The sequence below is a fragment of the Streptomyces sp. NBC_00647 genome (assembly GCF_045207245.1).
Classification (GTDB): domain Bacteria; phylum Actinomycetota; class Actinomycetes; order Streptomycetales; family Streptomycetaceae; genus Streptomyces.
This window is the reverse complement of the sequence record NZ_CP109040.1, coordinates 9233307-9289379: the sequence shown is the minus strand read 5'-3', so window position 1 is coordinate 9289379 and position 56073 is coordinate 9233307. Positions and strand designations below refer to the sequence as shown.

Genomic DNA, 56073 nt, shown 5'->3' with positions numbered 1-56073 from the left:
AACACCTGGGCGAAGCTGGTGGACTGGTCCAGCCGTAACGCGTACTGCGTGCCGCCCCACCCCGCCGGTCACCCGATCGACGGCCTGGACACGGCCAAGTACCAGCACCCCGGCGGGGCGCCGATCGACTGGAAGGCCGTACGGGCCTCGGGTGCCGGGTTCGCGACGGTCAAGGCCACGCGGGGCATGAACGTCACCGACGAATACCTCGCCACCGACCTCGAGGGGGCCAGGGCGGCGGGGCTGGCCGTGGCGCCGTACCACTTCTACACGGGCACGGCGGCCGACACGGGTGCCGCGCAGGCCGACCGGTTCATCGCCGCCGTACGGGCGACCGGCTACACGGGGAAGCGGGCGGGTGACCTGCCGCCGATCTTCGACCTGGAGCGCATGGACGACGGCAGCGGACGCTGTCCCACCTACGGGACGGTGGCCGATGCCAAGGCCTGGCTCGACCGGGTGGAGAACGCCTTCGGCCGCGTTCCGATGATCTACACCCAGAAGTCCTTCCTGGACGACTGCCTGGGTTCGACCACCGCCTTCGCCCGCTATCCGCTGCAACTCGCGGACTACCGCCAGTCGATCACCCAGCCGCCGCTGCCGAACGGCTCGACGACCTGGGCGATGTGGCAGTACACCGACGCCGCGATCTTCCCGGGCGTCCGGGCGCCGGCGACGGGAGACGTGTTCAACGGCACCCAGGCCGATCTGGACCGGCTGGCCAACCGGTGACCCCGTACGTATCGAGGAGGACCCCCATGACCGGCCGATTCGCCCGCGCGTCCCTCGTCGCGCTGCTCGTCGCCCTGGGCTTCACCGTCCCGGCGCCCGCCTCGGCCGTCACGGCCCGCGCCGCCGCCACGAGCTGTTACGGCGGAGCGGTCACGGTGCACTACGGGGAGGTGCGCGACTTCGGCCCGTACGTGACCACGAGCCGCTGCACGGACATCAACATGCGGATGACCGGCGGGGACGCCGAGTTCGGCTGGGCCTGCGTGCAGTTCGCGAGGGCCGGCGCCTGCAACTACTGGACCAAGATCGGCCGGAGCTGGACGACCATCGCCACCGACGTCCTGAACGGAACCAGGTTCACCGTGCCCAACGGCGTAGACCTGGAAGGCAGTTCCGCCACCTTCCAGATCGCCTTCTGACCCCCTCACCCACCTCACCGAACGGAGACCACCATGATCAAGACCAGGGCGCTCGCCTCGGCTCTCGTCACCGTGGCCGCACTGCTGGGAGCGGGTGCCGCGCCCGCCGCCGCACAGTCCTCGGCCGCGGCGACGAGCTGCTACGGCGGCGCGAAGAACCTGAACTACCGCTACCAGGTGGGCCCCAGGGACTACGGCCCCTTCACCACGTCCTCGCGGTGCGGTGACATCAACATGCGGCTCACCACGGACGACGGAGGGTTCCTGTACGCCTGTGTGGTGTTCGTCGACCACACCGACAAGTGCAACCACGACAACACGTACTCCCTCCACGGCACCCCGTGGGCGACCGTCGCCACCGACGTCAAGGACGGCACCCGCTTCGTCCTGCGCGTCGGCCCCTATGACACCGACGCGCAGAACGTGGACTTCCAGCTCGCCTACTGACTTCTTTCCGCTCCTTCTCGCACCACCGTTCCGAAAGGACGACGATGACCTTCCCCTTCCGTTCCGCCGGCGGCCGCTCCGTCGGCAGCCGCCCGCTCGACCGCCGCAGCATGCTGCGCGGCACGCTGGCCGTCGGCGCCGGCCTGGCGTTCGGCCCGCTGCTGCTCTCCGGTACCGCGCAGGCCTACTCGTGGTCGCGCACCATGAAGCAGGGTGACAGCGGCGCCGACGTGCTGGAGCTGCAGATCCGGGTCTCGGGCTGGGCGGCCAACAGCGCGAGCCAGACCCGGGTCGGCCTCGACGGCGACTTCGGCCCCGGCACGGCGGCGGCCGTGAAGCGGTTCCAAGCGGCGTACGGTCTCGACGACGACGGGATCGCCGGTCCCAACACCCACGCCAAGCTCAACGCGCTGGAGCAGTCGGACGGGTCCACGGCCCACTTCAACTGGAGCGAGTTCTACGACCAGGCGAGCGGCAACTTCAACGGCGGCAAGGTGAGCGCGGCGCAGGTGAAGGAGAACGCCCGACGCTGCATGTACAAGCTGGAGGCGCTGCGCAAGAAGCTGGGCGACAAGCCGATCACGGTCAACTCCGGCTTCCGCAGCATCGAGCACAACGCCGACATCGGCGGGGCGAGCGACAGCATGCACCTGTACGGCACCGCGGCCGATCTCGATGTGCCCGGCGTGGCCACCAAGACCGTTTACCAGAAGGCGGAGACCTGCGGGTTCTCCGGGCTGGAGCGGTACACCGTCGACCACCAGCACGTCGACAGCAGGGCCGACCTCGGCCGTGACTGGTGGTGGGAGAGCGGCACGATCTGACGCAGCCCCGGATGATCCGGAGCCGGAAGTCCCGGGTACCGCGGCGGCGGTACCCGGGGCTTCCGGGCTTCAGCCCTTCGGTGCGTTCTTCAGCGCCGCCTCGCAGGAGGGCCAGTCGTGGAAGTCGTGCCGGACGCTCCACAGCCGGTGGGCCGCCTGGATGTTCCACTCCGGGTCGAACGCCCGCAGCGGTGTGCCGTCGAGTTCCCGCAGGCGGGCGTCGGAGATCTGGAACACGCCCCAGTTGCGGCTGCCGTTGGTGTTGGGCAGCGTCCACAGCGGGTCGAGGAAGGAGGCGCAGTGGGCGATGGCCACAGCGGTGCGGGGATCCTCGACGAACACCTCCCGGATCCGCTTCGCCACCCTGTCCTGCGACCAGGTCGCCATGCTCACCTTCTGCGCGTAGAGCGCCTTCTTGGTGGGCTCGTCGACCACGTTGTTGGCCGGCATACCCGCCAGCACCTGGAACGCGGTCAGTCTGCGCAGGGTCTCCGGCCCGAAGTCCCCGTCGACGGCGAGCCTGCCCTCGGCCCGCACGAGCAGTCTCTGGACCTCACGCACGCACTCGTCGTGCTGTCCCATGCTCACCGACTTGCACGCGGCGGAGTACAGCAGCCCGTCGTCGGCCGACGGCGAGGCATCGGCGGGCATCCACACGAAACCGGCCACCAGCACCACCACGACCACGGCGGCCAGCATCGCGAAACGGGAGGACAGCTTCCCGGGCACCCGGGACCGCCGCGGCCTCTCGGCCTCGTCGGGAGCGGTCTCCGGCGGGACGGCGTCGTCCGGTCCGGGGCTCGCCTGCGCGGGCACGGCGGGAGGGTCCGGTTTAGGTGCCGGTGCCGGTGCCGGATCTTGTTCCGGTTCTCGTTCTCGTTCTTGTTCCGGTGCCGGTGCCGGTGCCGGGACATCCTCCGAGGTCACGACCGGTACGTCACGGTCGGTGTCCGCCAGCGCCCACAGTCGGTGGAGTTCCCGGAGCTCCTCCGTACTGGCGCCGCACACCTTGGCGAAGGAGTGCACCACCCGGTAGTCCGTCGGGACGCTGAGGCCGGAGCAGTACCGATGCAGACTGGAGCCACTGACGCCCGCCTCCTTGCCGAGGCGGTCATAGCCCCGGCCACTGCGGTCCTTCAGCCTCCGAAGGCAGACGGCGAACTTTTCGGTTTGCGGAGAGGCAGCCACACACCCACCCTTGCTCAAGCCCCTACTGACGGGTAGAAGCTACACCGCAGGAAGGAGTATGTGCGCCCTTTCGCCGTCTAGTGCGACAGTCAACGCCCTTTCTAAGAACGATATTTGAAAGAGTGTCAACTGACGGCGCCGCCACCGCGACGTCTCCCCGACGCCTCCGTCGCCCGGGCCTCCCCGGTGGCGGCCGTCGTTCACCGGCCCACTGTCCTCGGCACCGCCCGCGGTTCCCGCACGACCGCGATGTCCCCGGGTGCGACCGTGACCGAGCCCGACAGCGTCTTGCCGGTCAGGAGTTCGGTGGCCCCGGCCGGGACGGGGATCTCGGCTCCCTTGCCCGCGTGGTCGACCAGGAACACGTAGTCGGCGTCGTGGCCGCGTCGCCGGACGGCCTCGACACCCGGTGGCACGTGCCCGGCAGCGGCGACTCCGGCCTCGGCTCGGATACGGTCCAGCAGCTCGGCGAGGGTGTCCGGGTCGGGGAGCGTCGCCAAGTACCAGGCGGTGCCGGCCCCGTGGCCGTTCCTCGTCACCGCCGGGACACCGGCCAGCGGCCCGTCCGTGTACGAGGCGACCGCCACGGCGCCGTTCAGGCGGACCCGCTCCGACCACAGGGTGGCCGTGGCGCCTGAGGGCACCTGGCCGGTCAGCCCGGCCGACTCACCGGGCAGGAGCGGGAAGAGCTCGTCGCTGCGGACACCGAGGGTCTCCCGGAACGCCCCCGGGTAACCGCCCGTCCTGATGTGGCAGTTCTCGTCGACCGCGCCGCTGTGGAAGCCGACCGCGAGGGTGCCGCCGCGCTCGACGTGACCGCCGAGGTTCGCCGCGCCCGTCTCGTCGACCAGATAGAGACTCGGGGCCAGCACCAGACGGTAGGGGGAGAGATCCGCGTCGGGGCGTACGAAGTCGACGGCCACGCCCGACCGCCAGAGTGGCTCGTACCAGGCGCGGACCAGTTCCTGGTACCGGAGTTCACCGCTCGGCTGGGAGGGCAGTTCCAGGGCCCAGCGGGCGTTCCAGTCCCAGACGACGGCGACCTCCGCCGTGCCCGTGCTGCCGCGCACCTCGGCCAGCGCCCTCAGATCGGCGCCGAGGCGGACCACGTCCCGCCAGATATGGCTGTCCGTGCCCGCGTGCGGGAGCATCGCCGAGTGCCACTGTTCGGCGCCCGCCTTCGCGGCCCGCCACTGGAAGTAGGCGATGCCGTCGGCGCCGTGGGCCACATGGGCCAGGGCGTTGCGGCGCATCTCGCCGGGGCCCTTGGCCCGGTTGACGGACTGCCAGTTCACGGCGCCGGTGGAGTGCTCCATGAGCAGCCAGGGTCCGCCGGCCAACGACCGCGTCAGGTCGCCGCAGAGCGCGATGTCGATCTCCGAGGCCGGGTCGGCGGACATCAGGTAGTGGTCGTTGGAGACGACGTCCAGCTCCGGGGCCCACCGCCAGTAGTCCAGTGCGTCGAAGGTGTCCATCACCATGAAGTTGGTGGTGGCCGGTGTCGACGGGGAGGCGGCCCGCAGCACGTCCCGTTCCGCCGTGTACAGCGAGAGCAGTTCGTCGGAGCAGAAGCGGCGCCAGTCGAGCTGGTGCGTGGGGTTGGGGACGGCGCCGGTGGCGCGGGGCGGCAGGATCTCGTCCCAGTCGTAGTACCACTGGCTCCAGAAGGTGGTGCCCCAGGCGTGGTTGAGGGCCGCGAGGTCGTCGTAGCGCTCGCGGAGCCAGCGCCGGAACGACCGGGCGCTGGTGTCGCAGTAGCAGGCCGCGTTGTGGCAGCCGTACTCGTTGTGGACGTGCCACATCACCACGGCGGGGTGAGCGGCGTACCGCTCGGCGAGGGCGCCCGCGACGCGCAGGGCGGCCTCACGGTAGGCGGGGCTGCTCGGGCAGAACGTCTGCCGGCTTCCGTACGTCAGCCGACGCCCGTCCCGGTCCACGGGGAGCGCTTCCGGGTGCGCCCGGAAGAACCACGCGGGCGGCGCGGCCGTCGGGGTGGCGAGGTCGGCGGCGATGCCGTTCTCGTGCAGGAGGTCCAGCAGGCGGTCCGTGCGCGAGAAGTCGTACGTGCCCTCGGACGGTTCCAGGAGCGCCCAGGAGAAGATGCCGACGCTGACCATGGTCACGCCGGCCTCGCGCATCAGGCGCATGTCCTCGGCCCAGACCTCCTCGGGCCACTGCTCGGGGTTGTAGTCGCCGCCGTAGGCGATGCCGGGGACGGAGAGCGTGCGGTCGGCGGTCATGCGGCCCCTCCGGAGGACAGCAGGCGGCGGGTGGTGGCCAGGCCCCAGGCGTCGAGGGAGAGCAGGCGGTCGCTGGAGGCCATCAGTCCGCCGGTCGCCTCCACGTGGGCCGCCCAGCGCTCGCGGGTCTCCACGGCGGGGCGGGCCACCAGGCAGTCGGGGTCGTTGATCCATAGGCGCCGGTGCTGCCATTGGCGGCCCGCACCGGTGAACTCGGCGGCGTCCTGGCCGGGTTGGCTGTAGTCGTCGGCCTCGGGACGCCGGTGCGGCGCCGTGTCGGGGCTGACCCGCATCGCGTCGAACAGGCCGATGGAGGGGAGGATCGGCGCGCCGCAGCCGAGCAGGTAGGCGTCGGCGCCGATGGCCTCGCGGATCAGGGCGACGGCGGCGCGGTAGGCGGTCAGCGCGTCGGCTCCCGAGTGCCGTACGCCGTCCAGGGCGCCCGCGTAGAGGAAGTCTGTCTTGAAGTAGTCGTATCCTTCGGCGCGCAGGGTGGCGAAGACGTCGGTCAGGTAGGCCGCGGCCTCGGGGTGGGTGGCGTCGAGCGTGTACAGGTCGTGGTCCCAGTTGTGGCCGGCGTGCAGGGGCGCGCCGTCGGAGTCGCGGACCAGCCAGTCGGGGTGCCGTGCCGCGAGTTCGCTGTGCGGGGCCACCAGGAACGGTGCCGTCCAGATTCCCGCCCGCCGGCCGCGCGCGCGGATCGCGTCGGCGATTCCGGCGCGGGAGCGGAAGCGGCCGGAGAGGGTGAGCCAGTCGCCGAGCGCGCTCTGGTAGCCGTCGTCGATCTGGACGACGTCGACGGGCAGTTCGAGGGTGTCCATCGCGCGCAGGTTCTCGTGGATGTCGTCCTCGGTGACGGCGGTGAAGTACTCGTACCAGGAGCACCAGACCGTCGGCGCGGGCGGCGGGGCGGGCAGGCCGAGTCCGTCGGCCCAGGCGGCGAGGGCGCCCTGGATGCCGTCCGGTCCGGTGTGGGCCGATTCCGTGACGGGGCCGTCGGCGCTGATCTCGGCGCGGCCGTCCCGGACGGTGAGCCGGATCGACGGGACCGAGCGCCGCGAGTCCGGGGCGGCCCACAGCCGGACCGGGGAGCCGTCGCCCGGGTCCAGCGCGAGCAGTCCCTCGCCCTGGAAGGTGGCGGGGGGCACGGTACGCCCGGGCCGGTAGCAGACGGTCGCCCAGTTGGTGTCGGCCGGGCGATGGGGGATGTCGTCGAGGGCGTAGGAGCCGCTGGGGCTCCAGGACTGCCAGCCCTCCTCGTGGACCCGTGCGGTGCGCGGGTCGACGGGCACGCCGGCCACGGTGGTGAAGGATTGAGGCACGTCGTTCTCTTTCACGTGGAGCCGCCTGACTCTTTCAAGGGGAGCCGTCTCAGCCCTTGTTGGCGCCGAGGGTCAGACCGCTGACGAACTGGCGCTGGAGCACGAAGTACACGATCAGTGTCGGGATCGCGGTGAGCAGTGCGCCGGCGGCCACCAGGTTGGGGTCGGTGAAGTACTGCCCGGAAAGGTTCTTCAGGGCGGAGGTGACGGGCATGTTCTCGCCGGTCGAGATCAGCACCAGGGCCCAGAAGAAGTCGTTGTAGATCCAGATGGACAGCAGGGTCGCGAGCGCGGCCATCGCGGGCCGGCACAGCGGCAGCGTTATCTGCCAGTACAGGCGCCACGCGGAGGCGCCGTCGACGAGCGCGGCCTCGGTGAGTTCGTGGGGCAGCGAGCGCATGTAGTTGCTCAGGACGAAGGCGCAGAAGCCGGACTGGAACGCCACATGGATGAGGACCAGGCCCAGCGCGGAGTCGTACAGCTTGCCGCTGACGGTGATGCCGGGCAGGTCGACCAGGAGGTACAGGCGGTACAGCGGCGTGATGATGACCTGCTGGGGCAGCAGGTTGCCCGCCGTGAAGACCAGCAGCAGCGCCAGGTTGACGCGGAAGTCGAAGCGGCTGACGTAGAAGGCGACGCAGGAGGAAAGGAAAAGGGTCAGCAGGACGGCCGGGATCGCGACCAGCAGGGTGTTGCCGAAGTAGTGCGTCATGTCCGACTGCTGGAACGCGCTCGTGAAGTTGTCCAGGCTCAGCTTGTCGGGCCAGGACACATATCCCTTGGTGCTGGTCTCGCCGTACGGGCGCAGCGCGGCGTAGACCGCCCAGAGCAGCGGCGCGAGCCAGGCCAGGGACGCCCCGGCGAGGAAGAGGTGGAGCAGGAGCCGGGCCGGGCGCAGTGGCGCGCGCTTCTTGAGCGCGAGGGTGGAGGCGCTCACGATCGCCGCTCCTTCCGGAAGGTGGTCACCAGGTAGGGAACGATCACGACGAGCGAGATGACCAGCAGGACGACCGCGATCGCCGATCCGTAACCGATGCGGCTCGACTCCCCGATGATGTTGTTGGTCACCAGGATGGACAGCAACTCGGTTCCCTCGGCACCGCCGTTGAAGACGTACACCAGGTCGAAGGCGCGCAACGCCTCGATGATCGTGACGACCAGGACGATCGTGTTGGTCGGTCGCAGGACAGGGAAGATCACGTTCTTGAACGTCTGCCACTCGTTGGCGCCGTCCAGCGACGACGCCTCGCGCAGCGAGGGGTCGACGCCTTTCAGGCCGGCCAGGTAGAGGATCATCATGTAGCCGGTGTGGCGCCAGGAGGCGGCGATCAGGATCGCCCAGAGGTTGAGGTCCGGGTCGCCGATCCAGTCGATGTAGTGGCCAGGTGTGTTGGCCCCGATGACGCTGTTGATGAGGCCGGTGTCGGGGTTGTAGACCAGCTGCCAGACGAATCCGATGACCGCCATGGACAGGACGACGGGCAGGAAGAACGCGGTCTGGTAGACCCGGCTGAAGCGGATCTTCTTGTCCAACTGCACGGCCAGGAACAGGCCGAGCGGTGTCGGGACGAGGATCAGCACGACGAACCAGACGATGTTGTGCTGGACGGCGGGCCAGAACTGCGGGTTCTGGGTGAAGAGTTCACGGAAGTTCTGGAGCCCGACCCATTGGATGGCGTCGAAGCCGATGCCGTCCCAGGTGGTGAAGGCCAGCGCGATCGAGGCGAGCGCGGTGACCCAGACGAGCGCGATGTGCAGGATGGTGGGCAGACCCGCCATCAGACCGAGCGTGATCCTGTCACGCCGGGTCAACAGGCGCTTGTGCCCGTGCGGCACGCGGCTGTCGACCGATGCGGTGCCCGGAGGCGGCACGGCGGCCGCCTCCGGATTCTTGGTGGTCGTCTCGGTGCTCATGAGGAGGCGAAGATCGTCTTCTTCTGGCGCTCGATGGACGACAGGAGACCGTCGATGCCCTTGGGGTCGCGGATGAACTTCTGCAGCGCGGGCTGCATCACCGTCGAGGTGAAGTCGGGCCGGCTGTCGCGGTCCATGAACTGGGTGAGGTGCTTGGCGCCGCTGATCATCTCGTACGCCTTCTTCTGCAGGGCGCTGTACGAGGAGGTGTCGGCCTTGGTGGAGGCGGCGACGACGTTCGGGTCGGACTTGAGGTAGATCTGCTCGGCGGCCGGACTGCCGAGGTACTCCAGAAGCTTGACGGCTCCGGAGTGGTTCTTCGGGGCCTTGGAGAGCATGAAGCCGTCGGTGGGGGCCTCGACGGTGTCCTGGCCGTACGAGGGGTCGATCTCCGGGAAGGCGAAGAAGTCGAGGTCCTCGCGGTCGGCCTCGTCGGTGAACTGCTGGCCCACGAAGGTGCCCAGCAGATACATGCCGGCCTTCTTCGACGCCAGGGTCTGCGCCGCGTCCTGCCAGGTGCGGCCGACGGCGCCTTCCTGGTGGTAGGGAAGGATCTCGGCCCAGTTGTCGAAGGCGGCGCGCACCTTGGCGTCGGTCCAGGACGCCTTGCCGGCCATCAGCTCGACGTGGAAGTCGTAGCCGTTGGTGCGGAAGTTGATCTGGTCGAAGGTGCCGAGGGCGGGCCAGGCGTCCTTGTCGCCGAAGGCGATCGGGACCAGCTTGTCCTTCTTCATCTGCTTGCACAGGGCGATGAACTGGGACCAGGTGGTGGGGACTTCGTAGCCGTGCTGCTGGAAGACGCTCTTCCGGTAGAAGATCGCCCAGGGGTACGTGTAGAGCGGCACGAAGTAGTACTTGCCGTCCTCGCCCTTGCTGAGCGCCTTCATCGCGTCGGGGAAGTTGCCGCCGATCGTCTTCCACACGTCGTCGATCGGGGTGGCGAGCTTCTTGGCTGCGAAGAACTGCATGCGGTAGCCGGCGAACCAGTTGAACACGTCGTCGGGCGTGCCCTGGAGGTAGGAGTTGATCTGCTCCTGGAAGGTGTTGTGGTCCTTGGTGTTCACGTCGACCGTGATGCCGGACTGCTTCTTGAACGCCGCGTAGATGTCGGCGAAGGCCTTCTTCGGCACGGCGTCGGAGGCGTTGGAGCCGACGGTGACCGTCTTGGGGTCCGCGGCGCTGCCACTGCCGCCGCAGGCGCTCAGCAGGGGTATGCCCGCGCCGAGCGCGGCCGCGCCGCCGATTCCGCGAAGCAGGGTGCGGCGACTGGGCGTCGGGGCGGACAGACCCGAGAGGGGAAGGTGCATGACGGCTCCTGAGGGCAGGGTTCGGTCAGCGATGGACGGCGGGGAGGCCGGAAATCGATCAGAAACCAACTTGACCGAACAACGTGGGCGTAATGACAGCCGGATGTCGCCGTGGCGTCAAGACCTCACGTCCCACGTACCCGAAACGTGACCGACACGGCACGGGACGACCGTGGCCACACCAAGGGGCCGGCCGGACGCAGGGACCACCACCGAGGACGCCGACGGAATCGAGGGCACAGCTCATCGGCCATATCGGGTGCGACAGAGCGGTTTTGGGCAGCCGAAAGCAAGGGGCCGGTGCCGGGATCCACGAACCCGGCGAGCGGCGGGCGGGGATCGGGCAGCCTCCCGCGAGCCGTCGACGCCAGCCCTTCGGACGGGTCAACGACCGGCCCACGGAGGCCGGGCCGACGCCATGAAAGATGTCGAATTCCGCAACGACAATGACCAAAAGCCAACAGTCGTTGATGGATTATGTTTACAGGCAACCCAAACCGACATCGAGACTCTTTCATGTCAAATGCCGCAGAGGTCATGACGGTTCATGTGGCCGCCCACCTCCGCCAGGCGTTCGCCCGCCGCCCAGTCTCGCGCAACGTAATCGATTACGCTACGGTCCCTCGACATCGATCCGGCAAAGAGGGGGACGGAAACAGGGGTCCGGAACGGCGGCCCACGACGGGCGGCGGCGCCGGAGCGACGTCAGTCCGGCATCAGACGGACGCCCGCGCCACGAAGTCCGCGGCGACCCGCACGGTCCGCCGTCGCGTTCGGCCGTCGATCTGTTCCAGGAGGAGCCCGGCCGCGACGCGGCCGACCTCGCGCGCCGGGTACCGGATGGTCGTCAGGCGCGGCCGGACCAGCGAGGCGAACTCGATGTCGTCGTGCCCCACCAGGGACACGTCGCCGGGGATGTCGAGCCCCAGACGCTCGGCCGTGTCCATCGCGCCGACAGCCGTGATGTCGTTGCCGCACAGCACCGCTTCGGGCCGGAGCCCGGAGCGCATCAGGCGCTCGAAGCCCTCCGCCCCCGCCTCGCGCGTGTGCTCGCCGTGGACGATGTGCTCCCGTGCGACGCGCAGCCCCGCCTCGGACGCGTACTTCCGGACCCGTTCCAGACGTGGATCGCCGCCCGCGGCGTCCTCGGGCCCTGCGATCACGCCGATGCGCCGGCGGCCGGTGGCCGCCACATGCGCCAGCGCCTCGCGGACCGCGGCGTCGGCGTCGGGAGTCACCAGATCGACGTCGCCGAACGAGACGTCCGCGCTGACCACCGCCGGGATCGCGGCACTCCGCAGCGCGTCGAAGGCGTCGGTGGCCAGCCGGAACGGCGTCATCACCACACCGGCGAACCGCTGTTGCACCGCCTCGCGCAGCAGCGCCTCCTCCTCGTCCCGCCGCGCCCCCGTACTGCTCACCAGCACGTGGTAGCCCCGGCCCCGCAGCTCGTCCTGGATCGACCGGGCGAGGAGCGCGTAGAAGGGGTTGGCGATGTCGGGCACGACGAGGGCGACCATCGTGGACTTGCCCGTACGCAGGCTGCGGGCGACGGGGTTGAGACTGAAGCCGAGACGCTCGATGGCCGACTCGACCGACTTGCGCGTTTCCTCGGTGACGGGCCGCTTGCCGCTCAGAACGTACGAGACGGTCGCGGACGAGACACCCGCGGCCCGCGCCACATCGCTCATGGTCACCCGCTGCCGCATCCGCGTCCGCCCCTTCTCCGACCGCAACCCTACCGGCGCCCGCGCCGTAACGGAGGTCCCGGCCGGCACGATCCACTCCCCGTCCTCGCAGGTCCGCGCCTTCACCCGCCCGGTGGTGCGCCGCCGTCCCCGGCCGCGACACGCGCGTACGGAAACCGGGCCGTCCGGACCGTGCCGGCCATCGGCGCACCGGCCGAATTCCTCGCGATGGCCCCGATCCACCCGATCGTCAACGAACTGCCCATAGTCACTCGATGGCGGAGGTCCGTGATCCCGGGGGGCCTCGCCTCCCGGCTCGTGTCCCAAGGCGACCATACTGGGAGAGCACACCGCACCCCACCAGCAAAGTGACTCATGCCGAAGTCCTCCACAGACCGTCCCACCGCCCCGGAAACAGTCTGGCTGGCCGCCGGGCGCCATACCGGCCCCGCCCCGCAGCAGGCGCTCCGGGAGCACCTGCGGGAACTGAAGAACAGCGAAACGATCCAGGACTTCCTGGAGCCCGAGAACGCCTCGACGCCCGACGGTCATGTCTTCGAGGCGCGCTGGCTCGTCGACGACGACGTCACGGTGCGGGCGCGGCTCGTCACCGACGGACGTGACCACGTGGACGCCGAGCGGCGCTGGACGCTGGCGGCCGAGGCGGAACGGCCCTGGGATCTCTCGTGGCCCTCCCCCGCCACCATGTTCTGGCCGGAGAAGAGCGACATCTCCTGGGACCGTGACAGCGTGGCCGGGCTGCGGCTCCAGGACATCAATCCGCTCCCCAAGGACGACGCCGCGCTGCGCCGGATGCTCAAGGACATCGCCCGGCACAGCTGGAGCATCAACGTCGTCGTGCACGAGGCCATGACCCCCGACCCCGAGGGCCGCCTCCCGCTGACCCGCCTGCTGCCGCCCGCACTGCGGCACCGCGTCGTGGAACACCGGGCCACGCCCGAGCAGTTCCACGCGGTCAACTGGGCGCTCGGCGACCTCGGGACGTCCGTGCCGCGCGGCGGAGCCGTCATTCTGTCCGGAACACCGGCCCGCGTCGGGTTCGACGAGCAGGCCTTCAGGGTCCGGAGCGTCTTCCTCGACGGCTCCGAACCGACGGAACTCCTGGACAAGGTCGTCCAGTTCGCGGCACTGCCCTGGCCGCTGCCCGACGACGCGGCGGCGGCCCTCACCGCGCTCCGGCAGGACTGGCGTCTGCTGACCCTCGAAGAGGAACTCGCCCACGCGCGCGCCCTGGCGGCCTCGTACTCCGAAGCCCTCGAAGCCATGACCACGTCGCGCGACCTGTACCGCGAGGCGACCGAACTCGCCCACGCGGCGCTCGCCGAGATGGCCGAGTACCGCGACGCGGTGTCCGCCGTACGGGCCTCCGCGTCGGGACAGGACAGGCACCCGCTGACGAAGACCCTTCAGCGCGTCACCGACTCGCTGCTGCCCCGGCGCGCGCCCCGCGCCGACACCCTCCAGGCGGCACGCGAGAGCGAGGAGCGGGCCCGCGAGTCGTCCGGGTGATCACCGGGTGCGGTCGGGGCCCGTCCCTCGCGCGGGTTCCCTCAGGCACCCCGCCAGATGTTGGCGAACGCCGCGTTCTCGATGGCCCGGCGCTGGCGGACGGCTTCGAGCTCCATCACCGCGTCGTGCACGGCGACCAGGACAGTCGTCACCGCCTCGTCGCCGACGGCCGGGGTGTCCTCGGTCTGCTCGGCGGGAATCCCGACGACAGCTGCGAGGGCCGCGAGGACGGGCTCGTCCGCCGCCCAGCGGTGCATCGCGCGGCTGCGGGCCGGCGAGTCCACCAACTCCATACGGTCGCCGCCGAAGGGCAGCCGGCTGCGCCGCCGCCGGGCGAGCTGGCCCGCCTGTTCGAGGTCGGCCTGATAGGCCGCCGCCAGGTCGCGGCCCCTGCGCCACAGCCAGTCCTCGACCCGCTCGAACGGAATCTGCCGCACCACCGCGGACGCCGCTTCGCCCAGAAGACGGTCGTCCGTCGTCGGCTGTCGCGTCGGCACCATCCGGTCGCCGTCCAGCGTGAGGACCTCGTCGGCGAGGAGATCGATCACCTCGGCTCCGGCGAGGGCGAGCGACAGATCGCCCTGCCCCACAGAACGGTCCGGCTCCTTGTCCATCGTGACGATGAACAAGTCCCTTGCCGTGGTCACGAACGGCTCCCTTCGGAGTACTTCGCCCGGCGCGACCGTCACGCATCGGATCCATCACATCCACCGCACCGCCGCCCGCGGGTGATCCGGTCGCCCGCGGAGAAGGGCACGTCACGATCGTGATCGTAACGCTTCGGCGCACCGGCACGTCGGCGAGCCGCGGGCTGCGCCGGCAGGTCGAAGAGGTGCCGCGGTGTCACGATCTCCGTGATCGCGTCTCCGAAGCGTGTGCCGGGCTCCGAGCCCTTGTGGTCGATGTCGGTGTTCAGCGGCACGACGAGGGTCACCCGGGCCGGCGGGAAGCAGACGGCCAGCGGCGCGTAGCCCGGCAGGGAACCGTTGTGTCCGATCCACCCCCGGACGTCGAGGACGCCGAGGCCGTGGCCCGTGCCCGGGACGGAGGCCGGGGGCGTGGTGGGCCGCCGCTTCTGGGTGGTGGGACCGATCATCGTGTCACCGTCGGACCGTTGGGTCCCGTGTGCGGGCACCTCCCCGTACCGCGGGACCCCGTCCGCCCCGGAGCCGGACCCTCACACACACTACGGTCCGGCCCACGCGCGACGCGTCGGCCGGACCGGACGGCTTCCCCCCGATGCCCCTGATCCGGGGATCTCCCTGATCCGGGGATCTCCCTGATCCGCCGTCAGCCCTGGCGGGCCTTGAGGCGCGGGTTCTTCTTGTTCACGACGAACACCACTCCGCGCCTACGGACCACCTGGGCCCCGGGCTTGGACTTCAGCGAACGCAGCGACTTGCGTACCTTCATGGCTCTGTTCCCTCCTGCCGGACTCGACGTGCTCCGGCGTTCAGTGCCGGTTCGGCGCGGCGCGGCCGTAGCGGCGCTCGAAGCGCTCGACCCGGCCGGCGGTGTCCAGGACCCGTGAGGTCCCGGTGTAGAACGGGTGGCTCGCCGACGAGATATCGACGTCGATCACCGGGTGGACCGCGCCGTCCTCCCACTCGATCGTCTTGGCCGACCGCGCGGTCGATCGCGTCAGAAAGGCGACGCCCGCGGCACGGTCCCGGAAGACGACGGGACGGGATTCGGGATGGATGTCGGGCCTCATGGGGTTCCCTCCTCGGTTACGGCAGGTGCGTCTGCGGAAACGCCGGGTACGTCTGCCTGCTGCGCCCGGCGTGGGGTCAGCGCTCCTCCCGGAACGCGACGTGCTTTCCCGCCAGCGGGTCGTACTTGCGCAGGACGAGCCGGTCGGGGTCGTTCCCGCGGTTCTTGCGCGTCACGTACGTGGCGCCGGTCCCGGCCGTCGACTTCAGCGTGACGACGGGGCGCGCGGTGCTGCGTGCCATGAGGTCCTCCTTCGCCCACCATGCGCGGGCCTTGACTCGCGCATGCCAATCAGTTACGAGAGCTGTAACAGCGCACCCCGCGTCCGCATTCCCGGGCCCGTCACGACGCCCACGCGGCCCGCCCCACCAGGGCGGCTACACCTCGCGTACGGCACCGGCGACGACCGAGCCCACCGTCCGGCGGACGCCCGCCAGATCGGGTGACGCGCCTTCCCGGCCGGCGAAGAGCAGATGACCGGTCCCGATCAGCGTGAGCGCGAGCGTGTCGACGTCGGCGTCCGGCACGACGCGGCCCAGGTCGCGCTCCGCGCGGAGGTAGGAAGCGATCATGGCCGCGGCCTCGGCCAGAACGGGAAGGCCGGTCGGCGTGGTGGCCCGCAGCCGGGCGCGCAGGGCGTCCCGGGCGATGACGAGTCCGAGGATTCCCAGAGCCAGGGGCCCGAAGACGTCGGCCAGCGCGGCGGTGAGGTTGCCGTCGACGGTGCCCGTTCCGGCGGACTCGCGCAGGGCGGCGGCCTGGACGTCGAGCCGGGCGATCCGGTCCCGCACCAGCTCGGCGAGGAACTCGTCGAAGTCGGCGAAGTGCCGGTGCAGGACCCCCTTGGCACAGCCCGCCTCCGCGGTGACCGCCCGGCTGGTCAGCGCGTTCGGCCCGTCCCGCAGCAGGACGCGTTCGGCGGCGGCGAAGAGCTGTTCGCGCGCGTCACGCAGGGCCACCCCGGTCGGCATACGTGCATCCGCCTTTCCGTGCAGGACGCGCCCAGGACGACGACCTCGTCCAGGGCGAGTGAGCGCGCATCCCTCCATCGGGAGACGCGTTGAAGCAGGGGCGTACGCGCCGTTCACCGAACACGTCCGCCCGTTGACTAGTGGGCATGCGCCCACTCACAGTGGGCGCATGCCCACTGTACCCACGGAGGGATCGCGTCCCTCCGCGAAGAAGCCTCATGAGTACCGGCAGACGGCGGAGTCGTTCGGCTCCGACGCCGAACGCTACGACCGGGCACGGCCGCGCTCCCCCGAGGCCCTCGTGGAGCGGATCGTCTCCGGCATCCCCGGCCCCGACGTCCTGGACGTCGGCTGTGGCACCGGCATCGCCGCCCGGCAGTTCCGGGCCGCGGGGTGCACCGTCCTCGGGGTCGATCCCGACGCGCGGATGGCCGACGTGGCACGGCGGCTCGGCACCGAGGTCGAGGTGGCGGCGTTCGAGACCTGGGACCCGGCCGGACGGGGGTTCGACGCGGTCGTCGCCGCCCAGTCCTGGCACTGGGTCGACCCGGTCGCGGGAGCGGCCATGGCCAAGCGGGTGCTGCGGCCCTTCGGCCGGTTCGCCGCGTTCTGGCACGTGTTCCCCATGCCGTCCCGGGTGGCGGAGGCCTTCGCCACCGCCTGCCGAAGGACGATGCCCGACTCCCCGTTCGACTTCGGGGCGTTGACGAAACCGTCCGTGGACGCCTATCAGCCGATGCTCACCAAGGCGGCCGAGGAGATGCGCGGGGTGGGCGGATTCGAGGAACCGGAGGAGTGGAGCTTCTCCTGGGAGTGGTCCCACACCCGGGAGAGTTGGCTGGACGTGATGCCGACCCTGGGCCCGCTCACCCGGCTTCCCGCGGACGCGTCGGCCTCCGTGCTGGAGGAGGTGGGCGCCGCCGTCGACGCGCTGGGAGGCCGCTTCACGATGCCCTGCACGACGGTGGCGGTCACCGCCGTTCGGTCCGCCTCGACCACCTGAGCGCTCCGGCCGGTTGCGCGGGGGCCGAGCCGGACCGGACCGGTGCTTCGGGCACTCGCCCGCGGGGTCACGACGGGGGTCGCCGCCTGCCCGCCGGCCCCAGCGGTGCCGAACCTGATCCCGGAGCCGTTCCCGTGGTTCCGGTCCCGCTCACCGGTGCGCCGTGGCCCTCGCCGGGCGGCGGCGACGGCGCACCGGTGACGGTCAGGAGGGCTTCGTCACGGTGATGGTGTCGCGGTGACCGTCAGGAGGGCTTCGTCGCGGTGACGGCGGTGACCGTCGCCTTGTCGTCGCACTCGGCCAGCGCGCCGTCGTCGAGGGCGAGCTGGTGCGCTCCGCCGGCCGGGAGACCGACCACCAGGGTCGGGTAGGTGACCGGCTCGGCCCCGGACACGCAGTAGCCGTCGCCCTCGCCCTGGACCTGGACGAACGTCACCTTGACCCAGGCCTTCGCGCCGGCTGCGAGCACCACCTTGGACGCCGGGCCCGTCGGGGTCACCGCGAGCGGGCGGCCCTTCTCGGGGGATCCGTTGGGCGCCCCCGCCACGGTCGGATGCCCCTGGACGACGCACGACGTGCCGGACATGTTGGTGAACTCGACGATGACCGCGCCGATCCCGGTGCCCTCGGGCCGGACGTCGGCCTGGTACATGAACGACTTCAAGGACTCCCCGGCACATGTCTTCGTCGTCGGGGTCGAGGTGGCGGACGCCGATCCCGGAGCCTTGGGAGTGGACGTCACGGCGGGCGCGGTGGACGATCCCGTCCCTCCGGGCGACGTGGCGGGCTTCGGGGAACCGGAGGACGAGGCCGTCGGCGCGCCGGACGGAGAGGCGGCGGACCCCGCGTCGTCGTCGCCCGGCTGGCACGCGGTCATGAGAAGCGCGGCCGCCGACACGGTCGCCATGGCCAGAGCGGCTCTGCGGGCACGTGACCCGCGGTGCATCCCGTACTGCATGAAGTCCCCCGATGTGAGATGTCCAGGCGCCGGTCTCCCCGGCACTCGCCGCTAGAGATCGCACGGCGGCTTCCCTCGGTTCACCTGGGCACGGGGCTGTGACACGACGGTGACGGCGTGGGTACCGATCACTCGCGGACCAGGGTCAGCGACAGGCGCTGGGCGGTGCTCGACGTGGAGGTGAACTCCCGGCAGTCGACCACGGCCCGCATGTCCCGGGTCGCGGCGCGGACGAGGTCCAGTCGCGCCGTCCGGCCCGCGCCGCCGACGAGCCGGGCCTCCATCCACGTGGTGGTCGCGCTGACGTCGGTGCGTTCCGTGCGCTGCCCGGTCAGCAGGCGTGTCGTGGCGCCGGCGGACGTGGTGCGCAGGAGGGGGACTCCGGCCCGGTCGGCGGTCAGCGTGCCGTCGTCGTGCAGGGTCCAACGGGCACCGCGCAGACGGTCGCCCACGTCCTGCGCCTGGTCACGGGTGCCAGAAAGGGCATCGGCCGCGGTGACGTCGAGGGTGCGGAAGGTCCGTGCTCCCCGCTGCCGGTCCGGCGCACTGTCGCGGGACGGCGGGGGCGTTTCGGGGGTGAAGACCGGGAGTCCCGGCGGACGTGTCGGATCGCGCGGTGCCCCACGGCTCGGGCACGCCGTCGGCGCGACACCGGCCGGGGCACCGCCACCCGGCGCCCGTGTGGCCGGGGTGGCCGGCCCCGCCCGTTCGTCGGGGAAGACGCCGCCGGACGGGCGGGAGACGAGGGGGAGCAGTCCGACGAGCAGGAGGACCGCCGGGAGCAGGACGGCTGCCGTGTGGACCCTCGCGGACGTGGTCACTGCTGCGGTGTGGACCTTCGCGGACGTGGTCACTGCTGCCGTGTGGACCGTGGCGGACTCGGTCACGGCCGCCGCGTCCCGCCGTACGGGTCGCACGCCTGTGACCAGCGGCCAGACCAGCGTGACGGCGAGTGTCGCCCACCAGGCGGGCTCCGTCGCGAGCGACTCGTGGGCCAGGGCGAGGACCTGCCGGGTGGCCCGGTCGCTCTCCGCGCCGAGCAGCGCGTACGCCGGAAGCGCCCCCAGCATCGCCAGCGGCAGCTGGGCGAGCAGCGCGAGGGGCCACAGCAGGGTCAGCAGGAGCCGGACCCTCGTGGTCCCGCCCCGCGACACGCACCGGATCCGCATCCTGGCGGGTGGGTGATGCAGCCGTGCGAGGCCTCCGTGATCGCCCTGCTCGAGGCGGCGCAGAGCACGTACGAGATGGTCGGCGCCCGCGGCCCGAGCAGCGAAGCGGTCCGCGCCGAGTTCCGCCGACCAGAGCGCGCCGACCACGAGGAGCAGTACTTTCGGCACGCTGAAGAGAACCAGCACGACTTCGGCGAGCGTCAGGCGGGCGGTCGCGTCGCCCGTGACGAACAACAGGGTGACGGGCAGGACGACGAAGGCCACGAGGACATGGGGCCAGGCGCGGACGAGGGCGGTGAGCGGGCCGCCGAGCCCGGTGACGTGCTGCTCGCCCTGCCGCAGATGGCCGAGCTCGTGCAGGAGTACGGCGCGGGCCGCCTCGGTGTCCGTCCGCCACAGATGGACGAGCGGAGCGAAGACGCCGATCCGGGTGGTGCGCCAACTGCCCGGATAGACGCGGGCGGAGAGTCCATCCTGGGTGCTCAGGCGCAGTTGGACGCCCGGTGCGTGCTCGTTGACGAAGGCCGTCATCCGGGTGGCGAAATCGGGTGCGGAGGGCCGACCGGGGTACCCCGGTGGCTCTGCCGGGGGCGCCATCAGCGGATCGTCGGGCGCCAGCAGTCCGTAGCGGCGCTCGACGACCCGGCAACGTGCCCGCGGGGCGAAGAGCGCGAGGACCGCGGCGAGCAGGAAGAAGAGGGGCAGGAGCTGGACCAGGCTGAGCGTGGCCGTGACGAAGGAGCCGCGTCCGGTGTCGCCGAATCGCACAAGTCCGGCACCCACGCCGAGGGCGTGTCCGGTCAGTGCGGGGACCTGGACGAGGAAGAGCAGCAGGGTCAGCCACAGCCACGGTGGCGGTCCCCACGAGCGGCCGGGGCGCGCCGGCGGATACTTCCTCATGACGCCGTGCGGCGGTGGCCGGGGTTCCGGGAGGATCGGTGGACCTGTGCGGTCGACGCCGTGCTCATCCCTGGTTCGTTCCCTCGGGACCGGGCGGTGGCCCGTGGCTCGCCCTGCGGGGCCGTCCGACGCGGGACAGCAGACCCGACGCCGCCGAACGCAACCGGCGCAGTTTCCTGCACCGGCCGCCCACGCCCCGTACGGGCGGTGGTGGTTCGTCACCGACCAGCGCGTCCAGGAACGCCGCCGCTTCCCCGGGATCGCCTTCGGTCAGCAACCGGGCGGTGAGCCGTGCCGCCAGTTCGTCGGCTTCGGCCGGTTCGATCCCCCGGGCCCGGAGCCGCCCGCTCATGCGCAGGGCGGCTCGGACGACCTCCGCCGTGGGGCGGGCGTGCCCGGCGTGCGCGCCGTCCTCCGCCGTGGGGCGGACAAGCCGGGCGTCCGCACCGTCCGAGGGAGCGACGCCGGCCGGTAACTCCGCGTCGTCCCCGGCGCCTTCGTCGTCCCCGGCGTCCCGGACCGGTGGCGGCGGGGACGACGGCCCCCTGCCGTCCCCGGTCGCGTCGGGACCCGGAGGGCCGCCGGAGTCGTCCTCCCCCGGTCGCCCGGACGCGGCAGCGGAACGCCGCTGGGCCCGTAAGCCGACCAGCAGTCCGGTGGCGGACAGGACATTGTTCAACTCGGCGCTGCCCAGGGCCGATTTGAGAGCCTCGGCCGTGTACGCCAGCCCGTCCAGCAGCACGGGAAGGACGGAGGCCCCTCCGCCGCCCATGCCTCCGGGCGCGTGTCCGGGCGAGCCGAAGAGATGTCGGCGAGGGGTGCCTCCCGCGGCGTACGCGCGAGCGGTCTGAGCGGCGAAGTCCATCTCGTCGGGAGCCGCCCACTCGGCGATCCGCACGCTCCAGCCGTCCAGCCGATCCGGTGTCGTCATCCGGCCTCCCCCGGTCCGCCCGCCTCGCGCTCCTTCCGCCCGGTCCCGGTCGTCCGCGGGGAGATGGTCACGAGGCCGAGCCGTCGAACTCGAAGCGGAACGCGACCTGGCCGTCGGTGCTGCTGCCCTCGGCGCTGAGTGATGCCGTGGAGCCGTCGAGCCGGCCCGCGAAGGTCGTGCCGGAGGCCAGTGCGTGCGGATAGCCGCCGGGCAGCCGGCCGAGGTCGGAGCGGCAGGCGACGACCGGGCTGGGCCAGTTGAGCAGGTTCAGGGCGACGGCCTGCTGGGTGTGCGGGTCTGTGAGCCGGGCGTTCATGTCGCCGTCGGACCACTCGATGTCCCAGTACGTCAACAGGAGATGCGGATCCCGGGGGTTGCCGGCCAGGTCCTGGCTGGAGGTCGTGCTGACCGCCGAGGACCAGAAGGACACCGCGCCGGCCTGGGAGGGATCGCCCGCCGCGAACAGCATCGAGAACGGGTTGCTCTCCGTCTCGTCACCTCCGGTCTTCGGGCGGCTCAGATCCAGGGTGCTGTTCATGGAGTAGCTCTGGCTGTCTGCCCGACGCCGGGAGCCGTCGGTGGTGCAGTAGTCGTAGATGTCGACGGAGATGCTCGCGGTGCCGCTGTATCTCTTGCCCCACAGCGCGGCCGCGCCCGAGGCGTCGGCCGCGATCGGCTCGTCCGGCGACGTCGTCGCGGCCGGCTCGTCCGCGGGCGTCGGTGTCGGCGTGGGTGCGTCGCTGGCCGAGGGCGTCGGCTCGGGCAGGGAGGCGGGCGCGGACGTCGGCGGCCCGGACGCCAAGGTGGTCGCGGACGCCGTCGACGCGTCGGCCGTGGCCGCGCCGTCGTGCCCGCAGCCGGCCAGCGCGGCGCACAGGAGCCCTGTGCTGACCGCCGCGACGAGTCGGGTCCGGCCGATTCCGGGCATTCTTCGAACAGGCGTCATGACGGGCATGACATTCCCCTCCCCCACACCGGGTCGCTCCCCCACGAGCACCCAGGACATGCGGGACATTACGCTGCGCGGTCGAACCTCACGCCGCACGAAGTCGTTCGTTACCGATTCGTGCCTGCCGACGGCTCACGAGGACCACGCCGGTCCATCGGCGAAGGGGCTGGTGCACCATGGGCGACGCATACGGCCGGCCCGACCGGCCGGTACCTCCGAGCTGGAGTGTGGTGATGGGCGGAGACCGGGGCCGGGTCCTCGTCGTCGACGACGACGCGGCGATACGACGTTCGCTGGAGCGCGGGCTGCGGCTGGGCGGCTTCACGGTGGATCTCGCCGACGGCGGCCGGCCGGCACTGGCGCTGGCCCGGCGGACGCCGCCGGACGCGATCGTGCTGGACATCTCCATGCCGGATCTCAGCGGCATCGACGTGTGCCGGACGCTGCGCGCGGAGGACAACGACGTACCCGTCCTGATGCTCTCCGCGCTGGACGAGACCGGTGACCGGATCGCGGGGCTGCAGGCCGGTGGTGACGACTACCTGGTGAAGCCCTTCGCCCTCCAGGAGTTGGTACTGCGGCTCCAGGCGCTGCTGCGGCGCCGGCCGCCGAGGGACACGGACTCCGTGCGAGTGGGCGGGCTTTCGCTGGATCCCGCGGCCCGCCGGGTGAGCCTGGACGGCCGGCAACTGGAGCTGACACGGCGCGAGTTCGAGCTGCTGCATGTCCTGGCCCGCAACGCGGGCATCGTGCTCAGCCGCGATCAGCTCCTCGACCGGGTCTGGGGGTACGACTTCGATGTGCGCACCGACGCGGTGGACACGTTCGTGAGCTACCTGCGGCGCAAGCTGGAGGCTCCGGACCGCTCCCGGATCATTCACACCGTACGAGGCGTGGGCTTCGTACTGCGCGACGACGGACCGGAGGCCGGGCGATGAGACTGTCCACCCGCATCGCCCTGGCCGTCGGCGCGACCGTGCCGGTCCTGGTGCTGGCCACCGGCTGGCTGCTGCTGCGCCTGGTGGCGGCGGATCTGCACGACCAGCAGGACGCACACCTGCGGCAGAGCGCGGCGGCCGTGGCGAAGGACGCCCGCGGGCTGCTGCGCGCGAGTGCCGCCGACCGGTCGGCGGCAGTGGAACAGGCCCGTGAGCGGCGGCTGTTCACGTCCGCCCTGGACGTCGGCGTACGACTGACCGGTCCCGAGGAGACCTTCATGGGCGGCCCGCAGCCGGCGCAAGGGGTGCCGCTTCCCGCGAGCGCGCCGGTGCCGGTCACCCTGCGGGCGGACGGGGACACCTGGCGGGTGCTGTCGAAGCGGGTGTCCGGCGGCCGGCCCGGGGTGCGTGGCACGCTCTGGCTGTTCGCGCCCGACACCGCGGGTGCCACCCAACTGCGGCTGGTGCGCAGGCGCGTGGTGACGGTGGCGCTGCTCGCCGCGCCGTTGTCCGGGCTGCTGGCCGGGGCGGTGGCCGGGCGCGCGAGTCGTCCGTTGCGGCGGCTGCGGGACAGCGCGAGCGGTCTGGATCCGCGGACCACCTCCGCCCGTCTCGACCACACACCGGCGCGGATCGCCGAGGTCGACGACCTGGCGCACACCCTCCAGACGGTCCTGAGCCGCTACGACGAACAGGCCGCGAGGACCGAGGAGGCCCTGGCCACAGCCCGTTCCTTCGCGTCGGCCGCCGCACACGAACTGCGCACTCCGCTGATGAGCATGCAGACCAACCTGGAGATCCTCACCGAGCATCCGCACCTCCCCGGTCCCGACCGCGACGATGTCCTCGGCGACCTGCGCAGTGAACACGCCCGGCTGCTGGGCCTGTTGGTCATGCTGCGCGAGCTCGGCCGCGGCGACCTGGTCGAGGCGGACGCCTTCGGTCCGGTGGACCTGGCGGACGTCGTCGAGGCGAGCGTGCGGGAGCAGCGGCGTCGCCATCCACGGGCGCGCATCACCGGCGACTGTCCGCCGGGGCTGTGCGTGTACGGCTGGGAGCCCGGCCTGCGCACGGTCCTGGACAATCTCCTCACGAACGCGCTGGTGCACGGCGGCGGCGCGGACGGCCGGCCCGCGCACGTCGACGTCACACTGCGCGCGGACGGCGACAACGCCGTCCTGACCGTCGACGACCAGGGGCCGGGCATCGCGCCTCAGCGTCGGGCCACGGTGTTCGAGCGCTTCGAGCGCCGCCCGGACAGCCCGGGTTCGGGCCTCGGGCTGACCCTCGTGGCCCAGCAGATCGACCTGCACCGGGGCCGTGTCCGCATCGTCGAGCCGCCTGCCGGACCGGGAACCCGGATCGAGGTCGTGCTCCCGCTGATGGATGGCCCGGCCGGGCCGGAGGCGACCCTGCCCTTGCAGCGCAACTGGGTGATCACGACCGCGGGTGTCCGCCCACAAGAATTCCACAAAGAGGACTCCTAGCGTGCCGGACGTGCGGGCAACCGCCCCGGAGCGAAGAGGAGTTCAGCATGTCGAGTACGTCGAGGCCGCGGACGCCGGCGGCATCGAGGACCAGGACGACCGTCGTCTCTCTGTTGGCGGCCGGCGCGCTGCTCGGCGCCGCAGGCGCCGCGTCGGCCGACGGCACCGGGACGAAGCCGTCGGGTGCCCCGACGGGTGACGGCGCGCGGGCGCTCTGCAAGCGCGCACCGAAGATCGACCACCGGATCGACCGTATCCTCGACCGGCTGAACGGGGACGCCACGCAGCGCGGTTCCGTGGCCCGTCTGGAACAGCGCGTGAAGAACGCCAAGTCCGCCGGGCACACGGAGATCGAGGCCTATCTCAGCAACCGGCTCACCTTCCGGCGCTCGCTCGTTCCGACGCTGGAGGGCCGCCAGAAGGATCTGGCGGATGTCCAGAAGTGGTGCGAGAGCCACGACGACGGAGCCGACGCCTGATGCGCGCACGGCACCTCGCCCCGGCCCTCGCCTTCGCCACGACCGCGCTGCTCCTGACCGCGTGCGGCGGCCCCACCGAGAAGGCGGACGCCCCCTCCTCCCCCACCTCGACCTCCACGGACCTCGCCCACCTGCGCGAGCTGGTCGACGACGCGGAGTCGGCGGCGAGTTCCGCCGAGTCGGACATGGCCCAGGATTGACGTCCACCGTAGAACTGTCAGCGTCAAGGAGGAGATGGAGACCTTGGCCTGGCCGAGTTGGTCGGCGATCTGGCGGGCGGCGTGATCCCCCTCGTTGAGGGCGGTGGCGGCGGTCCTGCCGCTCCGGTTCATGTCGGCGGTCGCCTCACGGGTCAGAGACTCGGCTGGCGCGCTCGGGCCGCCTCGATGTCCGGGACATGCTCTTCGGCCCAAAGTCGTACAGCGCGGAGTGGGATGAGCAGAGAGCGGCCCAGGGGTGTCAGGGCGTACTCGACTCGGGGTGGGTTCTCGTCGTACTCGTGGCGGCTGATCAAACCGTCGGCTTCCAGGGAGCGCAGGGTTTCGGTCAGGACCTTCGGGGTGATGCCCCGGATATGCCCCTTCAGTTCGGTGAAGCGGCGAGGTCCATCGTCGAGGGCGTTGACGACGAACACGGTCCAGCGGGCGCCGATACGGTGCAGCACCGTGCGGCTCGGGCAGGTCGCCGCCATCACGTTGTACGCCTTGCCCATGGCTGCTCCCAGTTCCGTTGAAGATACCGGTATCAAATCCATACCGTTGCACCCGATCCTACGAGAGGGAGTGACACATGGAGCGGATCCTGGTCATCGGCGGTGCACGGGCACTCGGCGCGGCCGTCGCGAGGCGTGCGGAGAAGGACGGGTACGAGGTCGTTGTCGGTGCCCGCGATCTGGCTGCGGCCGACGCGCTGGCGCGCGAGATCGGCGCCACAGCGGTGCGGGTCGATCTGCAGGACGAGTCGACACTCGCGGCCGCAGCGGAACGGCTGAAGGACGGAATCGACCACATCGTGACGACCGGCTCGGCGCCGCACGACGTTCGCGCGACCGAGCTGGACCGCGACAAGCTGCTGGCCGCGTTCACGGCGAAGGTGGTCGGCCCGATGCTGATGGCCAAGCACTTCGCGCCGGTCCTGCGACCGACCGGATCGATGGTGCTGTTCTCCGGCGTGGTCGGCTGGCGCCCTGGGCCGGGATCACTCGTCAAGGGCGTCACGAACGGTGCGGTCGAGTACGCCGCGCGCCACCTGGCGGCGGATCTGGCGCCGGTACGGGTCAATGCCGTCTCGCCCGGCGTCGTGGACTCGGGCGCATGGGATCGCCTTGGTGACAACAAGACCGGCTTGTTGAGCAAGAGCGCGGCCGGGACCTTCGTCGGGCGCCACGGCGAGACCGACGACGTCGTCGACACGGTGATGTGGCTCCTGCGTGCGGGCTTCGTCTCCGGCGAGACGATCCACATCGAGGGCGGTGCCCGCCACAAAACCGTCTGATGCCTAGCTGCCGCGGAGAAGCCCCACGGTCCGTGGGGGCTCCGGCGCAGTGGGCGAATGTGGTTCCTCCTGGGTCTCCGTCCGATCTCCGGCCGCGCGATCCGCGCGGTGGTGTCTCGGGACCGGACTCAGTCGACTTCGCCCCCTCTAAGATCAGCGCGTAGAGCTCGCGTGAAGCTGGAGGGGGCTGGCAAGCGTGCGTGAGGAATTGGCTGGGCAGTTGCGGCAGTTGCGCGATCTGACTGGGCTGAGTCTGCGGGGGTTGGCCCGTGACGTGCGCGGGAGCAGTTCCTCGCTGTCGCGATATTTCTCCGGGCAGGCCGTTCCGCCTTGGCCGACGGTGGTCGCACTGTGCAAGGCGGCCGGTCGCGACCCGAGGCCGCTGCGTGAGGTGTGGGAGCGGGCCAAGGGCGAGGCACAGCCGAGCGTCACCACCGCACTTGCGCCTGTGCGCAACGATCTGCCGCACGACATCACCTCGTTCACCGGGCGCGGGGAGGAGCTGGCCGCGCTCCTCGGCGCCGCGCGGACCACGACGATGGCGGCGATCGACGGTATGGGCGGGGTGGGCAAGACCGCGCTGGCCGTGCACGGCGCACATCTGCTGTCCGCCGAATTCCCTGGTGGTCAGCTCTATTTGGACTTGCACGGGTTCACTCCGGGCCGGGAGCCGGTCGAGCCCGCGGAAGCGTTGCGGGTGCTGCTGGCCGCGCTCGGGGTGCCACCCGGCAGGATTCCCGACGGGGTCACCGAACGGGCCGCGCTGTGGCGGTCGGAGCTGGCGGCGCGGCGCGCGATCGTGCTGCTGGACAACGCGGCCGACGCCGATCATGTGCGTGATCTGCTGCCCGGCGCCGGGCAGAGCTTCGCTGTGATCACCAGCCGTCGGCGGATGGTGGGGCTGGACGGCGTCCAGCCGATATCGCTGGACGTCTTACCGACCCAGGAGGCGGCGGAGCTGTTCATCGAGTCGGCGGGCGGGGCCCGCCCCGGTGATGTCGGCGAGGTGCTGCGCCGCTGCGGGAACCTGCCGCTGGCCATCCGGGTGGCCGCCGCACGGCTGCTGCACCGGCCCGCGTGGACCCTCGACACCTTGGTGGAGCGGCTGCGCGAGGGCGAGTTGGCGGTGTCGGACGTGTTCGCGATGTCGCTGCGGCAGCTCGACTCCGCTCAGCGGCGGATGTTCGGGCTGCTGGGGCTCGTACCGGGTGAGGACATCGACGCGTACGGCGCGGCGGCCCTGGCCGGGATCCCGCTGGCCAACGCCCGTTCCCTGCTGGAGGAGCTGGTCGACGTCCATCTGCTGCAGGAGCCGACGGTGGGCCGCTACCGGATGCACGACCTGCTGCGGCAGACCGCCCGCGCCGAGGACGCCGCGGCGGACCCCGGACCGGCGATCGCCCGGCTGGCCGACTACTACCTGAGCGGCCTGCTGGCCGCGACGGAGGTGATCGAGCTGGTCGTCGTTCCCGTACCGGTCGTCGTGTCGCAGCGCCCTCCCGCGCTTCCCGACTTCTCTCATGACAGAGCCCTCGACTGGCTGGGCACCGAGTGGGCCGACATCACCGCGACCCTCTCGCTCGCCGTCGAACTGCGCGTCGACGGACCCGCTGTCGGGCTCGCCCAGTACGCCTTCGTGATCTCCCTCGGCCGGCGCGGTGGCACGGCACAGCTGTGCCGTGGGCTGGAGGTCAGCAGACCCGCCGCCGAAGCGCTCGGCGGGCGCCGGACACTCGCCTCCCACCGGTACCTGCTGGGCGCCGCGCTGCTGCGGGTGGGCCGACTGGAGGAGGCGGTGCCGGAGCTGGCGGCGGCCCGCACGCTGATGGCGGCGGAGGGCGACATCGTCGGCGAGGCCCTGGCCGTCGAACAGTTGGCGGAGGTCAGGCTGTACGACGCCGACGCCCGTGGTGCACTCGAACTCCTGCGAAAAGCAGCCGGACTGGTACCTCCCGGCGAGGGCGCCGTCCGGGTGTACATCGGCGTACGGCTCGGGCGGGCCCTGGTGCTGCTGGGCGAGCACGACAAGGCCCGCGAGGTCGTCGCGGACCTGCTGGAAACCGCGCGCGGGCTGGACCGGCAGAAGGTGCGCATGTGCCTGGATGTGCTCGGCCGGGCGGCACTCGGTCTGGGCGACGCCCGCACCGCGCTCGACCTGGCGGAGCAGGCCGTCACGATCAGCCGGGAGACCCGCCACCCGGTCCTGGAGGCCATCAGCCGGACGGACGAGGCCGTGGCCCTGCGCCACCTCGGTGACAGCGAGGAGGCGACGGCCGTGCACGCCGAGGCCATGGTGCTGCTCGAAGAGGCCGGTGAGTCGCATCGGATGGTGCGCAGCCTCCTGCCGTACGCCCAGGCCTGCCTGGCCACGGGCGACCGGGAAGCCGCGGCACGGCACTTCCGACAGGCGCTGGAGATCGCCACCGCGCACGGCGTCACCTACCTGGTGCCGGCGGCGCGTTCGGGGCTGGCGCGGGTGTCCTGAAGCCGGTCCCGGGAGGTCCCGTGCCCTGAGCCCGTCCCAGCGGTGCCCCGGGTGTCCCGTCCCGTCCCGGGACACCCGGAAGGCAGTCGTACGGTGGTGTGACAGCGCAGATCAACAGGGTGCCGGTGGGATGCCCCCGTGCCGGGACCGCGGTACGTGCCGTCCCGGACGAGCCGCCCGCGCCCAAGCTTCTCGCCATGCACACCACGCCTTCCCTGCTCACCGAGCTGGACGCGCTGCCCGCCCGGTGGGAGGTACGAGGGGCGCTCGCAGCGCCCGTCGGCTCGGTCGCCGCGCTCCTGCTCGCTGTCGCCGAGGGGCGGGTCGGCGACGACAACCTGCTGGTGCTGGCCAGGGCTTCGGCCGCTCGGCAGGGGGCGATGACCGTCGTGGCCGGCTCCGGCGCCGACGGTTACCGCGTCGAGTACGCCGGGCCGGTGGAGCCGGTGGAGATCCAGGTGGACCGGGCCCGGTCCAGGCTGGCGGTGCAGAGCTGGTACGCCGGTGTGCACACCGTCACCGCCTGCCCCGAAGGCGCCCGGGTGACCCATCGCGTCCACCGGGTGCTCCCCGACCATCAGGGGTTCGCGCCCGGGATCGCCGAGATCGGCCTGTACACACGCATGTCACGCGATCTGAAGCAGGTCCTGGACGTGATCGCCGACCGGCTCGGCTGCTGACATAGCGTGCCCCTACGGGCGGACAACGGCGGTCGGCAAAGGTACGACCCTGCCTGTACAGCTACCCGGCGGGTCGGCGTCTTCGCAGGTCAGCACTGAAGCGTCTCTGCGCCCTTGGTGGCGTACTTGGTGATGTAGGAGGCGACAGCCCGCTCGGTCAGCTCCTGGCCACCATCGAAGTCAGCGGAGCGAATCGCACGCACGTCGATTTGCCTGCCGAGGCGCACGCGTGCGAGCGTCCGTCGATGACGGGGCCGTTGACGCGGGAATGAACGGCAGCGGCGCCAATGGCGCTGGTGAGCAGCCCGGCGGTGGCCCACTCCGGAGGCACGTCGAACCCGACCAACCGCGGCTCGACCACGCCCGGCTTGATCTCACGAACGTGGACCGCGTGAACACCCCAGGCGTGCCGCAGCCGCTCACACGACGCAGCCACCTCCGCCGACTCCTGGCCGGGGGCGAGCCGAAGCCGAACCCGCAGCCCCGTGGAGGTGGGACGAATCAATCCCCGGCGGGACGGCACCGGCCGAACCTCACGGCGGGTCATGGCCCGCACCGCCGGCGCGCCCGTAGCCGGGACGGCTGGACGGTCAGCCCGCACGCATCCATGGTCGAGCTGTACGACCCGACCAGCCGCGCCACCGACGAGCGCAGCCCGACCGTGGGCCCAGTAGTCCGACGGATGCGCTTTGCGGGCGTAGACCGCCCCGCCTAATAGCAAGCTGTCTCAATTGGCTGGGCCACGAGGAGTCCGACGCCGCGCTTGATCGGGGAACCGCTCGCGGACAGACTGCTCTCCATGGGATCAGTAGGCATGGCCACCAGAGCGCAGATCGGGAACCGGCGATGAGTGCCAGCCTGCCCTTCTTTCGCTATCACCCGGACCCTCTGGCAAGCGGGTCCATCCGCACGGCCGCCGAGACGTGTGCCTGCTGCAAGCGCAACAGGGGATGGATCTACACGGCCACCTTCTACACCGCACACGAGGTCAACGGACCTTTCTGCCCGTGGTGCATCGCAGACGGGAGCGCGGCTGAACGCTTTGCGGGTGAATTCGCTGACTCTTACGGGCTCGACGGTGTCAGCGAGGACGTCTTGCACGAGGTCACTCGCCGCACCCCTGGTTTCAACGCCTGGCAGGATCCGCACTGGCTCGTCCACTGCCAGGACGCGGCGGCCTTCGTAGGCGAAGTCGGATACACCGAGCTGGCGGCGCATCCCGAAGCCCTCGACCAGCTGCGGACCGACATGCGCCTCGACGGCTGGCACGACGAAAACCAGCTTGAGCAGTTCCTGGCCCACCTGGGCGACGGGGCGACCGCCATGCTCTTCCGCTGCACCGTCTTGGCACCCATCTCGCCTACGCCGACGCATCCTAGAAGTCGTCCGCTCGGGCGAGTCGTCGGTAGCAGATGAGGGAGCAGGCGATGGCGGTGAAGGCCAGGAAGTGGCTCGCCTTGCGTTCGTAGCGCCGGTGCAGACGTCGGCATCCGGCGAGCCGGGCCATGGTGCGTTCGATGGTCAAGCGGTGCCGGCCCAGCCGCTGGCTGGAGTCTGTGCCTCTGCGTGCGATCCGGGGCGTGATCCCGCGGCCGCGTAACCATCGGCGCAAGTGGTTGTAGTCGTAGCCCTTGTCGCCGTGGAGCTTGCCGGGCCTGCGTCGCCGTCGGCCGCGCCGGGGGACCGGATCGGCGGCATTCCCTGTATCAGAGGGATGAGGGCTTGGCTGTCATGCGTGTTCGCGCCGGCGATGCCGACGGACAGCGGCAGACCGGTCCGCTCAGTAACCAAGTGGATCTTCGAGCCGCACTTGCCCCGGTCCACAGGACTCGGGCCTGTCAGGTCCCCCTTTTCAGGGCACGCATGTTCACGGAGTCGATCGCCCAGCGGGACCAGTCCAGCTCGCCGTGGGCACCGAGCCCGCCAAGGACCAGGCGGTGGAGCTTCGCCCACACCCTGGCCTTCGACCACTCCGTGAAGCGCCGGTGAGCTGTCGCCCCCGACGGCCCGAACGAGGCAGACGGCAGCTGCTGCCAGGTACAGCCCGACGTGGCCACACACACGATCGCAGCCAGCACCTCCCGGTCACCATGCCGACGCCGGCCTCCGCCTTGCCGACGAGTCGGCGCCTCCGGCACCACCCGCTGGAACAACTCCCACAGCTCATCCGGCACCAGCCGCTCAACGATCCCCGGCGCAGCAACCTATCGAACTCGCCAAATGAGATGACCCGTAAGGAGCGGGTTCGGATCGAACTCTAGAGCTGGTGTCGCAGGTTCGAATCCTGCTGGGGCGTCAACGAGGGCCAGTTCAGGGACTTGATCCCCTCAAACTGAACCCTCTGTCGTATTCAAGGCCGTTGAGGACGTGCCGATGGTCAGCGCGGCGCGCGCTGTGGCGGGGTTACCCCTCAACGGATCGGAGATCGTGACTCTGAAAGAAGTGAACGTGCTGGCGGCTTGTGGGGAACCCGTACTGCACGTCTGTGAGCATGCGGACGAGGAACTCGCCCAGACCGCAGTCGAATCGCTCCCAGTCACCGAACAGGCCCACGAGGACCGGCCAGTCATCCGGATTGGCCGTCCCGGTCTGCCAGACGAAGTCGAACTCTTGCTCTGACGCTCCCCACCGCAGGAGCCCCCGCAGCGCTGGGTAGCTGGCATAGGGGTCCCACAGATCGGCGGCATCACCATCGCTCTTGGCCCAGTCCACGAGGTCCATGCCCAAGGCTCCGGGGACAAGGAGGTCCACTTGCTCGTCGAAGCCACCCGGACCGAAGAGGTCGACGATCTCCTTGTAATCGCTCGGCAGCGAGGTGCCCAGAGCGGCCTCGACGGCAGGCCAGTCGACGGCCCGCTGCGGCACCGGGTCCCAGTCGGTGAGGATGCGCAGCTTCTCGGCCCAGGAGGCGTCCTCGGGGAACCCGGTAACCGCAGGGTCCTCCCGTTCGCCTGTGACGCTGACCGCAGGGTCCTCACGTGTGGCTACGACTACGACCGTGCGCTCTCGGCGTGAGGTGACCACGCGACCGCAACCGATCCAGTGAGACCCGTAGGCCCAGCCCCGCATCTCCAACAGCTCGTCCCCGAAAGGCTCGACGAGCGGCAGTCCAGTGCGCTCAGTGAGTGACGGGTCGGTGAAGCCGTCCGCGGCAAGGTTGCGGGGCCTGCCTGCCCGCCCGCCCACTTCGGCGAGCAGCCCTGTCAGACTTGTGCCCTCTGGCGCCTCGAGGATGACCGGCGGGCCGCTCTCGAAGGATGAGTCGGTGATCTTCCAGATGGCGGCAACCACTTCCGAATCCTCCATGGGACTCAGTGAACATCACGTCACTGACATCCTGGCTTGCGCTGCAGACATCGAGTAACGAACCAAGGACCCCATGCATGATCGTTCTGCGGAGCTTGTGCGGGTCGACGGCGGACGGGATGGGAGCTGGGGAGAGTGGTGGGTGGAGGTGGTCTGGTAGCGAGCCTCCAGCGAACTGCTGCGAGCCGCCGTGGACGTCGTTGTTTTGCGGCTGATGACGGCATGCAAATCGCTCAGCAGGGAGTGACTTCAGGGTCGACCGGGGGCAGCGCCCAGGGTTCCAACGTGCCGTTGCAGTACTCGGCGAGGAACTGGACGGCGCCGCCTTCGTAGTGCCACCAACCGCCGTTGCGAGAGGCGATGGTGACGAGCCACTGCTGCGGGTTGTCCCCGGCCGTGCTCCAAAGGAACTTGTCGCCCTCGTTGGACTCCGCCCACGGCAGTAGACCGCCTGGTGCCGGATGCGGGCGCAGGCCGATGGACATTTCGGCCTCCGACCATGCCTGGATGACCTCTTCAAGGTCGTAGCGGATACCGCGGAGCAGGTAGTGCTCCTCACCTGGCTCAGGAAGGCCGACGAGGAGAAAGTCTCCGACGGCGAAGGTGGAGTACCACTCGGCGAGGCGCTTGTAATCGGCGGGCAGCGCGGTGCCCAAGCCGTCTTCGAGCAAAGCCCAGTCGAGCACGGCGGGCTCTGGTCGGCGGTGTTCGGCCAATCCAGGAACAGCGCGCTCCAGCGCCGCGATCGCCTCTTCCGGTTCCGTGATTCGGCGCATCGGTGTCTGCGTGCCGATTAGATCGTCGATCATGGCAACCAGCGTGCCAGAACCTTCAGACATCAGCGGCTGACACCAACAAGCGCGAACCGCGGCGGTCGACGCCGGACCTCAGTGGACGATCGGCCGAGGCGCAGAGCCGGTCCGTCGGCGTCGACAACCCCCCGTGATCGACCTGATAAAGATGAGGCCACACCTCAAAGCCTGCGTTCAGGGCGGAGCACCGTCAGCAAGCGATGAACGACACCATGCCGACCACGCTAGGGTCCCGGCCATGCCCTTCGTTGCTCCCGATCCCGATCCCTATCAGGAAGTCATGACGCGAGAGTCCCTCGCTGCCATGATCTACGACCTCTGCGAGGACTTTCGGCGACGAGGAGCGGAGTGGGAGAACCGCACCGTAGAGGACTACCTCGGCGCGCTCGCAGCGTGGATCACGGACTCCCCCGGCTCGTACCGTCACCTCGGCGAAGAGATGCCGGCGAACGGCGACTGGACGTTCTTCGCGCGGGCCCTCAGCGCGGCCGTCATCTACGAGTAGCCGTCGGCTCATTGGTCTTGCCGATCCCGAGCTCCGAGATGGCTACCACGAACATCTTGAGGGACGCATCCATCTTGAGAGCGGGTCGATCAGCCTGATCTTGGAGCGGGGCGACAAGGTGTCGAGCTGCGATTCACCCCCGGCCCGAAGGCCGGGGCACGCTCGCAGGATCAGAGGTAGGCACCGTGGACTCCGGGCGTACGCCCTGGACGTACGTCAGCCACGGGCGGACGTCGCCGCTCCCCCGTATCTCGAACCCGGCGCCGGTGATGAGCCCGTCCAGCAGGTCGGTGCGGTTGTGGGACATGGCGTGACCGAGGCCGCCGTGCACCAGGTGGCGGCCGAGGGTGCTGCGCGGTGGCCGGAACTCTACGACCAGCAGTCGTCCGCCCGGCCGCAGCACGCGCCACATCTCCGCCAGGGCCGACGGCCGGAGCTCATCCGGCAGATGGTGCAGCATCAAGCTGGTGACGACGGTGTCGAACGACCCGTCCGGCAGGGCGAGGGACTCCGCGACCCCTTCCCGATAGGTGCACTCGGCACCCCGCCCGGCCCGGTTCCTGCGGCGCGCGTAGGCGAGCACCGAGCGCGACGGGTCCACTCCCGTCACCGCTCCGCGCGGGCCTACGGCGACGGCCATGCGCCGGGTCAGATACCCGGTGCCGCAGCCCACGTCCAGCACGCGGTCCCCGGTCTCGGCCCCGCTCAGTGCGGCGAGCCGGAAGAAGGCGCGATGCCGTCGGCCCGCGAAACAGAGCGCGCCGCAGAGCTCGTAGGTTCGCGGAGCTCCGATCGTCACCCCGGGGGTGTCCGCGTGCGGCTTCCCTTGCATGAGGCGTCCGATGGACATGCCGGCCACACTCCTTAACTTAGTTGCGACTAAGTACAGGCTCAACTTAGTCCCGACTAAGAAAGATCGCAAGGGGCATACGATGGCGTGCGTGACCGACGCCGAGAAGACCCCCGCCCACCAGGGCAAGGCCCGTACACGCACTCGGATGCCCGCCGCCGAGCGGCGCGCCTCGATCCTGACCGCGGCCACCGAGGTCTTCTCCGAGACCGGCTACGAACGGGGCAAGGTCTCCGACATCGCCCGGCGCGTCGGAGTCACGGAGCCGGTGGTCTTCCAGAACTTCGGCTCCAAGTCCGCCCTCTACCAAGCGACTCTGGACCACGTGACCACCGCGGTGACCACACTCCTGACGGAGGCCGCCGACAGCGGTCGCCCCGTCCCCGATATCCTGGCCGCCTTCCTGGACCCGGCCCACATGGACCGCTTCCACCAGCGCGGCGCACACGGCTTCCTCTTCGCCGACGCGGCGGCCCTCGCCCACGACCCGGCCCTCGGCGAAGCCGCCCGCCACATCCACCAGCACTTCGCCGAGGCCCTCGCCGGCCTGCTGCACCGCGGCCAGCTCGCCGGTGACATCCGCGGCGACATCAGTCCGCGCACCGCCGCCTGGTGGCTGATCTCGCTCCTCGCCGGGCGCCCGCTCCGGGGCGCGGTGATGCCGGACCGGGCCGTGATGGAGGCCGAACTGACGGACATGGCCCTGCGGTCGCTCCTGCCGTCGAGCGGCGGGCTCACACCGGAACCGGCGGCCGGCGATCGGCCACCCGGCACATGACACCGGAAGCCAACCGGAAGCCGCTCGGGCACGCCGGGGCCGTTGGAGGCGCGGCCGAGCGCGGCAGCGATCGTCTTCCCGCACTTCTCGGGAGCGCGTCGACGCCCGTGTCCCGCCGGGGCGCGGGCGTCGACGCGCACCGCCTTCGGTGAGGTCCTACATTAGTAAAATCAGCGTTTAGTGGACCAAAAAAGCACGTGATGCACTATCTGACCTCCTCCGGTGAGATTCAGCCGTCGAAGTCGTCCCATGACGCGGGGGTGCCCAGCCGGACGCACAGCAGAGGTGATGTCCGGTGAGTGGTGGTACTCCGCTGATGGTCGTGGACCGTTCGGGTGTCGTCGTTCGGTGGAGCGGCAGAGCGCGGGAACTCTGGCTGCGCTCGGAGTCCGAGGCCGTGGGAAGTGCGGCCCTGAGCATGGTCATGCCGAGCACGGGGGACCCCGGCGACGCTGCGGAAACCGGGATCGGATCCGGGCCCCGGGGCATCCGCGACATCGACGGAAACCCGGTCGACCTGCGCGTCCAGGTGGTGCCGCTCTCCGACGGCGAGGTCGCGTGGGGCGTCTTCGAGGCGGACGAGAGCGCCGCCCCCGTCGGCGCACGGACCGCGGTGTCGGACGCTCCGCGCGCGAACACCCGGGAAGCGTTCTTCGTCCTGGACTCCGAGCTGCGCGTTCTCAGCGTCAACGACGCGGCATGCGCGTTGTGCGACGTCGCGGCGGACAAGGCCCTCGACCGCCCGGTCACCGATGTGTGCCGTCCCTCCCGCCCGCAGGAGTTCGAAGGCGTCCTGCGGAGCGTTCTCGCCGACGGCGCCTCCGTCACCGGCCACGTCGTACGGCTCGACCCGGTGGACGGGTCCCAGCCGGAGCGATTCGCGACGGTCTCGGCGTTCCCGCTGAAGAGCACGCACGGTCTGGTCGTCTCCATGACCGAGGTCAGCGAGCCCATGAGGGCCGAACGGCGTCAGACGGCGCTCGGTTCGGTGCGCGAGCGGGTGGGACGGAACCTCGACGTCGTCACGACCTGCCAGGAACTGGTGGACGCGCTGGTGCCCGGATTCGCCGACATCGCGGTGGTCGAGGTCGTCGACGCGGTGGTGCGGGGTGAGGATCCTCCGCTCAGCCCTCTCCGACGCGACATCCCCCTGCGCCGCGCGGCCTTCCGCAACGGGGGACCCGCTCGCCTGGCGCAGGCGCATCCGGTCGGCGACGTACGGGCCCTGCCGGCGCCGACGCCGTACTCACAGGTGCTCAGCGATCTCACACCGCGAGCCGTCGCCCTGGACTGCGGCACCCCCTGGCTCGACGCCGATCCGGATCGGGCCCGCGCCATCCGCGCCTCCGGCGCCCGCACGCTGCTCACCGCCCCGTTGGCGCTGCGGGGCGCCGTGCTCGGGCTGCTGAGCCTCTATCGCGTACGACCGAACGACGCCTTCGACGAGGACGATCTCGACGTCGCCCAGGAAATGGCCACGCATACGGCGCTCAGCCTCGACAACGCCCGCCGCTACACCCACGAACACACGATCGCGGCGGCGCTGCAACGCCATCTGCTGCCTCCGGAGCCTCCCTCCCAGACGGCCATGGAATTCGCGCCGTTGCACGTCCCGGCCGACACGGGAGCGGGTACCTGGTTCGATGCCTTCAGCCTGCCCGGCGCCCGCACCGCACTGGCGATCGGGGAGGTCAGCGGGAGCGGCATCGACGCCGCGACCACCATGGGCCAGCTCCGGACGGTCATCCATTCGCTCGCCGCGCTCGACCTGGAACCCGACGAACTGCTCGCGCGCCTCAACGACGCGGTCGTACGGCTCGCCTACGAGCGGGCGGCCCTGCCTCCGAGCGATCCGCTGCACCAGCAGCCGCTCACCGCCAGCTGTGTCTACGCGGTCCACGACCCTCTCCAGAAGGCCTGCGTCATGGCCTCCGCCGGTCATCCCGCGCCCGTCGTCGCTCATCCCGGTGGAGTCGTGCACGTCCCGGAACTCCCGACGGGCCCGCTTCTCGGCAACCGGGACGGACCGCCCTTCGCGACCGCCTCGATCCCCATGCGGGACGGCAGCGTTCTCGCGCTGCGCACCACGTCCTTCCCGGTCTCCGGAAGCGCGGACGGGCACCGGACGGACCCTCTCCGGGAGCCGCTGACCCGGCTGGACCGCCCGCTCCAGGAAGTGCGGGACGACATCCTCTACAGGCTGCGCGACACGTCCGGCACCCACGATGTCATTCTGCTGCTGGCCCGCACCCGCGCCTTTCCGCCGGACCAGGTCGCCACCTGGCCCCTGGACTCGGTGCCGGCGGCGGCCGCGACCGCACGGCACCACGCTCAGGACAGACTGAGGCTGTGGGGCGTGGACGAGGAGACCGCCTTCGCCACCGAGTTGATCGTCAGCGAGCTGGTGACCAACGCCGTGCGCCACGGAGCGCCACCGATCCGGCTGCGCCTCATCAAGGACTCCACGCTCACCTGCGAGGTCAGCGACGCGGGCGGGGCCGCTCCGCGGCTGCGCCATGCCCGCACGGTCGACGAAGGCGGACGCGGCCTGTTCATCTGCGCGCAGTTGAGCCACAACTGGGGCATCCGCTACTCCGCCGAAGGCAAGACGATCTGGACGGAACAGACCCTGCCTTAGGGGCGTGCCGGATCGCCGCCGCCTACGCGGCCCCCGCGCGGACGCCGGCCGCCGCGCAGTCCACGTCGGCCCACATCGTGTGGCCCTCGGCCGTCGGCTCGTCCCCCCAGCGCGCGGCGAGGGTGTCCACGATCAGGAGTCCGCGGCCCCCGTCGGCCAGGGAGAAGGACGGGTGCCGCCAGGTGGCGCGGACGAGGCCGACGTCGGGGCCGGTCCCGGCGTCGGTGACCTCGATCCGCAGGCACCGGCCCTCGTCCGTGCGGGTCTCGGTGAAGAGGACCCGCACGGGCGGCCGGCCGTGCTCCAAGGCATTGGCGAGCAGCTCACCGGTCACGAGCAGGACGTCCTCGCACGCGTCCTCCAGGCCCCATTCCGTCATCGTGCGGCGGAGGTCCTTGCGCTGCCCGCGCAGGACGGGTGGTCCCGCCGCCGGGACGACACACTGCATGTACGTTCTCTTCATCCTCGTCATCGCGGTTCTTCCCTTGAGTTCCCTCAGTGGAGATCCGTAGCCGCGGCTCCCGCGGATGTGACGTTTCCCGCGGGCTTGCCGCGGCCGCTGTGTGTGTGGAGGGGAGACGGCCCGCTCGACTCCCGCGCGCGGCGCGTCTACCCGGCCAGGTCCCGCGCCACCTCGCGTGCCGCTCGGGCGCCCGACGCCAGCGCGCCCTGGACCGAGCCCGTGGCCCTGTGGTCCCCGCACACATAGCGGCCCGGGGCCACCCGGGCGGTCCGGCCGAGCGGATGCGGCGGCGGCATCGCGGGCAGGGCGTCGGGAACGGTACGGACGGTCAGCAGGTCCCAGTCGGCGGTGTCGGTGCCGTACACCTCGGCGAGCGCGTCGCGCAGCCATGTCTCCCGGCCCTCCCGGTCGTGCCCGAGCACCGAGGTGGCGATCAGCGACGCCCCGGGCGGGGCATACACCGGGACCACCTGGCTCAGGACGCAGGTGTTGAGGAAGCGCCGCCTCGTGTCCGTCATCAGGGTGGCTTCGGCCAGCGGGGAACGGGTCGCCGCGTGGTAGTACGTCGTCACGACGCGGTATTCCGGAAGGTCCAGCTCGGGCAGCAGACGAGCGGCGGGGCCCGGCCCCGTCGCCACCACCACGGCCCGTGCGGCGAGTTCGCCTCCGGCGTCCAGTTCCACTCCGTCGTCCGTGAGGCGCAGCACCGGCAGGCCGAGGTGGACGACGTCCGGGGGCAGCGCCTCTGCCAGCAGCCGCGGCACCGCCCCGATTCCGGCGCCGGGCAGGCACAGGGTGCCACGCAGCATGCTGCGCCAGACGAGATGGAACACCCGGCTCGAGGTCTCCAGTCGGTCCTCCAGGAAGACGCCGGACAGGAAGGGCCGGAAGAACCGCTCGACGAACTCCTCGGAGAATCCGGCCGCGGCCAGCGCGGTGCGCGTCGTGCGGTCCTCCCCGCGTTTGAGCGATCGTGCGGGAGCGAGCATGTCCCGTCCGGACAGGGCGGCCAGCGCGATCAGATCGCGGGTTCCCGCGAGCCGTCCCGGACGCAGGTCGCCCAGCCTCCGTGGACCGCGGGTCGGGTCGCTGAAGCGCAGCGGCCCGTCCTCCGTGTGGACGAGGATGCCGGACGTGAAGGGTCGCAGCCGCAGGTCGCGCAGCGGGAGCCGCTGCCGGACCTGCGGATAGGACGTGTTGAAGACCTGGAAGCCCCGGTCGATGACGAACCCCTCGTGCCGGTCGGAGCGCATCCGGCCGCCCACTCCGTCCGACGCCTCGAGGACGCGGACCCCGAAGCCGCGCAAGGCGAGATCGCGGGCGCACGCCAGACCGGCGAGGCCGCCGCCGACGACCAGGACATCGGACACACCGCGCTTCGCGGTCATGGGCATCATCCTCCGAGGAGCCGGTCCGTCCGCACGCCGGCGGGCGCGGGGCGGTCCGGGCACATGCCGACGGCCCCGCGCCGTCGTACGCGCCCTTCTGAACCGATCTTCCCGTCGGGCCCGCCGGACGGATGCGGGCCACGCCGAAGGTCAGTGCCGCAGGTCACACGGCGCTTCCGTCCCGGGACGGAACCTTTCGGCATGGTCACCCGTTCTTAAGGGTGTGGCGCGGAGGGGACAGTGTCCCTTGGCCTCACCCAGGGCCCCGGGGGACGATCGTCCGGCTGAAGCCCCGGAGCCGTTCGCCGAGAGGCGACCACCCTCCGCACCCCTCATGAACGACCCCGGCTGGTCTCCCCCGTCCAGCCGGGGTCCCTTTGCTGTGCCGAGCGGTTTCTCCGCGGCGCTCCGCGCACGGAAAAGCGCCGGTGCCGCCCGCAGCAGGGACGGCACCGGCGATTCGGGTCGCGTCAGTGGCCGGAGCCGTAATGGCCGCCGAGCTGGTCGCGGTAGTGCGGGTCTCCGAGATGCTTTTCCTTGTCGAATTCCGGCGCCGACTTGATCTCGTCCTTGGACCGGGCGACCTGGACGGTCTTGTCCTCGTGGCTGATCGACGTGATCGTTCCGGCGGGCAGCAGGACCTCCTTGCCGAAGATCCAGACGCCGGTGTCGACGACGATGTACTGAGAACCGACCTCGTCGGAGTGCTTGTCGACCTTCCCGATGTGGCCGTCGGTCGCCTCCACCTTGTAGCCGGTGAGATCGGCGTCGGGCGTGTGACCGCTGGTCGGGCCGTAACCCCAAAGGTTCTCGTTCACGAAGAATTCCTCCAACTCATCTGCGGGCGCTCGCTTCGGTCTCGCCTGCGGGTGCCCGCTTCGGTGACCGGATTCCGATCACCGTGTTCTCAGCGTGTTTTCCCGCTGGAGGTCACCGGGTGTCCCTTTCCCTGCCACTGACACCCGTTGTCCGGAGAATCCTCGATTTCCCGTCACGAAGGTCAGCCGCGCTCAACGGGCGGGCGTAGTCGCGGGTTTCGAGGGAAGCAGGATGCCCTTGGGCCGGGCCGCGGGGAGGAGAGTTGTCATGCATCTGGCACGAGTATCCGGGGAGAGCGCCGCTGCCGAGGGGTGGCCATGGGCGCTGGGAGCGGTCGCGCTGTACGGCCTGATCAGCTACGGGCTCCAGTACCGGGCACGCGCCCGGCGCGGGTCCCGGCATCCGGGCCGTGACGCCCTGCACGATCTCAAGGACCGCGAAGAGCCTCAGTCGTCCGGTCAGCACGTCATCAGCCGCGTGCTGATGTTCGGCGGCGGCGCGGCGATCGCGCTGGTCGCCCTGACGACGTCCGGAGTCGTGCGGATCGTGGCCGCGGGGCTCATCGCCGTGATCGCCGTGAGCACCTGGGCGTACTACGACCACCGCGCCGAGGCCCGCTCGCTGGACCGGCGCGGCTGACGCGGCACGCCACCGGCACGACCGAGGCAGCGAGGCGCCGCTGGGCCGGCCACTCGGACGCCGGCCTGCCACTCCCGGCGGAGGCAGACGGGACGGGACCTGGACTTCCGGCCCGTCGGACAGTGACTGCGGGGGCGGGCCCGCCCTGCGGACAGGGGCGCCGCGGTCCGACACCGACGCCGTCTCCCGAGCACTCATCGCATGCGGCGCTCGCAGGGCGTCACCCTCACCGCAGGGATCGCCCCCGAGCACTCATCGCATGCGGCACGCGCAGGGCGTCACCCTCATGGCAGAGCTCGGGGCCACCGCCGGATCGCGGGTTCTCCCTCCTCGCCCGGACGCGCTCCCCCGGGAAGGGGAAGCGGTGAGACAGAAGCGGCCCCGCCGCGCGGTCCAGGGGGGATGGGACCACGGGCGGGGCCGAGAGCTCGGGGGTGCCGGGGGGAGGCATCCACGAGCGGTCTGCGACTCCTTGTGCCCGCACTTCCCCGGGTTCATGCGCAGAAGTTTCGAGCGGGAGGGAAGGGACTGCCGAGAACGGCTCCGACCCGGCCGAAAAGACCGGCTTGGCCGAGTTCGCGGACAGCACGAACATCAGCGGCGGTCCGGTGCACACCCCCGAGGCCCGCGTGCTCCGCGCCTGACCCGGTCTGCGCACCTCGAGGACGAGCCCGACCCGACGGCGCCCCCGGCCCGCGCGAGTCGCGCGGACCGACCGCCCGTCGGCACGCAGGCACTTCACAGGTCCGGATCAAGGTGACCTAAAACCGATCATCCGCCCAGAATCCTTGGAGGTCTGGACCACTGGCACTTCCGTGGGGCGGACGTCGGCGTTCCAGACCCGCCCCCTCTCGGACCTCGGCCAGCACAGGGGCGTTTCGTGCGGTAACCGGTCGCTTTCCCACAGTGACCGCCGCGGCTCTGCCGCGACGTGGACAGCGCCCGTTCGATACCTGCTCTTTTCCGTCATGTTCCGCAGCAGGCGCACGAAAGCTACACAGAGACACCACTATGTGACGCGAAGCAAGCGTGACGACCGCGTCTGAGGGGGGCAGTGGCGTCGCGTCAGGGGGTGGTCCGCTCCACGGGAGCCGTACTCACCCCTGCCCGGGGAGGGATTTTCACCGCATGAAGCGGACCATCGGCACGACCGCGCCCACCGTCGGCGCGCTCATCGCCTCGCTCGACTTGCAGGAGGGCACGGCACACGCGGACACCGTGACACCCCGCATCGATCTGCGGGTCCTGATCGTGAGTGACGGCGGAGCGACGACCGACGCCATCGCGGCCGAACTCGCGACCGCGGAAACGCCGTACACCGAGGTAGACCTGCGGCAGTCCGGACGGCCGGTGATCGACGCCGGTTTCCCCGCGGACACCGTGGACGGCGAATCGCGCGCCAGGTACCAGGCCGTCGTGCTGCCCGACGACAACCCGTTCCCGGCGAACTCACCCGAGATGGCGGCCCTCGCGGCGTACGAGCAGACCTACGCGATCCCCCAGGTCGACGCCTACACGTACGCGCGCCCCTAGGCCGGACTCCAGTGCGTCACCGAGCCGGTCCCGTACACCCCGGACAACTGAACGGCGCACCGACCGAAGGTCCCGGCCGCACCACCGCGGCCCGGACGGGCTCGACCACCCCACACCTCGGCCGTGGAGCACATCAATGCACGTTCCCCGCGGCGCGCGACGTCTGAACTCAACGCGCGTCACTCTGCTCACCGAAGGCACCTACCCGCACAGTCACGGCGGTGTCAGCGTCTGGTGCGACCAACTCGTCGACGGCATGCCCGACATCGACTTCGAGGTCATCGCCGTCACCGGCACCGGACGCGAACTCATCGTGTGGGACATCCCCGCACAGGTCACGGACGTCGTCGCGGTCCCCATGTGGGGGCCCGCACCCGACGGCCGCCCGCCCCGCGGGCGTCGCCGCGGCCAACTCACCGCCGCCTACGAACAGTTCCTGACCGCCCTGGTGGACCCGGGCGCCGAGGACCGGTTCGCCGCCGCCCTGTACGCGATGGCGCAGGCCGCGGCCGACGGGATGCTGAGTGCCTTTCTGCGCGGCGACCGCGCGATCAGCATCCTGACCGGTGTGTGGAACCGTCCGGGGCTCGCCGTCCGCGAGGCCCGGCCGACCCTGCACGACGCCATCACCGCGACCGCTCTGCTGGAGCACGCGCTGCGTCCCCTGGCGGCACCGCTGCCCGAGCGCGGGGTGGCGCACGCGGTCAGCGGCGGCGTCGCCGTACTGCCGGGCCTCGCCGCACTCGAACGGCACGGCGTCCCCCTGCTGTTGACCGAGCACGGCGTGTATCTGCGCGAGCGCTACCTCGGCTACCGCACCGCCCCGTACCGCTGGCCGGTGAAGGCCGTCGTGCTGGGCTTCTTCCGGCTGCTCGCGGAGGAGACGTACCGGCGCGCCGCCCTGATCACCCCGGGCAACCGCTACAACCGGCTGTGGGAGGAGCAGGGCGGCGCCGCGCCCGAGGCGATCCGCACCGTCTACAACGGCGTGGACCCCGCCGCGTTCCCGCCCGCGGGCCCCGAGCCCGAGCGGCCGACCCTCAGCTGGGCCGGCCGTGTCGACCCGATCAAGGACCTGGAGACCTTGATCCGGGCGTTCGCGCTCGTCCGGGAACGGCTCCCGGAAGCACGGCTCAGGCTGTTCGGCGGCACTCCGCGGGGCGGCGAGGCCTACCGCGAACGGTGCGAGGCCCTGGCCGCCGAGCTGGGGCACGGGGACGCGGCCACCTTCGAGGGCCGCGTGGACGACATCAAGGACGCCTACGCGGCGGGCAATGTCGTGATGCTCTCCAGCATCAGCGAGGGCTTCCCGTTCACGCTGATCGAGGCCATGTCGTGCGGGCGGGCGACCGTGTCCACGGACGTGGGCGGGGTGCGCGAGGCCGTCGGCGACAGCGGTCTCGTCGTCCCGCCGCGTGATCCGGCGGCCATGGCGGCCGCCGCGCTGGAGCTGCTGGGCGATCGCGGGCGCCGTCGCTCGATGGGCGAGGCGGCCCGGCTGCGGGTCATCGAGCAGTTCACGCTGCGGCAGACCGTCGACACCTTCCGGTCCATCTACCTGGAGCTGTCGGCGCTCGGCCGGACCGTCCCGGGTGTTCTCGAGGCGGCCGACGCCGTGCTCGCGGCACCGGGCGGCCCGGCGGCCGGGCCGATGCCGAGGAGCCTGGCCGGATGAGCGGACCGATGGCCCTGGAACCCGGCGGCGCGGCGGGCGACACGCTGTCCCTGCGCCTCGCCGGCGACCGCCCGCCCGCCCTCACGGCGCGCGGCCACGGCGCGGACCAGAACGCGGTCGACCGGCTCGCCGCCGAGCTGGCGGACGGCATCGGGCCGGCCGTCCACCCGTACGAGGTGGCCGCACTGCTGGAATCGGAGGGGCTGACCGCCGAGGTCATCCAGGAGCGGTACGGACACCCGAACCTCTTCTCGCTCGCCTCCGCGCTGTACGAGCGGGTCCCGCGCACCTTTCCCGAGCCGGCCCGGGCCGCCGACCCGTGGCGTCCGGACCATGTGCGCTGCGGACTGCGCGGGGCGCTGTTCGCCCTGCCGGGCCTCGCCTATCTGCTGGCCGGGCGGCTGTGGCACGCGGGGCGGGATCTCGACGTCCTCGTGCTGGCCGGACTCGTCTCCTGGGCCTGGGGTCAGGCGCTCGGGCACCGCGCCCATCTGCGCATGACCACGGGCCGCCGCGAGGCGGGCCGGACCCTGCTCAAGGGGGCACCGCTCGGCGCGCTCGCCGCGACGGCCTCCGGGGCGCTGGTCGCCGGGTCCGGCACGGCGATCGGGATCGCCGCCGCGCAGTCGGTGTATCTCGCGGCGGCCGGGGTGCTGCTGGTGCTGGGCGGGGAGCGGCTGTTGCTGGCCGCGCTCACCCCGCTGATCGCCGGCTCGGCGGCGCTTCCCTGGTGGGAGCCGGGGACCGTGCTGCGCGTCGGCCTGCCGCTGCTGTCCGTGCTCGGCGCGGTCGCCGCGGCCGGCTGGGCGCTGCGGGCCGCCGTCGCCGCCGCCCCGGTCCCGGACGGCGCCCGTCCGTCGCTGCTGCGGTCTCTGCCGTACGGCCTGTTCGGACTGTCCGCCGGGGTGCTGGTGCTGCTGGAGGGCCGACAGCATCCGTACGCCGTGATCGTGCTGACCGTGAGCATGGGACCGGCGGAGTGGCTGCTGTACCGGTATCGCGGGATGTCGGTGGCGGCGCTGCGGGCGACCGCGACTCCGGCCGCCTTCCTGCTGCGTTCGGCGGGCATCCTCGGCCTCTGCCTGCTCGTCTACGTCCTCCCGTTGCTGCCCGCGGCCCTGCTCACCGGCGCGGAGCCGGCCCCGCTGCTGCTGCTCGCGGCCACGCTGTGGACCGCTCTGCTGCTCCAGGCCTTCGGGGTGGCCTGGGCGCCGGCAGCGATCTGTCTGGCGGCGGCCGGCGGGGCCGCCGCGACCACCGTGCTCCGTCCGCCGCCGAGCGCCGTCGCGCTGTCCCTCTTCTGCGGCACCGCCGCCCTGTGTCTCGCGGCCTGCGCCGTGCTGCTGCTGGGGCGGCCCGCGCCGCACGCCTGAACCGCCGTCCGCGGCCCGCCCGGACGAGCCGCGTCCCGAAGACCGCCACGGGACACCGGGCACCGGGCCGGGCACCAAACCGACCACGCGCATCACACGCACATCACATGAGCAACCGACCGGAAGGACCTACGAGTTGACCACCGAACCGCTCGCCGCCGTCACCGGAGCCGAGGGTTTCATCGGCTCCCACCTCACCGAGGCGCTGGTCGCCTCCGGACACCGGGTGAGGGCCATGGCGCAGTACAACTCCTTCTCCTCGTACGGCTGGCTGGAGACCCTGGCCCCCGACGTCCTGGACCACGTGGACATCGTCCTCGGCGATGTCCGGGACCCGGGCTCGGTCCGCGGTCTGGTCGAAGACGCCGACTGCGTCTACCACTTGGCCGCGCTCATCGCGATCCCGTACTCCTACCGGGCGCCCCACAGCTATGTGGACACCAACGTCACCGGCACCCTCAATGTGCTGGAGGCCGTGCGCGCCCTCGGCACGCCCCGGCTCGTGCACACCTCCACCAGCGAGACCTACGGAACCGCGCGGACCGTACCGATCACCGAGGACCACCCGATCAACACCCAGTCCCCGTATGCCGCTTCGAAGGCGGGCGGAGACCGGCTGGCCGACAGCTACCACGCGAGCTTCGACACTCCGGTGGTGACGCTCCGGCCGTTCAACACCTTCGGTCCGCGCCAGTCGATGCGCGCGGTGATCCCCACCGTCATCGGCCAGGTGGTGGCGGGCGAACGCACCATCACCCTCGGCGATCTGCGGCCCACCCGCGACTTCACCTTCGTCCGCGACACCGCGCAGGCGTTCCTCGCGGTGGGCACGGCGCCCGCGGAGCGGGTCGTGGGCCGGACCTTCAACGCCGGTACGGGCGGGGAGATCTCGGTCGGCGACCTGGTGGCGCTGATCGGCAAGGTGATGGACACCTCCCTGGACGTACGGGAGGACGCGGGGCGCATCCGGCCGGCCAACTCCGAGGTGATGCGGCTGGTCGCCGACGCGAGCCGGCTCGTCGCGGCGACGGGCTGGAGTCCCGCCCACGAGCTGGAGCAAGGACTCGCGCACACCGTGGAGTTCTTCCGTGAGCCGGCGAACCTGGCGCGCTACAAGACCGGCATCTACAACATCTGACCCGTCCGGCACGTCCCACGAAGGAGGAGCCTCATGCACGCAGTGATTCTGGCGGGAGGCAAGGGCGTCCGGCTGCGGCCCTACACCACCGCGCTGCCCAAGCCGCTCGTGCCCATCGGCGACCAGCACGCCATTCTGGAGATCGTGCTGCGCCAGCTCGCCTCGGCCGGTTTCACCGGCTGCACCATCGCCATAGGCCACCTGGGCGAGATCATCCGCGCCTACGTCGGAGACGGCTCCCAATGGGGCATGGCCGTCGACTACGCCACCGAGGAGAGCCCGCTCGGCACCATGGGCCCGCTGCTGACCATGCGCGACCGGCTGCCCGAGTCGTTCCTCGTGATGAACGGCGATGTGCTCACCGATCTCGACTTCGCCGATGTCCTTGTGCGGCACCGGAGTTCGGGCGCCCCGCTGACCATCGCGACGTACGCGCGCAAGGTGCACATCGACTTCGGTGTGCTGACGACCGACGACAGCAAGGTGGTCGCCTTCACGGAGAAGCCGAGCATGGACTATCGCGTCTCGATGGGCGTGTACGGTCTGTCGCGGTCCACGCTCGAGGGCTACACACCGGGACTCCCGCTGGGCTTCGACGAGTTGGTCCTCGACCTGCTGCGGATCCGGAACGAGCCGCACGCCTACGACTTCGACGGGTACTGGCTCGACATCGGCCGCCCGGACGACTACGACCGGGCCAACGCCGAGTTCACCACCCGCAAGTCGCTTTTGCTCAAGGGAGCCTGACCACCGCATGCGCATTCTCGTCCTGGGCTTCACCGGCTATCTGGGCGGCCATGTCGTCGAGCACCTGCACTCCCTTCCGGGCGTGCGGGTGCTCGGCGGCGGCCGCTCGCCCGCCGCGGAGTTCGGCATCGACCTGGCCACCGCCCGAAAAGAGCGGCTGGTCCCGACCCTGGCGGCGGCCGCACCCGACGCCGTGATCAACTGCGCCGGCGCGACCGGTGGTGACGCCGTGACCCTCGCCGAGGTCAACTCCCGTGGCCCCGCCGTTCTTTGCGCGGCGCTGCGCGAGGCGGCACCGGCCGCCCGGCTCGTCCATCTGGGCTCGGCCGCCGAGTACGGTCCCGGCGTCCGGGACATCGGCGTGACGGAGTCGGCGGCCACCTGTCCGCTCACCCCGTACGGAGCCACCAAGCTCGCCGGAACCGTCACCGTCAGCACCTCCGGCCTGGACGCGGTGGTGCTGCGGGTGGGCAACCCGGTGGGGCCCGGGGCGCCGGCCGCCGGGCTGCCGGGCCGGATCGCGGGACTGCTCCGCGGGGCCGGCCGGGACCCGGACGCGGTGATCCGGCTGGGCGACCTGTCGGCGTACCGCGACTTCGTGGACGTACGCGATGTGGCGCGGGCGGCGGTGTCCGCGGCGACGGCGCCGGTGCCGCTGCCGCGCGTCCTCAACATCGGGGGCGGAAAGGCCGTTCCGGTGCGCGACCTGGTGGGCGGGCTGGCGCGCGTCGCCGGGTTCCGGGGGCGGATCGAGGAGAACGGCGGCGGGTCCACCCGCTCGGGCGAGGTGTCGTGGCAGTGCTCCGACATCACCGCCGCCGGCCAGGCCCTCGGCTGGCGGCCGTCCCTGACCCTCGACGAGTCCCTGGCCGCGCTCTGGGCCGCGGCCGGGGGGACGGCTCCCGTCCCGCCGTTCGAAGGCGACCGGGCGCCATGAGTCTGCTGATTCCGCTGTACGTCCATCCCGGCGAGGATCCGGGCGCCTGGCACGATCTGATCGGGTCGGCCGGCCGTACGTACGGGGTCGTCATCAACCCGGCCGACGGACCGGGCACGGACCCGGACCCGGCGTTCACCGCGGCGGCCGAGGCGCTGCGGTCGGCGGGCGCCCGACTGCTCGGCTATGTCGACACCGACTACGGTGCCCGCGATCCGGACGACATCGCGGACGAGGTCCTGCGGCACCGGGACTGGTACGGGACGCAGGGCTGTTTCCTCGACCGGGTGGCGCCGACCTCCGCGGCGCTGCCCGCCTGCAAGCGGCTGGTGCAGAGCGTGCGGCGGCTCGGCGCGGCTCCTGTCGTGCTGAACACGGGCGTCCACCCTGCTCCGGGGTACGCCCGTGTCGCGGACCTGCTGGTCACGTTCGAGGGCCACTGGTCCACGTACGTGTCGGCGTTCAGCAGACCGGAGTGGACGGCGCGGCATCCTCCCGAGCGGTTCTGTCATCTGGTCTACGGCGTCCCCGAGGCGCTCGTTCCGCTCGCCGTTCGCACCGCGCGTGAGCGCGGTGCGGCGGTGGCCGGGCCGGTGACGGGTGAACTCCCCAACCCCTGGTCGCGGTTGACGCCCGCCCTCGGCGAACCGGAGTTGTGAGCGGCACCCCGCCCCCGACCTCCTTTGCAGCGGTTTGATGGCATGTCTAGGTCAAATCTGCCAGGCTTCCGACTGCCGTCGCCCTGACCCCAGGCCGACGGCACGGAAATCTCACCAAGCGGCCGCGCGCACCCGCGCGCGGCCCGCGGCCGCCCACCGGCGCACCCCAGTCGTCCGGGCGGCCACCGAGCAGGCCGGAATCCCGGCCGCCTCAAAGGAGATTCGTGTGAGACCGACCCCCCGCAAGGCCCTCGCGGCGCGCGTCCTCGCCGTCGCCGCCCTGGCCGCAGTCTCGCTCCCCACTACCCCCGTGGCGGCCGCGCCGCACACGGCACCGGCGGCGGCGGCCGCCTGCACCCCGGCCCAGGTGGTCACCAACGGCGGCTTCGAGAGCGGTACTTCGCCCTGGACCCAGTCCTCGACCACAGTGATCACCAACCGCTCGGGCCAGACCGCCCACGGCGGCAGCAGCTTCGCCTGGCTGAACGGTGTCGGCAGCACCCACACCGACACGCTCTCGCAGAGCGTCACGATCCCCTCCGGCTGCAGCAGCGCCTCCCTCACGTTCTGGCTGCACATCGACACGGCGGAGACGACCTCGTCGACGGCCTACGACAAACTCACGGCGAAGATCGGCAGCACGACGCTGGGGACCTACTCGAACCTCAACAAAGCCTCCGGGTACGCCCAGAAGTCGTTCGACGTGTCGGCCTTCGCGGGCCAGACCGTGACGGTCGCCTTCACCGGCACCGAGGACTCCAGCCTCCAGACGAGCTTCGTCCTCGACGACATCGCCCTCGACACCTCCGGTGACACGGCCCCGCCCGCCGACTCCACGCGCACGCCCGCCGCCCCCGCGTACACGGTCAGTCTGAGCAGCAACACGAGCGGCACCGTCTGGACCGGTCACGAGAGCGCGACCTTCACCAACGCCTCCTCCACCGCGCTCAGCGAGGTGTACCTGAGGCTGTGGGACAACTACCACGGCACCTGCTCCGCGATGCCCATCACCGTCAGCAACGTCACCGGCGGCACTCTGGGCGCCCTCTCGGTGGGCTGCACGGCCCTCAAGATCACCCTGGCGTCACCGCTGGCGCAGGGCCAGAGCACGACGATCGGCTTCGACCTCGGCATCGCCGTGCCCAGCGGCGCCGACCGGTTCGGCTACGACGGGGCGTTCAGCTTCATCGGCAACGCTCTGCCCGTGCTCGCGGTCAAGGACGGCGCGGGCTGGCACCTGGACCCGTACACGAACAACGGCGAGTCCTTCTACTCCCTGGCCTCCGACTTCAAGGTGACCCTCGACCACCCGACGAGCCTGCTCGTCCCGGCGACCGGCACCTCGGTCGACACCCCCGGTTCCAGCGGCCGCACGGTCACCACGGCCACCGCGTCCAAGGTGCGTGACTTCGCCTGGGCGGCGGGCCCGTTCAGCAAGATCTCCGGCACCTCCACCGCCGGCACACCCATCAACGTCTACTCCGTCTCGGGCATCAGCTCCGCCAACGCCCAGTCGATGCTCACCACCGCCAAGTCCGCCGTGGACGCGCACGCCGCACGCTTCGGCGCGTACCCGTACGGCGAGCTGGACGCGGTGATCGACAACAACTTCTGGTTCGGCGGCATGGAGTACCCCGGGTTCGTCCTCGACCTGGTCAGCACCACGGCACTCACCCATGAGATCGGCCACCAGTGGTTCTACGGGATCGTCGGCGACGACGAGTACACCAGCCCGTGGCTCGACGAGTCGTTCACCGACTACGCCACCGACCTGGCGCAGGGCAAGACCGGCGCGAGCTGCTGGAGCAGCGTCTCCTGGGCCTCGACCGCGGAGAAGATCACGAACTCGATGGCGTACTGGGACACACACTCGTCCCGCTACTCCACCGTCGTCTACGGCTACGGCAAGTGCGCCTTGCACGATCTGCGGCGCGTGCTCGGCGACACCGTCATGGCCAAGCTCCTCAAGGACTACGCCACGTCGCACTGGTACGGCGTCTCGACCACGGCCGAGTTCAAGGCGGCCGCCCAGGCCGCCACGACCACGGACCTGACGTCGTTCTGGACGACCCACCGCATCGACGGCTGACAGCTCACCGGCTCGCCGCGGTGGCGCCTTCGGGCGTCATCGCGGCGAGCCGCCGCGATCGAGCGGGGCCGAGCGCCACCGACCGCCCCCGGCCGGCCCACCGCGCCGCCGCCCCGCTGGACACCGCACTCTCCTCCCGCCAAGCCCCGCGGCACGCATGCCCCGCCACGTCGGGGGCAGGTTCCGCCACACGGCGGCTCCCGGTCCGGGAACACGGCGCCGATCATGGTCGAGCGAGCCGCCGGGCTCAGCACGAGGAGACGTCATGCTGCTGGTACCGCCCCCGTTCGACCCCGAACTCAGCGTCGCCCTCGCCGCGGTGGGCCCGTCGATGCCGTCCGGGCTGAGCCTGGAGGACATCGCCGCCCTGCGCGCGGGACCGGAACTGGCGGTACCCGTGTACGACCTCACCGACGGCGGAACCTTCGAGACCATGGACCTGACGGTTCCCGGACCGGAGGGCGCTCCCGACATCTCGCTCTTCGTCGTCAGGCCCCTCGCGCCCCCGCGGGACGGGCCGCGCCCGGTGATCTACCACTCCCACGGCGGCGGCATGATCCTCGGTACCAACCGGGCCGGAGTGGAGGTCGTCCTGGAATGGGCGAAGGAACTGGACGCGGTCGTGGTGTCCGTGGAATACCGGCTGGCTCCCGAGCACCCGTACCCGGCCGGGGTGGAGGACGTCTACGCCGGTCTGCTGTGGACGGCGCGGCACGCCGGGGAGTTCGGCGGCGACCCGGAGCGGATCGTCGTCGCGGGCGCCAGCGCGGGAGGCGGTCTGACCGCGGCGCTCGCCCTGCTCGCCCGGGACCGCGAGGGACCGCGGCCGGTCGGTCAGGTCCTGATGTACCCGATGCTCGACGACCGCAACGACACCCCCTCCGCGCACCAGATGGCGGGCGTCGGCGCCTGGGACCGTACGGCCAACGAGACGGCCTGGACCGCCGTGCTGGGCGACGCCCGTGGCGGCCCGGACGTGTCCGCGTACGCCGCCCCGGCCCGGGCCGCGGATCTGTCCGGTCTTCCCCCGGCCTTTCTCGACGTCGGCTCCGCGGAGACCTTCCGGGACGAGGTCGTCGCCTACGCCTCGCGGATCTGGCAGGCCGGCGGAGTGGCCGAGCTGCACGTGTGGCCCGGCGGCTTCCACGGCTTCGACTCCTTCGCCCCGCACACCGCGCTGTCGCGGACCGCCCGTGCCGCCCGCGTCACCTGGCTGCGCAGGCTCCTCGCACCGTGAGGGTGTGGCCCGGTCCCCGCTCCGTGAGCGTTCAGACGGGCAGGAGACGGCCGATCAGCGCGCTGAGCTGCTGGACGTTGCGGCACTCGTACATCTCCACGAGCTCGGCGTAGTCGAAGGCCGCGGAGTCGCCCGTGCCCCACTGCGAGCGCGCTTCGGGGTTCAGCCAGTAGGCGCGGCGGGCCTGCCGCGTGAGCTGCCGGACGGCCGGCAGATTCGGATCGCTCATGTTCGTCCGGGCGTCCCCGAGCACGAAGACGGTCGTCCGGGAGCCGACCGCCCCGGTGTACCGCTCCGCGAACTCGCCGAACGCGACGCCGTAGTCACTGCTGCCGTGCCAGCCCGTCAGCGTCGCCTCCGAGCGGATCCGGGCGCTCAGTCCCTCGGCGTCGGCCGCACCGTGCACGAGCAGCCCGGTCACCTCGTCGACCCGGTTGACGAAGGCGAACACCCGCACCTTGCTGAACTGGTCGTGCAGCGCCTGCACGAGCAGCATGGTGAAGTCCGAGAATCCCGACACCGACCCCGACACATCGCACAACAGCACCAGTTCGGGCCGCACGGGACGGCGCCTGCGCAGCACGGGGCGCATCGGCACCCCGCCCGTCGACAGCGATCCGCGCAGCGTGCGCCGCAGATCGATGCTGCCGCGGCTGGCACGGCGGCGGCGCGCGGCCAGCCGGGTGGCCAGCTTGCGCGCCAACGGCTGTACGGCCTTGCGCAGTTCGGCGAGCCGGTCCCGTCCGGCGAACAGGAAGTCGACGCGGTCGGCGGTCGGGGCCACCGCGCGCCGGGCGATCTCGTCACGATCGCGCCGCTCGGCGATCCGGCGCCGCGCCTCCGTCGCCACCAGCCGGCGGAACACCTCGATGCGCCGCCGGATCTCGTCCTCCAGCAGCCGGTCGGTGAACCCGTCCGCGCCGCCCTCGGCGCGGACCGTGTCCCGCACGCGGGCCATCAGCGTCTGCGGCCGGAGCCGGTCGAGCGTCTGGTACGACGACCAGCCGTCCGTCGCCGTCGTGCCCCCGTAGCCACCGAAGCCGTCGACCGCCTCCATCGCCAACCGGCCCATGAGGGACTGGTCGTCGGCGGCCAGGGCGGCCGCGAGCCGGTCCCGCAGACCGTGCCGGTCCGCGGGCGCCGTACCGTCCGGTGCGCCGACGCCCCGCGGAAAGTACACGTCGAAGACGGGGTCGAAAACCCGTCGTTGGCCCGGGTTGTGGAGCAGGGTGGCGGCCAGTCCCTCGCGCAGCCGGTCACGGTCCGCGAAGCCCAGCGCCTGAACCGCCTGCGCGGCGTCCACGGTCTCACCGGTGCCGATCCGCACGCCGTGCGAGCGCAGCGCGCCCACCAGTCCCGTCAGCCGGTCCGCGACTCCGGCCGTCGGCACCGCGGCCATCACACGGCGCCCAGGTCGAGCTTGGCGGCCGCCTTCAGTACGTCGTCCTGATGCTTGAGGATCACGCCGAGGGTGTCTTGTACGACGCTCTCGTCGAGGGTGCCGGCGCCCAGGGCGAGCAGCGTCCGCGCCCAGTCGATGGTCTCGGCGACGGACGGCACCTTCCGCAGGTCCATCTCCCGCAGCGCCCCGACGACCCGTACCACGGACTCCGTCAGCGCCTCGTCGAGTCCGGGCACCTTCAGCCGTACGATCCGGCGCTCCAACTCCTCGTCCGGGAAGCCGATGTGGAGGAAGAGGCAACGGCGGCGCAGCGCCTCGGACAGCTCGCGGCTGGCGTTCGAGGTGAGCACCACGAAGGGACGGCTGGTCGCCGCGATCGTGCCCAGTTCGGGGACGGTGACCTGGAAGTCGCTGAGTACTTCGAGCAGCAGGCCCTCCACCTCGACGTCGGCCTTGTCGGTCTCGTCGATGAGCAGGACCTTCGGGTCGTCGCCGCGGATGGCCGTCAGCAGCGGGCGCGCCAGCAGGAACTCCTCGCTGAAGATGTCCGTGCGCGTCTCGTCCCACGTCTCGTCACGGCCCGCGGTGATGCGCAGCAGCTGCTTGGCGTGGTTCCACTCGTACAACGCCCGTGACTCGTCGACGCCTTCGTAGCACTGGAGGCGGACCAGCCGGGCCCCGGCGACCTGGGCGACGGCCTTGGCGAGTTCGGTCTTGCCCACGCCCGCGGGGCCCTCCACCAGGAGGGGCTTGCCGAGGCGGTCGGCCAGGAAGACCGTCGTGGCCACGGCGGGCGACGCCAGATAGCCCGTCTCGGCGAGGCGTGCGGAGACGTCGTCGACGGATGTGAACAGCAACGGGGCCTCCAGCGCGCGCACGAGGTCGGGCTGACTATCTAAGCGCTTGTTCACCCTAACTGTCACGTGTGACGACGCCCACGGACCGCGCGCGCCAGGAGGCCTTCGTGCCCAGGGCGTGCCGCGGGGTCCCGCCTGCCCTGCGGGCGGACGGCGGGACTCCGCGGACACGTCCTAGGAGACGCGCAACACGATCTTGCCGCGCCGGTGTTCGCGTTCGAGGGCCGCGTAGGCTTCCGGGGCGCTCTCCAGCGGGACGACCCGGTCGATCTGCGGAACCAGCCGGCCCGCCTCCACCAGCGCGCTCAGCTGGTCCAGACCGGCGCGATCGGGCTCCACGACGAAGAACACGCCGCGGGCGTCCACCCCGGCCGGCGGTGCGGGCGGGGCGACGATCCCGACCAGCACACCGCCCGGACGCAGCACCCGCCAGGACCGGTCCAGGGTGTCCCCGCCGACC

At 71.3% G+C, this 56073-nt stretch carries 54 protein-coding genes and 3 pseudogenes (2 of these 57 running past the window's edge); 28 read left to right on the top strand and 29 right to left on the bottom strand.

All coding sequences use genetic code 11. The annotated features are described in order from the left end of the window. The 4 genes in view from OG788_RS40830 to OG788_RS40815 are tightly spaced (at most 44 nt apart) and all read left to right on the top strand, a layout consistent with a single transcriptional unit that may run on beyond the window. On the top strand, window positions 1–732 hold the 3' portion of the coding sequence (locus OG788_RS40830) for a GH25 family lysozyme (protein WP_406375968.1). Its footprint begins 609 nt before the window's first position; the window shows 732 of its 1341 coding nt (coding positions 610–1341); its start codon lies off the left edge, out of view; its stop codon occupies window positions 730–732. 26 nt (window positions 733–758) lie between these two features. Then, the gene (locus OG788_RS40825; protein WP_406375967.1) at window positions 759–1151 is read left to right on the top strand and encodes a hypothetical protein; all 393 of its coding nucleotides are present in this window, start codon (window positions 759–761) and stop codon (window positions 1149–1151) included. A gap of 33 nt (window positions 1152–1184) precedes the next feature. Then, the gene (locus OG788_RS40820; RefSeq protein ID WP_406375966.1) at window positions 1185–1598 is read left to right on the top strand and encodes a hypothetical protein; all 414 of its coding nucleotides are present in this window, start codon (window positions 1185–1187) and stop codon (window positions 1596–1598) included. A gap of 44 nt (window positions 1599–1642) precedes the next feature. Further along, complete coding sequence (locus tag OG788_RS40815; RefSeq protein ID WP_406375965.1) at window positions 1643–2422, top strand: D-Ala-D-Ala carboxypeptidase family metallohydrolase; 780 nt, start codon at window positions 1643–1645, stop codon at window positions 2420–2422. A 69-nt stretch (window positions 2423–2491) separates the two neighbouring features. On the opposite strand, the gene OG788_RS40810 is transcribed toward OG788_RS40815, so the two are convergent. The 7 genes from OG788_RS40810 to OG788_RS40780 form a co-directional block, all read right to left on the bottom strand. Continuing rightward, window positions 2492–3610 carry a helix-turn-helix domain-containing protein gene (locus OG788_RS40810; protein WP_406375964.1) on the bottom strand — a complete coding sequence of 373 codons (1119 nt, stop codon included), beginning with the start codon at window positions 3608–3610 and terminating at the stop codon, window positions 2492–2494. A gap of 200 nt (window positions 3611–3810) precedes the next feature. Further along, complete coding sequence (locus OG788_RS40805) at window positions 3811–5850, bottom strand: beta-galactosidase (protein ID WP_406375963.1); 2040 nt, start codon at window positions 5848–5850, stop codon at window positions 3811–3813. After that, window positions 5847–7172: a glycoside hydrolase family 36 protein gene (locus tag OG788_RS40800; RefSeq protein WP_406375962.1), complete on the bottom strand. Its 1326-nt coding sequence runs from the start codon at window positions 7170–7172 to the stop codon at window positions 5847–5849. Before OG788_RS40800 ends, OG788_RS40805 begins: the two co-directional genes overlap by 4 nt. A 49-nt stretch (window positions 7173–7221) precedes the next feature. Next, window positions 7222–8109 (bottom strand): carbohydrate ABC transporter permease, encoded by an 888-nt coding sequence (locus OG788_RS40795; protein ID WP_351555137.1) that lies wholly within the window; start codon window positions 8107–8109, stop codon window positions 7222–7224. After that, complete coding sequence (locus tag OG788_RS40790) at window positions 8106–9086, bottom strand: sugar ABC transporter permease (RefSeq protein ID WP_351555140.1); 981 nt, start codon at window positions 9084–9086, stop codon at window positions 8106–8108. Before OG788_RS40790 ends, OG788_RS40795 begins: the two co-directional genes overlap by 4 nt. Further along, window positions 9083–10393: an ABC transporter substrate-binding protein gene (locus OG788_RS40785; RefSeq protein WP_356759459.1), complete on the bottom strand. Its 1311-nt coding sequence runs from the start codon at window positions 10391–10393 to the stop codon at window positions 9083–9085. Before OG788_RS40785 ends, OG788_RS40790 begins: the two co-directional genes overlap by 4 nt. A gap of 716 nt (window positions 10394–11109) precedes the next feature. Continuing rightward, window positions 11110–12102, bottom strand: coding sequence for a LacI family DNA-binding transcriptional regulator (locus OG788_RS40780; RefSeq protein ID WP_406375960.1), 993 nt, complete (start codon window positions 12100–12102; stop codon window positions 11110–11112). A gap of 354 nt (window positions 12103–12456) precedes the next feature. Between OG788_RS40780 and OG788_RS40775 the strand changes: the two genes are divergently transcribed. Then, a complete protein-coding gene (locus OG788_RS40775; protein ID WP_406375959.1) occupies window positions 12457–13611 on the top strand; it encodes a hypothetical protein in 1155 nt (384 codons plus the stop codon). Between the two features lie 41 nt (window positions 13612–13652). Here the strand turns inward: OG788_RS40775 and OG788_RS40770 are convergent, their stop codons facing one another. The 6 genes from OG788_RS40770 to OG788_RS40745 all read right to left on the bottom strand — a co-directional run bounded on the left by OG788_RS40770 (window position 13653) and on the right by OG788_RS40745 (window position 16295). Beyond that, window positions 13653–14258 (bottom strand): GPP34 family phosphoprotein, encoded by a 606-nt coding sequence (locus OG788_RS40770; RefSeq protein ID WP_406375958.1) that lies wholly within the window; start codon window positions 14256–14258, stop codon window positions 13653–13655. A 38-nt stretch (window positions 14259–14296) separates the two neighbouring features. Beyond that, window positions 14297–14707: a hypothetical protein gene (locus OG788_RS40765; RefSeq protein ID WP_406375957.1), complete on the bottom strand. Its 411-nt coding sequence runs from the start codon at window positions 14705–14707 to the stop codon at window positions 14297–14299. Between the two features lie 194 nt (window positions 14708–14901). After that, complete coding sequence (gene ykgO / locus OG788_RS40760; protein ID WP_037617513.1) at window positions 14902–15024, bottom strand: type B 50S ribosomal protein L36; 123 nt, start codon at window positions 15022–15024, stop codon at window positions 14902–14904. Between the two features lie 40 nt (window positions 15025–15064). Further along, a complete protein-coding gene (locus OG788_RS40755; RefSeq protein WP_406375956.1) occupies window positions 15065–15325 on the bottom strand; it encodes a type B 50S ribosomal protein L31 in 261 nt (86 codons plus the stop codon). A 76-nt stretch (window positions 15326–15401) separates the two neighbouring features. Then, window positions 15402–15566 carry a 50S ribosomal protein L33 gene (gene rpmG / locus OG788_RS40750; protein ID WP_266764526.1) on the bottom strand — a complete coding sequence of 55 codons (165 nt, stop codon included), beginning with the start codon at window positions 15564–15566 and terminating at the stop codon, window positions 15402–15404. Window positions 15567–15701: 135 nt separating this feature from the next. Next, window positions 15702–16295, bottom strand: a complete 594-nt coding sequence (locus OG788_RS40745) for a TetR/AcrR family transcriptional regulator (protein ID WP_406375955.1) — start codon at window positions 16293–16295, stop codon at window positions 15702–15704. A gap of 169 nt (window positions 16296–16464) precedes the next feature. Here OG788_RS40745 and OG788_RS40740 point away from each other — a divergent pair, with 169 nt between their 5' ends. Next, window positions 16465–17298: a class I SAM-dependent methyltransferase gene (locus OG788_RS40740; RefSeq protein WP_406375954.1), complete on the top strand. Its 834-nt coding sequence runs from the start codon at window positions 16465–16467 to the stop codon at window positions 17296–17298. A 244-nt stretch (window positions 17299–17542) separates the two neighbouring features. Here OG788_RS40740 and OG788_RS40735 read toward each other — a convergent pair whose 3' ends face one another. After that, window positions 17543–17962 carry a DUF4232 domain-containing protein gene (locus OG788_RS40735; protein ID WP_406375953.1) on the bottom strand — a complete coding sequence of 140 codons (420 nt, stop codon included), beginning with the start codon at window positions 17960–17962 and terminating at the stop codon, window positions 17543–17545. Here OG788_RS40735 and OG788_RS40730 point away from each other — a divergent pair. Then, window positions 17949–18311 (top strand): hypothetical protein, encoded by a 363-nt coding sequence (locus OG788_RS40730; RefSeq protein WP_406375952.1) that lies wholly within the window; start codon window positions 17949–17951, stop codon window positions 18309–18311. The genes OG788_RS40735 and OG788_RS40730 overlap by 14 nt on opposite strands. Window positions 18312–18384: 73 nt before the next feature. On the opposite strand, the gene OG788_RS40725 is transcribed toward OG788_RS40730, so the two are convergent. The 3 genes from OG788_RS40725 to OG788_RS40715 all read right to left on the bottom strand — a co-directional run bounded on the left by OG788_RS40725 (window position 18385) and on the right by OG788_RS40715 (window position 22202). Further along, the gene (locus OG788_RS40725) at window positions 18385–20325 is read right to left on the bottom strand and encodes a M48 family metalloprotease (protein WP_406375951.1); all 1941 of its coding nucleotides are present in this window, start codon (window positions 20323–20325) and stop codon (window positions 18385–18387) included. A 64-nt stretch (window positions 20326–20389) separates the two neighbouring features. Next, the gene (locus OG788_RS40720) at window positions 20390–21256 is read right to left on the bottom strand and encodes a hypothetical protein (protein WP_406375950.1); all 867 of its coding nucleotides are present in this window, start codon (window positions 21254–21256) and stop codon (window positions 20390–20392) included. A 67-nt stretch (window positions 21257–21323) separates the two neighbouring features. After that, window positions 21324–22202, bottom strand: coding sequence for a hypothetical protein (locus tag OG788_RS40715; RefSeq protein ID WP_406375949.1), 879 nt, complete (start codon window positions 22200–22202; stop codon window positions 21324–21326). Window positions 22203–22438: 236 nt separating this feature from the next. On the opposite strand from OG788_RS40715, the gene OG788_RS40710 reads away from it, so the two are divergent. From OG788_RS40710 to OG788_RS40695, 4 genes are read left to right on the top strand one after another with little or no spacing between them, the layout of a single operon-like run. After that, window positions 22439–23143: a response regulator transcription factor gene (locus tag OG788_RS40710; RefSeq protein WP_356464598.1), complete on the top strand. Its 705-nt coding sequence runs from the start codon at window positions 22439–22441 to the stop codon at window positions 23141–23143. After that, window positions 23140–24630 (top strand): sensor histidine kinase, encoded by a 1491-nt coding sequence (locus tag OG788_RS40705; RefSeq protein ID WP_406375948.1) that lies wholly within the window; start codon window positions 23140–23142, stop codon window positions 24628–24630. The genes OG788_RS40710 and OG788_RS40705 overlap by 4 nt, the downstream gene beginning before the upstream one ends. A gap of 47 nt (window positions 24631–24677) precedes the next feature. Beyond that, a complete protein-coding gene (locus tag OG788_RS40700) occupies window positions 24678–25109 on the top strand; it encodes a hypothetical protein (protein ID WP_406375947.1) in 432 nt (143 codons plus the stop codon). Then, complete coding sequence (locus OG788_RS40695; protein ID WP_406375946.1) at window positions 25109–25309, top strand: hypothetical protein; 201 nt, start codon at window positions 25109–25111, stop codon at window positions 25307–25309. The genes OG788_RS40700 and OG788_RS40695 overlap by 1 nt, the downstream gene beginning before the upstream one ends. A 152-nt stretch (window positions 25310–25461) precedes the next feature. Here the strand turns inward: OG788_RS40695 and OG788_RS40690 are convergent, their stop codons facing one another. Further along, a complete protein-coding gene (locus tag OG788_RS40690; RefSeq protein WP_406375945.1) occupies window positions 25462–25821 on the bottom strand; it encodes a winged helix-turn-helix transcriptional regulator in 360 nt (119 codons plus the stop codon). A gap of 77 nt (window positions 25822–25898) precedes the next feature. On the opposite strand from OG788_RS40690, the gene OG788_RS40685 reads away from it, so the two are divergent. The 3 genes from OG788_RS40685 to OG788_RS40675 all read left to right on the top strand — a co-directional run bounded on the left by OG788_RS40685 (window position 25899) and on the right by OG788_RS40675 (window position 29768). Continuing rightward, complete coding sequence (locus OG788_RS40685; RefSeq protein WP_406375944.1) at window positions 25899–26603, top strand: SDR family oxidoreductase; 705 nt, start codon at window positions 25899–25901, stop codon at window positions 26601–26603. A gap of 196 nt (window positions 26604–26799) precedes the next feature. Beyond that, window positions 26800–29088, top strand: a complete 2289-nt coding sequence (locus OG788_RS40680; protein WP_406375943.1) for an ATP-binding protein — start codon at window positions 26800–26802, stop codon at window positions 29086–29088. A 197-nt stretch (window positions 29089–29285) separates the two neighbouring features. Beyond that, the gene (locus OG788_RS40675; RefSeq protein WP_406375942.1) at window positions 29286–29768 is read left to right on the top strand and encodes a hypothetical protein; all 483 of its coding nucleotides are present in this window, start codon (window positions 29286–29288) and stop codon (window positions 29766–29768) included. 101 nt (window positions 29769–29869) lie between these two features. On the opposite strand, the pseudogene OG788_RS40670 reads toward OG788_RS40675, so the two are convergent. After that, window positions 29870–30489 (bottom strand): annotated as a pseudogene (locus OG788_RS40670) (replication initiator); the annotation flags it as partial. A 125-nt stretch (window positions 30490–30614) separates the two neighbouring features. Between OG788_RS40670 and OG788_RS40665 the strand changes: the two are divergent. Then, entirely contained in the window at window positions 30615–31184 is a 570-nt protein-coding gene (locus tag OG788_RS40665; RefSeq protein WP_406375941.1) for a CbrC family protein, read from the top strand. On the opposite strand, the pseudogene OG788_RS40660 reads toward OG788_RS40665, so the two are convergent. The 3 genes and pseudogenes from OG788_RS40660 to OG788_RS40650 form a co-directional block, all read right to left on the bottom strand. After that, window positions 31144–31957 (bottom strand): annotated as a pseudogene (locus tag OG788_RS40660) (IS5 family transposase). The gene OG788_RS40665 and the pseudogene OG788_RS40660 sit on opposite strands and share 41 nt — an antisense overlap. Before the next feature lie 214 nt (window positions 31958–32171). Beyond that, the gene (locus OG788_RS40655; protein WP_406375940.1) at window positions 32172–33074 is read right to left on the bottom strand and encodes a hypothetical protein; all 903 of its coding nucleotides are present in this window, start codon (window positions 33072–33074) and stop codon (window positions 32172–32174) included. A gap of 233 nt (window positions 33075–33307) precedes the next feature. Then, window positions 33308–33883, bottom strand: coding sequence for an SMI1/KNR4 family protein (locus tag OG788_RS40650; RefSeq protein WP_406375939.1), 576 nt, complete (start codon window positions 33881–33883; stop codon window positions 33308–33310). A gap of 241 nt (window positions 33884–34124) precedes the next feature. Here OG788_RS40650 and OG788_RS40645 point away from each other — a divergent pair, with 241 nt between their 5' ends. After that, window positions 34125–34391, top strand: a complete 267-nt coding sequence (locus OG788_RS40645; RefSeq protein WP_406375938.1) for a hypothetical protein — start codon at window positions 34125–34127, stop codon at window positions 34389–34391. Window positions 34392–34524: 133 nt separating this feature from the next. Here OG788_RS40645 and OG788_RS40640 read toward each other — a convergent pair whose 3' ends face one another. Beyond that, complete coding sequence (locus OG788_RS40640; RefSeq protein WP_406375937.1) at window positions 34525–35241, bottom strand: class I SAM-dependent methyltransferase; 717 nt, start codon at window positions 35239–35241, stop codon at window positions 34525–34527. Window positions 35242–35332: 91 nt separating this feature from the next. Here OG788_RS40640 and OG788_RS40635 point away from each other — a divergent pair, with 91 nt between their 5' ends. Both OG788_RS40635 and OG788_RS40630 read left to right on the top strand, forming a co-directional pair. Continuing rightward, on the top strand, window positions 35333–36019 hold the full coding sequence (locus OG788_RS40635) for a TetR/AcrR family transcriptional regulator (protein ID WP_406375936.1): 687 nt from the start codon (window positions 35333–35335) through the stop codon (window positions 36017–36019). A 295-nt stretch (window positions 36020–36314) separates the two neighbouring features. Then, window positions 36315–38657, top strand: a complete 2343-nt coding sequence (locus tag OG788_RS40630) for a SpoIIE family protein phosphatase (RefSeq protein WP_406375935.1) — start codon at window positions 36315–36317, stop codon at window positions 38655–38657. A gap of 22 nt (window positions 38658–38679) precedes the next feature. On the opposite strand, the gene OG788_RS40625 is transcribed toward OG788_RS40630, so the two are convergent. The 3 genes from OG788_RS40625 to OG788_RS40615 form a co-directional block, all read right to left on the bottom strand. Continuing rightward, window positions 38680–39105 carry an ATP-binding protein gene (locus OG788_RS40625; RefSeq protein WP_406375933.1) on the bottom strand — a complete coding sequence of 142 codons (426 nt, stop codon included), beginning with the start codon at window positions 39103–39105 and terminating at the stop codon, window positions 38680–38682. A gap of 161 nt (window positions 39106–39266) precedes the next feature. After that, entirely contained in the window at window positions 39267–40508 is a 1242-nt protein-coding gene (locus tag OG788_RS40620) for an NAD(P)/FAD-dependent oxidoreductase (RefSeq protein WP_406375932.1), read from the bottom strand. Window positions 40509–40978: 470 nt separating this feature from the next. Then, window positions 40979–41326 (bottom strand): PRC-barrel domain containing protein, encoded by a 348-nt coding sequence (locus OG788_RS40615; protein WP_351555429.1) that lies wholly within the window; start codon window positions 41324–41326, stop codon window positions 40979–40981. Between the two features lie 268 nt (window positions 41327–41594). Here OG788_RS40615 and OG788_RS40610 point away from each other — a divergent pair, with 268 nt between their 5' ends. From OG788_RS40610 to OG788_RS40565, 10 genes and pseudogenes are all read left to right on the top strand, one after another. Then, window positions 41595–41966: a hypothetical protein gene (locus OG788_RS40610; RefSeq protein WP_406375931.1), complete on the top strand. Its 372-nt coding sequence runs from the start codon at window positions 41595–41597 to the stop codon at window positions 41964–41966. A 1128-nt stretch (window positions 41967–43094) separates the two neighbouring features. After that, window positions 43095–43496, top strand: a pseudogene (locus OG788_RS40605) (hypothetical protein); the annotation flags it as partial. Window positions 43497–43635: 139 nt separating this feature from the next. Beyond that, window positions 43636–45174 carry a GT4 family glycosyltransferase PelF gene (gene pelF, locus OG788_RS40600; protein ID WP_406375930.1) on the top strand — a complete coding sequence of 513 codons (1539 nt, stop codon included), beginning with the start codon at window positions 43636–43638 and terminating at the stop codon, window positions 45172–45174. Next, the gene (locus OG788_RS40595; RefSeq protein WP_406375929.1) at window positions 45171–46547 is read left to right on the top strand and encodes a hypothetical protein; all 1377 of its coding nucleotides are present in this window, start codon (window positions 45171–45173) and stop codon (window positions 46545–46547) included. Before pelF ends, OG788_RS40595 begins: the two co-directional genes overlap by 4 nt. A gap of 136 nt (window positions 46548–46683) precedes the next feature. Continuing rightward, entirely contained in the window at window positions 46684–47685 is a 1002-nt protein-coding gene (locus tag OG788_RS40590; protein WP_406375928.1) for a GDP-mannose 4,6-dehydratase, read from the top strand. Between the two features lie 33 nt (window positions 47686–47718). Next, the gene (locus OG788_RS40585) at window positions 47719–48432 is read left to right on the top strand and encodes an NDP-sugar synthase (RefSeq protein ID WP_406375927.1); all 714 of its coding nucleotides are present in this window, start codon (window positions 47719–47721) and stop codon (window positions 48430–48432) included. 7 nt (window positions 48433–48439) lie between these two features. Next, window positions 48440–49369, top strand: coding sequence for an NAD-dependent epimerase/dehydratase family protein (locus OG788_RS40580; protein WP_406375926.1), 930 nt, complete (start codon window positions 48440–48442; stop codon window positions 49367–49369). Next, window positions 49366–50028 (top strand): spherulation-specific family 4 protein, encoded by a 663-nt coding sequence (locus tag OG788_RS40575; RefSeq protein WP_406375925.1) that lies wholly within the window; start codon window positions 49366–49368, stop codon window positions 50026–50028. The genes OG788_RS40580 and OG788_RS40575 overlap by 4 nt, the downstream gene beginning before the upstream one ends. Before the next feature lie 226 nt (window positions 50029–50254). Further along, the gene (locus tag OG788_RS40570; RefSeq protein ID WP_406375924.1) at window positions 50255–52117 is read left to right on the top strand and encodes a M1 family aminopeptidase; all 1863 of its coding nucleotides are present in this window, start codon (window positions 50255–50257) and stop codon (window positions 52115–52117) included. A 265-nt stretch (window positions 52118–52382) separates the two neighbouring features. Then, a complete protein-coding gene (locus tag OG788_RS40565; protein WP_406375923.1) occupies window positions 52383–53354 on the top strand; it encodes an alpha/beta hydrolase in 972 nt (323 codons plus the stop codon). Window positions 53355–53385: 31 nt separating this feature from the next. Here the strand turns inward: OG788_RS40565 and OG788_RS40560 are convergent, their stop codons facing one another. The 3 genes from OG788_RS40560 to OG788_RS40550 form a co-directional block, all read right to left on the bottom strand. Further along, on the bottom strand, window positions 53386–54753 hold the full coding sequence (locus tag OG788_RS40560; protein ID WP_406375922.1) for a VWA domain-containing protein: 1368 nt from the start codon (window positions 54751–54753) through the stop codon (window positions 53386–53388). After that, window positions 54753–55610, bottom strand: coding sequence for an AAA family ATPase (locus OG788_RS40555; RefSeq protein WP_406376978.1), 858 nt, complete (start codon window positions 55608–55610; stop codon window positions 54753–54755). The genes OG788_RS40560 and OG788_RS40555 overlap by 1 nt, the downstream gene beginning before the upstream one ends. 177 nt (window positions 55611–55787) lie before the next feature. Then, window positions 55788–56073, bottom strand: the 3' portion of a protein-coding gene (locus OG788_RS40550) for an NADP-dependent oxidoreductase (protein ID WP_406375921.1). The gene runs 659 nt beyond the window's last position; 286 of the gene's 945 nt are visible here — the last part of the coding sequence; its start codon lies off the right edge, out of view; the stop codon is at window positions 55788–55790.

Coding starts and splice junctions, on each gene's coding strand:
- OG788_RS40825 (WP_406375967.1), top strand. CDS start 759: ATGACCGGCCGATTCGCCCGCGCGTCCCTCGTCGCGCTGCTCGTCGCC.
- OG788_RS40820 (WP_406375966.1), top strand. CDS start 1,185: ATGATCAAGACCAGGGCGCTCGCCTCGGCTCTCGTCACCGTGGCCGCA.
- OG788_RS40815 (WP_406375965.1), top strand. CDS start 1,643: ATGACCTTCCCCTTCCGTTCCGCCGGCGGCCGCTCCGTCGGCAGCCGC.
- OG788_RS40805 (WP_406375963.1), bottom strand. CDS start 5,850: ATGACCGCCGACCGCACGCTCTCCGTCCCCGGCATCGCCTACGGCGGC.
- OG788_RS40790 (WP_351555140.1), bottom strand. CDS start 9,086: ATGAGCACCGAGACGACCACCAAGAATCCGGAGGCGGCCGCCGTGCCG.
- OG788_RS40785 (WP_356759459.1), bottom strand. CDS start 10,393: ATGCACCTTCCCCTCTCGGGTCTGTCCGCCCCGACGCCCAGTCGCCGC.
- OG788_RS40780 (WP_406375960.1), bottom strand. CDS start 12,102: ATGCGGCAGCGGGTGACCATGAGCGATGTGGCGCGGGCCGCGGGTGTC.
- OG788_RS40775 (WP_406375959.1), top strand. CDS start 12,457: ATGCCGAAGTCCTCCACAGACCGTCCCACCGCCCCGGAAACAGTCTGG.
- OG788_RS40765 (WP_406375957.1), bottom strand. CDS start 14,707: ATGATCGGTCCCACCACCCAGAAGCGGCGGCCCACCACGCCCCCGGCC.
- ykgO (WP_037617513.1), bottom strand. CDS start 15,024: ATGAAGGTACGCAAGTCGCTGCGTTCGCTGAAGTCCAAGCCCGGGGCC.
- OG788_RS40755 (WP_406375956.1), bottom strand. CDS start 15,325: ATGAGGCCCGACATCCATCCCGAATCCCGTCCCGTCGTCTTCCGGGAC.
- rpmG (WP_266764526.1), bottom strand. CDS start 15,566: ATGGCACGCAGCACCGCGCGCCCCGTCGTCACGCTGAAGTCGACGGCC.
- OG788_RS40745 (WP_406375955.1), bottom strand. CDS start 16,295: ATGCCGACCGGGGTGGCCCTGCGTGACGCGCGCGAACAGCTCTTCGCC.
- OG788_RS40740 (WP_406375954.1), top strand. CDS start 16,465: ATGCCCACTGTACCCACGGAGGGATCGCGTCCCTCCGCGAAGAAGCCT.
- OG788_RS40730 (WP_406375952.1), top strand. CDS start 17,949: ATGAACGACTTCAAGGACTCCCCGGCACATGTCTTCGTCGTCGGGGTC.
- OG788_RS40725 (WP_406375951.1), bottom strand. CDS start 20,325: ATGAGGAAGTATCCGCCGGCGCGCCCCGGCCGCTCGTGGGGACCGCCA.
- OG788_RS40720 (WP_406375950.1), bottom strand. CDS start 21,256: ATGACGACACCGGATCGGCTGGACGGCTGGAGCGTGCGGATCGCCGAG.
- OG788_RS40715 (WP_406375949.1), bottom strand. CDS start 22,202: ATGACGCCTGTTCGAAGAATGCCCGGAATCGGCCGGACCCGACTCGTC.
- OG788_RS40710 (WP_356464598.1), top strand. CDS start 22,439: ATGGGCGGAGACCGGGGCCGGGTCCTCGTCGTCGACGACGACGCGGCG.
- OG788_RS40705 (WP_406375948.1), top strand. CDS start 23,140: ATGAGACTGTCCACCCGCATCGCCCTGGCCGTCGGCGCGACCGTGCCG.
- OG788_RS40700 (WP_406375947.1), top strand. CDS start 24,678: ATGTCGAGTACGTCGAGGCCGCGGACGCCGGCGGCATCGAGGACCAGG.
- OG788_RS40695 (WP_406375946.1), top strand. CDS start 25,109: ATGCGCGCACGGCACCTCGCCCCGGCCCTCGCCTTCGCCACGACCGCG.
- OG788_RS40690 (WP_406375945.1), bottom strand. CDS start 25,821: ATGGGCAAGGCGTACAACGTGATGGCGGCGACCTGCCCGAGCCGCACG.
- OG788_RS40685 (WP_406375944.1), top strand. CDS start 25,899: ATGGAGCGGATCCTGGTCATCGGCGGTGCACGGGCACTCGGCGCGGCC.
- OG788_RS40675 (WP_406375942.1), top strand. CDS start 29,286: ATGCACACCACGCCTTCCCTGCTCACCGAGCTGGACGCGCTGCCCGCC.
- OG788_RS40665 (WP_406375941.1), top strand. CDS start 30,615: ATGAGTGCCAGCCTGCCCTTCTTTCGCTATCACCCGGACCCTCTGGCA.
- OG788_RS40655 (WP_406375940.1), bottom strand. CDS start 33,074: ATGGAGGATTCGGAAGTGGTTGCCGCCATCTGGAAGATCACCGACTCA.
- OG788_RS40650 (WP_406375939.1), bottom strand. CDS start 33,883: ATGATCGACGATCTAATCGGCACGCAGACACCGATGCGCCGAATCACG.
- OG788_RS40645 (WP_406375938.1), top strand. CDS start 34,125: ATGCCCTTCGTTGCTCCCGATCCCGATCCCTATCAGGAAGTCATGACG.
- OG788_RS40640 (WP_406375937.1), bottom strand. CDS start 35,241: ATGTCCATCGGACGCCTCATGCAAGGGAAGCCGCACGCGGACACCCCC.
- OG788_RS40625 (WP_406375933.1), bottom strand. CDS start 39,105: ATGCAGTGTGTCGTCCCGGCGGCGGGACCACCCGTCCTGCGCGGGCAG.
- OG788_RS40620 (WP_406375932.1), bottom strand. CDS start 40,508: ATGACCGCGAAGCGCGGTGTGTCCGATGTCCTGGTCGTCGGCGGCGGC.
- OG788_RS40610 (WP_406375931.1), top strand. CDS start 41,595: ATGCATCTGGCACGAGTATCCGGGGAGAGCGCCGCTGCCGAGGGGTGG.
- pelF (WP_406375930.1), top strand. CDS start 43,636: ATGCACGTTCCCCGCGGCGCGCGACGTCTGAACTCAACGCGCGTCACT.
- OG788_RS40595 (WP_406375929.1), top strand. CDS start 45,171: ATGAGCGGACCGATGGCCCTGGAACCCGGCGGCGCGGCGGGCGACACG.
- OG788_RS40585 (WP_406375927.1), top strand. CDS start 47,719: ATGCACGCAGTGATTCTGGCGGGAGGCAAGGGCGTCCGGCTGCGGCCC.
- OG788_RS40580 (WP_406375926.1), top strand. CDS start 48,440: ATGCGCATTCTCGTCCTGGGCTTCACCGGCTATCTGGGCGGCCATGTC.
- OG788_RS40575 (WP_406375925.1), top strand. CDS start 49,366: ATGAGTCTGCTGATTCCGCTGTACGTCCATCCCGGCGAGGATCCGGGC.
- OG788_RS40565 (WP_406375923.1), top strand. CDS start 52,383: ATGCTGCTGGTACCGCCCCCGTTCGACCCCGAACTCAGCGTCGCCCTC.
- OG788_RS40560 (WP_406375922.1), bottom strand. CDS start 54,753: ATGGCCGCGGTGCCGACGGCCGGAGTCGCGGACCGGCTGACGGGACTG.